We start from the raw sequence: 57671 nt of genomic DNA on the forward strand, positions 1-57671 counted from the left end.
CGTTCACCTATCCCGGAACCCCGCCCTCCCCACCCCTGGAGAACCGCCGCCATGAAGGTCGAGATCTACTCCGACATCGCCTGCCCCTGGTGCTACATCGGCAAGCGCCGCTTCGAGCAGGCGCTGGACGGCTTCGCGGGCAAGGAGGACGTCGAGGTGGTCTACCGGCCGTACCAGCTGGTGCCGGACGCCCCGGCCACCGCGAGCCCGCACCGCGCGTGGCTGGCCGAGCGCTACGGCCCGCAGTCCGTCGCGATGGACGCCCGGGTGGCCGAGCTGGGCCGCGCCGAGGGCATCAGCTACGACTTCGACGCCGCGCTGCACGCCAACACCTTCCTCGGCCACCGGCTGCTCCACCTCGCCGGGACCGAGTACGGCGCGGCGGCGCAGGGCCGGCTGAAGGAGGCGCTGCTCAAGGCCCACTTCAGCGACGGGGTGGACGTCGGCGACCGCGCCGCGCTGACCCGGCTGGCGGTGTCCGCGGGCCTGGACGGCGACCGGGTGGCGGCCTACCTCGCGGGCGACGAGGGCGCCGCCGAGGTGAGCGCCCAGCTCGCCGAGGCCCGCGAGCTGGGCATCACCGCCGTGCCGACCTTCGTCTTCGAGGGCAAGTGGGCCGTCCAGGGCGGCCAGGACGCCGAGACCTTCCGCAAGGTGCTGGAGCAGGTCGCCGAGGAGATCGGCGAGCGCCGGCCCGCGCCGGTGCCGGTCGTCGCGGCAGGCGAGGCCTGCGCGGACGGCTCCTGCGCCGTCTGACCGGCCCCTCCCGGGACCGCCGGCACCCTCCCGGGGCCCGCCTCAGGCACACCTGAAGCGGGCCTCGGCCCAGTCGGACACGTTCAGCGCCGACCAGACGCCGTGCGCCGGGGTGACCACCAGCCGGATCGACGTCTGCCCGGCCAGCGGCACGTGCACCGGCACCGCGTCGTCCCCGGTGGCCAGCGGCGGCGAGCGCCACAGGGTACGGCCGTCGCCGCCCTGCACCGAGAAGACCACGCCGCCGATCGAGGCGGCGATGTCGTCCACCCCGGCCACCGCGTCGAAGGCCGTGCAGCCGCGGTTGAGGTCGATCACCGTGGTCGCGGGCGCGTGCACGGTGATGCCGTGGGCCCGGGGGGTGCCGCCGATCGAGACGCTGTCGCGCTGCCAGAACCAGTCGCTGCCGCGCTGCCGGATGCTCGGGGCCGACGCCGGCACCCGGTTGTTGCCGGGCTTCAGCACGGGCAGGTGGTCGGCCCAGAAGTCGGTCGGAGCCGGCGGTGTGACGGTCGGGGTCGGCAGCGGCGGGGGAGTCGGGGTGGGCAGGACCGGCACCTCGGGGGTGGGTACCGGGGGCGGCGTCGGGGTCGGCACCACGGGTACCGGCGGCAGCGGCGGAGGGGTCGGCCGGGTCGGCCGCGGCGAGGGCGGGGCCGGTGCGGGGGAGGACGCGGCCGGGCTGCTCGGCGCGGGCGGCGGCACGGCCTTCGGCGCCGGGCGCGGTGCGACGGAGGGCGTCGGCGTCGGTGACGGGGTGGCGGAGGGGCTCGGCGCGGGTTCCACCACCGGGACCGGATCGGGGGTGCGCGGCGCCGCGCTCGGTACCGGTGCCATCGGCGGCGGCGCCGGTAGGGCCGGGGAGGAGGCCGGCGGCGCGGCCAGCGGGGGCTTCGGCTCGGGCGAGCCGGTCAGCGCGTAGGCGGCGACGGCGGCCGCCGCCACGGCGACCGCGGCCGCGATGCCCGCCTTGGCCGCCATGCCCAGGCCCTCGCCCGCCGCCGCGGCGCCACCGCTTCCGCCGGCCGCGCCACCCGCGGACCCGGCCGCGGCGCCTGCCGTCGCCCCGGAGGCCCCGCCGGCCGCGCCGCCCGCGGCGGCCGCCGCCGTTCCCGCGGCCGCGCCGCCGACCGCCGCCGCACCGCCCACGGCGGCAGCGGCGGCGCTGAAGCCGCCCACCCCCACCCAGACCAGGACGCCGCCGGGCAGCAGCGCCCGCAGGCTGTGGTTGATCTCGGACAGCTCCAGGCAGGCGGCCGTGCACCGGTCGCACTCCCGCAGGTGCCGGCCGACCTCCGCGGACGCCCGCTTGCGCAGCGAGCCGCGCGCGTAGGCGCCGAGCCGGTTGGCGTACGCCTCGCAGGCCCTGGCCTGGCTGCCCGAGACATGGGCCTGGAGGAAGGCCGCGGCCAGCCGGTCGCGGGCCCGGTGCGCCTGGACGGCGGTGGCGTTGGCGGTCTTGCCGAGCATCACCGCGACGGTCTTGGGGGACTCCCGTTCGACCTCGGTGTGCCAGAGCACCATCCGGTCGTCCTCGGGCAGTTCGGCGTAGGCCTGCATCACCATGCGCTGGTCGGCCAGCGCCATCGCCCAGGCGTCGGCCCCCGGGTCGGCCAGGTCCAGGTCGACGGTGGCGGCCGAGGTCTGCGCGAACGTGCTGAAGTCGTCGACGAGTTGCTCGCGCCGCTCACTGCGGGTCCAGGCCGCGGCGACGTTGCGGACGGCGGTCAGCAGATAGGCGCGGACGGCGAACTCCGGCCCCTTGCCCGCCCGCAGCGCCTGCAGCGTGCGGGCGAAAACCTCGCCTGCCAGGTCCTCGGCGGTGAAGCTGTCCCGGCAGCAGGTCCGCGCGTAGCGGCGCACCGAGTCGGCGTGCCGGCGGTAGATCTCCTCGTACGCGGCGTCGTCGCCGGCCCGCACCCGGGCGGTCAACTCGGCGTCGGAGGCCGGGCGCTCGCCGTCCACCGGGTCGGCGGGGGCCGGTACGGTCGGCCGGGCGCGGGAGCCGTCGTCGACGAAGGCCTCCGGGGCCACGCCGCCGCGGCCGGCCGGCGCCTGGCCGGGGACGCGGCTCTGCGGGTACGCGTCGGAGGCGGAGAGGGTCTCGCGGCTGGGCATCCCGGCCTGGTCAGGCACCTGCCCCGACGCGCTCGGCACCGCGCCGGGCGCCTGCCCCGGCCCGTGCCCCGCCCTGCCGGGGCCCCCGTCCGCGCCACCCGTCCCGCCGTTCGGTCCCCCCGGGCCGGAGCGGCCGAAGTCGAGGCCGTAGCCGTAGTCGTTCTGTTCCTCGGCGCTCACAACGGACCCCAGATTCCACGACAGCCCCCGTAGTGCGGCAGAGCGCACGGGAGTGCGTGAGCGCACGGTTCCCCGCTGTACGGCTCCGAGGGCGCGCGAACGGCGCGCATCGGGACATTGGCTCCAACCACGGGCAAAGGATGGCATAGCGCAGAGTTGGGCGGTAGCCGGACCGCCGCGACCCACTCTTCCGAGGGGCCGTCGAGGATGTGTTCGCCCCATCCGGTGCACCGGCGCGGCGGCGGGCGCACCCGGCGCGCGGCCGAGCCGCTCACGCCGGGTTGATCCTCAACTTCCTTGCCCTCCGGGGCCCGCGGCCACCAGAGTGGTGGGATCAGCGCGCCCGGAGCCCGTCCAGCAGGATCCGCAGCAGCCGGTCGGCCGGTCCTTCGACGGGTTGACCGTCCGTCTGCTGACCGCCTGCCGCCGGGAACGCGCCGCCGAACGCGGCCGACACGGGCGCCGTGTACGGGTCCGCCCCCGGCACGCCGCGCGAGGCGTGCACCGGGACCGAGGCGGTCAGCACCAGCACCACGTCCGCGACCGTCACCCCCGGCCGCAGCTCCCCGGCCGCGCCCGCGCGCGCCACCAGGGCGGCGAGCAGTTGCAGCAACTGCCGCGGGTCCGCGTCGGCCGCGGGCTCTCCGCCGCCCTCCGGCAGCCCGCCGTGCCGCGGCTCGAACCGGTTGCCGAGCAGGGCGCCCGCGCCGGCCGGATCCCCCGAGCGCTGCTCGGGCACCCTGCCCAGCTCCTCCGCGTACCGGAAGGCCTCCGGCGGCAGCAGCCGCCCGGCCCCCGTACTCACCGCCCGCGCCAGGTAGCCGGCCAGCGACTCCCAGGCACCGCCGCCGCCGTACAGCGACTCCCGCGCCTGGGCGGTCAGCCACGCCACCTCCTCGGCGGCGATCCGCTGGACCAGCACCTCCTTGCTCGGGAAGCGCCGGTACACCGTGCCCACCCCGACCCCGGCCCGGCGCGCGACCTCCTCCATCGGCGCGCCGTAGCCGAACTCGCCGAACACCTCGCGGGCCGCACGCAGCACGCTCTCCAGGTTCCGCCGGGCGTCCACCCGCAGCCGGGCACCGGACACCGGTCCGCCACCGCCCTGCGGCGGTTCGGCCGGGTAGTGGACCGCCGCGTACGCCACCGCGGCCTGCGGTGGCAGGTCCGCGGGGCTGCGTTGCTCCGGCACCACGCCCTGGCCGACGCGCGGTACCGCCGCCCGGCCCAACAGTCGCTCCTGCTCCATCATCCCAACTCTCCCCCGCAGGTGCCCGATCCCGGACCCTGCCGTCGCCCGCCCCTGCACCCCCCGGTGCAGCTCCGCCTGTCAGAAATGACCCGATGACCCATCGCTCGTAGTCGGTTGTGACGCAAGCCGCGTCCGGGTGACGCCAGACCGCACGCGCACGACGACCGCGCACGCAAGGCCATGCGGACTCCGCCACGACCGGTGCCACCGGGCCGGGACCGCACATCCGGCCCGGCGCGTCGGCACCCCACGGGGCCTCGTCCGGGAACTACCCTTCCCCGGAACACCGTCCCGCAGTCGGGTTTACGCGCCAACACTGGAACTGGCCGTAATGGCCGCTCCACGGTGCGTCGCCGCCAGTTGTCATGGCGATGGCCGCCCCGATGCACAATCCGACCATAGTTCACGGCCGTTCGAAGCCGAAAGTGCGTCAGAAACTCACCCAGGCAGCACATCTGGCACCACGGGGCAACTCCCGCCCCAACCGACCCGGCACGGACTGTGGACAAGAGGCCCTCCGACGGTCCTTCATTGAGGGCGTGGTGGGGGCACCCCCGGCCGAGGGCCGGGGACAGGTCGCATCGGCAGGAGGTTCGCCATCAGAATTCTGATCGTCGGCGGCGGCTGCGCCGGGATGTCCACCGCGCTGCACCTCCAGCGCGGCCTGCGCGAACGGCTGCGCCGGGGCGAGGCGGAGATCACCGTGGTCGAACCGCAGTCCTACTTGACGTACCACCCCTTGCTCGCCGAGGTCGCGGCCGGCTCGATCGACCCCCGCCACGTGGTCGTCCCGCTGCGGCGGGCCCTGCCGGACTGCCGGGTGCTCACCGCCCGGATCACCCGGATCGAGCACGGCACCCGCCGCGCCTGGGCCGACGCCGCCGCCCGCGGGGAACCGCCCGCCCCGGTCGAGCTCGACTACGACGTCCTGGTGGTGGCCCCCGGCTCGGTCTCCCGGACGGCGCCGGTGCCCGGGCTGGCCGAGCACGGGCTGGGGTTCTCCACCGTCGGCGAGGCGGTGAGCCTGCGCAACCACGTACTGGAACAGCTCGACCTGGCCTCCGCGACCCGGGACCCGGCCCTGCGCCAGGCCGCGCTCACCTTCGTCTTCGTCGGCGCGGGCTACGCCGGCGTCGGCGCGCTCGCCGAACTGGAGGACATGGCGCGCACCGCGGTCCGCGGCTATCACAACATCAGCCCCGGGGACCTGCGCTGGGTCCTGGTCGAGGCCACCGACCGGATCCTCGCCGAGGAGTCGCCTGAGCTGGCCGCGCACACCCTGGCCGAACTGCGCGAGCGCAGCGTCGACGTCCGCCTGGGCACCAGGCTGGAGTCGGCTGCCGACCGGGTGATGGCGCTCTCCGACGGCAGCCGGTTCGCCGCCCGGACCCTGGTCTGGACCGCCGGGGTGCGCCCGTCCCCGCTGCTGCGCGACACCGACCTGCCGCTGGACACCGCCGGCCGGATCCGCTGTCTGGCCACCCTCCAGGCGGTCGGCCCGGACGGGCGGGCGCTGCCCGGGGTCTGGGCCGCCGGGGACTGCGCCGCCGTTCCCGACCCGCACGCGGACGGGGCGCCCTGCGCGCCCAACGCCCAGCACGCCTTCGCCCAGGCCGAGCTGCTCGCCGCCAACGTGCTCGTCGCCCTGGAGGGCGGCCCGCGCGCCGAGGGCATCGTCGAGTACCGGCCGGACCGCGCGGCCTGCTCGACCTCGCTGGGCCTGGGCCGCGCGGTCGCCCACACCAGCGGGGGCGGCCGGCTCACCGGCCGTCGCGCCTGGTGGCTGCACCGGGCCCGGCACCTGCGCCGGCTGCCGAGCGCGGACCGGCGGGTGCGGGTGCTGATGGACTGGGTGCTCGGCGGGCTGTTCTCCCGGGAGGTGGTCTCGCTCGGGACGGTGGAGCACCCGCGTTCGGAGTTCGAGGCCGGCTTCGGCAAGGGCGGCGCCGACGACCGGCCGACCTGAGGGCGGCGCCGGCGGCCGGCTGTGACCGACAAGACGGCCGCGCCCAGCGCGCGCGACTTCCGGAATCGGGCCTCCGCCTGACAGGATCGGCCCGACCGAGTCATTACCCGGTGTGGCAGTCCGCACACAAAAAGTGATGATATGCCTGGTAAACGAGGAAGCGGCCGTCGTTTGAACCTCATGCGCTGGAGCGCCCGGCTCACCGGAGCCCCGTGGCGGACCGCCCCGCCCGCTGGGCGCGGCACCGACCAGGGCACGCCGTCCGGCGACGGCGTGGTCGTCCCCAGCCCCCGCGACCCCACCAGCCTCGTCAGCCCCACCGAGGTGCTCGATCCGCAGCGGCCCCAGGACCTGCGCGAGGTGCTGAACCGCATTCCCGCCCCGGTCGCCGTCACCTACGGCCCGCTGCACCAGCTCGGCTACGCCAACCGCGCCTACCGCGAACTCTTCGGCGACCGGCCCATCGGCCTGCCCGCCTGCGAGGCACTGCCCGAGCTCGGCACCATGGGCGTCCTGCCGCTGATGGACCAGGTCATCCGCGGCGGCAGCCCGCGCAGCGTCAAGGCCCGTTGCATCCTCGGGCTCACCGGCAACCGCTACTACAACGTCTCCTGCGTCCCGCTCAGCCGGCACGAGAGCCGGACCGAGAGCAGGGTGGACGGCCGGCGCGAGAACAGGGCCGAGGGCCGGACCGAGGTGGTGGAGGGCGAGGAGCCGAGGGACGCGCTGCCCGCCGGCGTCCTCATCTTCGCCGCCGAGGTCACCGACCAGGTGCTCGCCGCCACCCGGCTGCGCGAGGCCGAACGCCGCCAGCGCGAGGCCGCCGTCACCCTCCAGCGGAGCCTGCTCCCCCAGAAGCTCGACCAGCCGGCCGACCTCCGGGTCGCCGCCACCTACCAGCCCGGTGGCGCGGAGGCCGCGGTCGGCGGTGACTGGTACGACGTCATCGCCATCGACGGCGGCCGCACCGCGCTGGTCATCGGCGACGTGATGGGGCGCGGCCTGCGCGCCGCCGCCGTGATGGGCCAGCTCCGCACCGCCGTCCGCGCCTACGCCCGGCTCGACCTGCCGCCGCACGAGGTGATGCGCCTGCTCGACGGCCTCGCGATGGAGATCGACGCCAACCAGATCGCCACCTGCACCTACGCGGTCTGGGACCCAGCGCGCCACGCCCTCACCTACGCCTCCGCAGGACACCTGCCGATGCTGCTCCGCTGCCCCGACGGCACCATCCTGCGCAGCGAGGAGCAGAACGGCCCGCCCCTGGGCACCGGCGGCGGCGTCCACCTCTCCCACACCCTGCGGCTGCTCCCCGGCACCACCGGCGTCCTCTATACGGACGGTCTGGTGGAGCGCCGGGACGAGGACATCGACCAGGGCCTCGACCTGCTCGCCCGGACGCTCGCCGGGGCCGCCGGCGCTCCCGAGGTGATCTGTGCCCGGCTGCTCCGGGCCATGGGCGTCAGTTCGGACCACGACGACGACGTCGCCATCCTGGCCTTCCAGCTGCCGGCCGAGGAGAGCCTGCCCGCCCTCCCGGAGCTGGGAGCGGCGCTTGACTCGACCCCCTGACAGGTCTAGTGTTCTTCGAGCTGCCTGGCTGGGAGCACCGGACACGTATCAACGCGGACGGTCCCGAGGCGGCCAATCCCTGGAAACACCATTTCGGCTCGGTCTGGGCTGCACGCTGTCGTATTGACGGTGCCGCTCATGCCTTATTCGTCATGCCTGTTTATATGGATTGCGGCCGGATTCGCCTTTCGGGGCGGGGATCGGCTAGAGTTTGAAACGTCGGACAGGGCGTCAAGCCCGGGAAGACACCAGCGAGTTGGATGAACGAAGCGCCGGAAACGGAGCGGAAAACATCTGGTAAGCTGGGAACACGAAAGAACGAAGCGCCCGGAGGGCCCGCTGGAAGGCGGTCCGAAGGAAGTGTCCGTTCCTTGAGAACTCAACAGCGTGCCAAAAGTCAACGCCAGATATGTTGACATCCCCGGCCTTGGTCCTTGTGATCGGGGTTGGAGATTCCTTTATGAAGTAAACACTAGCGAGGACGCAGTGCGCGGGGCCGCCCTATTCCGGTGGTTGCCGTGCCGCTCGACGCGAGTGCGGCCCGATTACGGGCAGACATTCACGGAGAGTTTGATCCTGGCTCAGGACGAACGCTGGCGGCGTGCTTAACACATGCAAGTCGAACGGTGAAGCCCTTCGGGGTGGATCAGTGGCGAACGGGTGAGTAACACGTGGGCAATCTGCCCTGCACTCTGGGACAAGCCCTGGAAACGGGGTCTAATACCGGATATGACCTTCCTCCGCATGGGGGTGGGTGTAAAGCTCCGGCGGTGCAGGATGAGCCCGCGGCCTATCAGCTTGTTGGTGGGGTAATGGCCTACCAAGGCGACGACGGGTAGCCGGCCTGAGAGGGCGACCGGCCACACTGGGACTGAGACACGGCCCAGACTCCTACGGGAGGCAGCAGTGGGGAATATTGCACAATGGGCGAAAGCCTGATGCAGCGACGCCGCGTGAGGGATGACGGCCTTCGGGTTGTAAACCTCTTTCAGCAGGGAAGAAGCGCAAGTGACGGTACCTGCAGAAGAAGCACCGGCTAACTACGTGCCAGCAGCCGCGGTAATACGTAGGGTGCGAGCGTTGTCCGGAATTATTGGGCGTAAAGAGCTCGTAGGCGGCCTGTCGCGTCGGATGTGAAAGCCCGGGGCTTAACCCCGGGTCTGCATTCGATACGGGCAGGCTAGAGTGTGGTAGGGGAGATCGGAATTCCTGGTGTAGCGGTGAAATGCGCAGATATCAGGAGGAACACCGGTGGCGAAGGCGGATCTCTGGGCCATTACTGACGCTGAGGAGCGAAAGCGTGGGGAGCGAACAGGATTAGATACCCTGGTAGTCCACGCCGTAAACGTTGGGAACTAGGTGTTGGCGACATTCCACGTCGTCGGTGCCGCAGCTAACGCATTAAGTTCCCCGCCTGGGGAGTACGGCCGCAAGGCTAAAACTCAAAGGAATTGACGGGGGCCCGCACAAGCAGCGGAGCATGTGGCTTAATTCGACGCAACGCGAAGAACCTTACCAAGGCTTGACATATACCGGAAACGGCTAGAGATAGTCGCCCCCTTGTGGTCGGTATACAGGTGGTGCATGGTTGTCGTCAGCTCGTGTCGTGAGATGTTGGGTTAAGTCCCGCAACGAGCGCAACCCTTGTTCTGTGTTGCCAGCATGCCTTTCGGGGTGATGGGGACTCACAGGAGACTGCCGGGGTCAACTCGGAGGAAGGTGGGGACGACGTCAAATCATCATGCCCCTTATGTCTTGGGCTGCACACGTGCTACAATGGTCGGTACAAAGGGCTGCGATGCCGCGAGGCGGAGCGAATCCCAAAAAGCCGGCCTCAGTTCGGATTGGGGTCTGCAACTCGACCCCATGAAGTTGGAGTTGCTAGTAATCGCAGATCAGCATGCTGCGGTGAATACGTTCCCGGGCCTTGTACACACCGCCCGTCACGTCACGAAAGTCGGTAACACCCGAAGCCGGTGGCCTAACCCGTAAGGGGAGGAGCCGTCGAAGGTGGGACCAGCGATTGGGACGAAGTCGTAACAAGGTAGCCGTACCGGAAGGTGCGGCTGGATCACCTCCTTTCTAAGGAGCACATGGCCGCTTGCAGGCGAATGTTCTGCACGGTCGCTCATGGGTGGAACGTTGACTATTCGGCACACTGGGTTGGCATCCGTTAGTACTGCTTCGGCGTGGAAGACGGATTGTTGATCGGGTGTGTCGGGCACGTTGTTGGGTCCTGAGGGAACGGCCGTATGGTCGTTGCTTCAGAGATGCCGGTCTCATGCGAGGCGGTCTTCGGATCGTTGAGTGTGGGTGACTGGTCGTTGTTTGAGAACTGCACAGTGGACGCGAGCATCTGTGGCCAAGTTTTTAAGGGCGCACGGTGGATGCCTTGGCACCAGGAACCGATGAAGGACGTGGGAGGCCACGATAGTCCCCGGGGAGCCGTCAACCAGGCTTTGATCCGGGGGTTTCCGAATGGGGAAACCCGGCAGTCGTCATGGGCTGTCACCCATACCTGAACACATAGGGTATGTGGAGGGAACGCGGGGAAGTGAAACATCTCAGTACCCGCAGGAAGAGAAAACAACCGTGATTCCGGGAGTAGTGGCGAGCGAAACCGGATGAGGCTAAACCGCGATGGTGTGAGACCCGGCAGGGGTTGCCATCGCGGGGTCGTGGGATTCTTCTTGATCGGTCTGCCGGCCGGTCGACGAGTCAGAAACCGTATGGGTAGTCGAAGGACATGCGAAAGGTCCGGCGTAGAGGGTAAGACCCCCGTAGACGAAATCTGTACGGCTCGTTTGGAGAACACCCAAGTAGCACGGGGCCCGAGAAATCCCGTGTGAATCTGGCGGGACCACCCGCTAAGCCTAAATATTCCCTGGTGACCGATAGCGGATAGTACCGTGAGGGAATGGTGAAAAGTACCGCGGGAGCGGAGTGAAATAGTACCTGAAACCGTGTGCCTACAAGCCGTGGGAGCGTCGTTATGGTCTTCGGACCATGGCCGTGACTGCGTGCCTTTTGAAGAATGAGCCTGCGAGTTTGCGGTGTGTAGCGAGGTTAACCCGTGTGGGGTAGCCGTAGCGAAAGCGAGTCCGAATAGGGCGATACAGTTGCATGCCCAAGACCCGAAGCGGAGTGATCTAGCCATGGGCAGGTTGAAGCGGAGGTAAGACTTCGTGGAGGACCGAACCCACCAGGGTTGAAAACCTGGGGGATGACCTGTGGTTAGGGGTGAAAGGCCAATCAAACTCCGTGATAGCTGGTTCTCCCCGAAATGCATTTAGGTGCAGCGTCACGTGTTTCTTGCCGGAGGTAGAGCACTGGATAGGCGATGGGCCTCACCGGGTTACTGACCTTAGCCAAACTCCGAATGCCGGTAAGTGAGAGCGTGGCAGTGAGACTGTGGGGGATAAGCTCCATGGTCGAGAGGGAAACAGCCCAGAACACCGACTAAGGTCCCTAAGCGTGTGCTAAGTGGGAAAGGATGTGGAGTCGCAGAGACAACCAGGAGGTTGGCTTAGAAGCAGCCACCCTTGAAAGAGTGCGTAATAGCTCACTGGTCAAGTGATTCCGCGCCGACAATGTAGCGGGGCTCAAGCACATCACCGAAGTCGTGTCATTGCAGCATATAGGGCCAACGCCTGCTGTGATGGGTAGGGGAGCGTCGTGTGCCGGGTGAAGCGGCGGTGGAAACCAGTCGTGGACGGTACACGAGTGAGAATGCAGGCATGAGTAGCGATACAAGAGTGAGAAACTCTTGCGCCGATTGACCAAGGGTTCCTGGGTCAAGCTGATCTGCCCAGGGTAAGTCGGGACCTAAGGCGAGGCCGACAGGCGTAGTCGATGGACAACGGGTTGATATTCCCGTACCCGCTTTGAAGCGCCAACGTCGAACCAGGTGATGCTAAAGCCGTGAAGCCGGCCCGGAGTCTTCGGACAAAGGGACGTGGTGGAGCCGCTGGCCCAAGTCTGTAGTAGGTGAGCGATGGGGTGACGCAGGAAGGTAGTCCAGCCCGGGCGGTGGTTGTCCCGGGGTAAGGGTGTAGGCCGAGTGATAGGCAAATCCGTCACTCATTAAGGCTGAGACCTGATGCCGAGCCGATTGTGGTGAAGTGGATGATCCTATGCTGTCGAGAAAAGCCTCTAGCGAGTTTCATGGCGGCCCGTACCCCAAACCGACTCAGGTGGTCAGGTAGAGAATACCGAGGCGTTCGGGTGAACTATGGTTAAGGAACTCGGCAAAATGCCCCCGTAACTTCGGGAGAAGGGGGGCCATTCCTGGTGATGAGTCTTGCACTCTGAGCTGGGGGTGGCCGCAGAGACCAGCGAGAAGCGACTGTTTACTAAAAACACAGGTCCGTGCGAAGCCGTAAGGCGATGTATACGGACTGACGCCTGCCCGGTGCTGGAACGTTAAGGGGACCGGTTAGCTTGGATTCGTCCGGGCGAAGCTGAGAACTTAAGCGCCAGTAAACGGCGGTGGTAACTATAACCATCCTAAGGTAGCGAAATTCCTTGTCGGGTAAGTTCCGACCTGCACGAATGGCGTAACGACTTCTCGACTGTCTCAACCATAGGCCCGGTGAAATTGCATTACGAGTAAAGATGCTCGTTTCGCGCAGCAGGACGGAAAGACCCCGGGACCTTTACTATAGCTTGATATTGGTGTTCGGTTCGGCTTGTGTAGGATAGGTGGGAGACTTTGAAGCAGCAACGCCAGTTGTTGTGGAGTCGTCGTTGAAATACCACTCTGGTCGTGCTGGATGTCTAACCTGGGTCCGTGATCCGGATCAGGGACAGTGTCTGGTGGGTAGTTTAACTGGGGCGGTTGCCTCCTAAAGAGTAACGGAGGCGCCCAAAGGTTCCCTCAGCCTGGTTGGCAATCAGGTGTTGAGTGTAAGTGCACAAGGGAGCTTGACTGTGAGACTGACGGGTCGAGCAGGGACGAAAGTCGGGACTAGTGATCCGGCGGTGGCTTGTGGAAGCGCCGTCGCTCAACGGATAAAAGGTACCCCGGGGATAACAGGCTGATCTTCCCCAAGAGTCCATATCGACGGGATGGTTTGGCACCTCGATGTCGGCTCGTCGCATCCTGGGGCTGGAGTAGGTCCCAAGGGTTGGGCTGTTCGCCCATTAAAGCGGTACGCGAGCTGGGTTTAGAACGTCGTGAGACAGTTCGGTCCCTATCCGCTGTGCGCGTAGGAGTGTTGAGAAGGGCTGTCCCTAGTACGAGAGGACCGGGACGGACGAACCTCTGGTGTGCCAGTTGTCCTGCCAAGGGCATGGCTGGTTGGCTACGTTCGGGAGGGATAACCGCTGAAAGCATCTAAGCGGGAAGCCTGCTTCGAGATGAGCACTCCCACCTCCTTGAGAGGGTAAGGCTCCCAGTAGACGACTGGGTTGATAGGCCGGATATGGAAGCCTCGTAAGGGGTGGAGTTGACCGGTACTAATAGGCCGAGGGCTTGTCCTCAGTTGCTCGCGTCCACTGTGTTGTTCTGAAACAACGACCCCCATGACATGGCCTGTCGTGGGTGCGGTTGATAGTTTCATAGTGTTTCGGTGGTCATAGCGTGAGGGAAACGCCCGGTTACATTCCGAACCCGGAAGCTAAGCCTCACAGCGCCGATGGTACTGCAGGGGGGACCCTGTGGGAGAGTAGGACGCCGCCGAACAATCATTCCAAAGAACCCCCCGGTCCGTAAGGATCGGGGGGTTCTTTGCGTTTCCCTTGACGTATCGTCAGAGCATGGACGATCAGGACGCGCAGCAGGAACGGGTCTACGAGGGAACGCCGGCGACCGGCGAGGGGGCGGTCGTCGCGCGCGAGGTGCTCCGGCCGGAGGCGCGCGACGGTGCGCTGCGCGTGCTGACGGAGGCCCAGGCGGTGGACGGCCGTGCCGCGGTCTCCGAGCAGGGGCGTCTGCGGCTCCGCTCCTCGGACACGGCCCGCCCGGGAGTCGTCCACTTCGTCCAGCGGGCAGCAGATCCGGCACAGCCGGTGGACGACGTCGTCGGCTACGCACAGCTGGAACTCCCCCAGGGCGACCCGGCCGGCGCCAACCCGTCGGCCGAGCTCGTGGTGGCGCCGGCCGCCAGGGGCCGCGGCTTCGGCCGCCCGCTGCTGGACGCGGTACTGACCGAGGCACATCGGGCCGGCCGCGACCACGTCGACGTCTGGGTGCACGGCGGGCACCCGGCGGCCCGCCACCTGGCCGGGAAGTACGGCGCCGAGCTGGTCCGCGAGCTGCGGCAGATGCGCCGCACCGGTCCGCAGACCGAGGCGGTCGCCCTCCCGGACGGCATCGAGCTGCGGACCTTCCGCCCCGGCGAGGACGACGCCGAGTGGCTGCGGCTGAACGCGGTGGCCTTCGCGCACCACCCGGAGCAGGGCTCCTGGACCGAGCAGGACCTCGCGGACCGGCTGGCCGAGCCGTGGTTCGATCCGGCGGGCTTCTTCCTCGCGACCCGCGGCGGCCGGGCGGTCGGCTTCCACTGGACCAAGGTGCACCCGGCGGCCGCCACCGAGCCGGCCCTCGGTGAGGTGTACGTGGTCGGCGTGGACCCGGCGGAACAGGGCAGCGGCCTCGGCCGTGCGCTGACCGCGGCCGGCCTGCGTCACCTGACCGGCGGCGGACCGGGCGAGCGAGGGCTGGAGACGGTCCTGCTCTACGTGGATGCGGACAACCCGGCCGCCGTGCGCGTCTACGAACGACTGGGTTTCACCGTCCACGAGGTCGACCTGATGTACCGCGTCCAGTACCGCGGGCCCGCAGCAGCCGAATGAGACCGGCCGAATGAGACCGGCCGAGCGACCCCGCGCGCCGGTGTCGTACCGCGACCGGGCCGCCACCCGATCGCAGTAGGGTTGATCGCGCGCGGGTACCCGTCGGCAGACACGGAACCACGGTCCGGTGCGGCGCCGGGACGGCATAGCGGACAGTCGGGGCCGAAGCAACGGGTGGGCCGCCAAGCCCCGGCTCCGACCGATTCAGCTTTCCTCCTGGCCATGCGGTGTTTACCGTGGATTCAATTGCTGCCGCGAAGATCACAGGATGAAGTCCGTAGTGTCTCGCTCGTGCAGCGTCGGCGACGCCTGCCGGCCGGTCCCGTGTTGACCGCGCCGGGTGGGTGGGCGTTGGCGCTGGGCGAGGACGACGGCCCGCAGAGCCTTTCCCGTCCGGACGCCGTCCTGCTGGAGGAGCTGGAGCCCATGAGCATCCCCCGCCCTGTCTCTGCCCCGCTGTCCCCTCCGGCCCGGATGTCCAGTGCGCTGGGGATACCGCCGGAGCTTCCGGCCGCGGACGACGAGTTGTTCGACGAACTGCCCCAGGGCCGTTTCCTGGACCGCGAGCGCAGCTGGCTCGCGTTCAACGAGCGGGTGCTGGAACTGGCGGAGGATCCGCAGATCCCGCTGCTGGAGCGGACCAAGTTCCTCGCGATCTTCGCGAGCAACCTGGACGAGTTCTTCATGGTCCGGGTGGCCGGCCTGAAGCGCCGGATCGCCACCGGGGTGGCCCAGCGCAGTGCCTCCGGCCTCCAGCCGCGCGAGGTGCTGGACCTCATCTGGACCCGTTCGCGCGAGCTGATGGCGCGGCACGCCGCCGCCTGCCAGCAGGAGGTCCTGCCGGACCTCGCGAGCGAGGGCATCGAGCTGGTCCGCTGGCCCGAGCTGGCCGAGAAGGAGCAGGCCCGCCTGCACACCCTGTTCCGACAGAAGATCTTCCCGGTGCTCACCCCGCTGGCGGTGGACCCGGCCCACCCGTTCCCCTACATATCGGGACTCTCCCTCAACCTCGCCGTGGTGGTGCGCAACCCGGTCTCCGGGCACAAGCACTTCGCCCGGGTGAAGGTGCCGCAGTCCCTGGCCCGCTTCCTGGAGGCCTCCCCCCAGCGCTACGTGCCGCTGGAGGACGTCATGGGCGCCCATCTGGAGGAGCTCTTCCCGGGGATGGAGGTGCTCGCGCACCACGCCTTCCGGGTCACCAGGAACGAGGACCTGGAGGTCGAGGAGGACGACACCGAGAACATCCTCAAAGCCCTGGAGAAGGAGCTCATGCGGCGGCGCTTCGGCCCGCCGGTGCGGCTGGAGGTCGAGGAGTCGATCGACCCCTACATCCTGGACCTGCTGGTGCGGGAGCTGAACATCACCGAGGCGGAGGTCTTCCCGCTGCCCGGTCCGCTCGACCTCACCGGTCTGTTCGGCATCGCCGACCTGGACCGCCCCGAGCTGAAGTACCCGAAGTTCGTCGCGGGTACGGCGCGCGGTCTGACCGACGTCGAGTCGGCCTCGCAGCCGGACATCTTCGCCGCGATGCGCGAGCGGGAGGTCCTGCTGCACCACCCGTACGACAGCTTCTCGACCTCGGTGCAGGCCTTCCTGGAGCAGGCCGCGGGCGACCCGGACGTGCTGGCGATCAAGCAGACGCTGTACCGGACCTCCGGTGACTCGCCGATCGTGGACGCGCTGATCGACGCCGCCGAGTCGGGCAAGCAGGTGCTGGTGCTGGTCGAGATCAAGGCGCGCTTCGACGAGCAGGCCAACATCAAGTGGGCCCGCAAGCTGGAGGAGTCCGGCTGCCACGTGGTCTACGGCCTGGTCGGGCTGAAGACGCACTGCAAGCTGTCCCTGGTGGTCCGCCAGGAGGGCGACACCCTGCGCCGCTACTCGCACGTCGGCACCGGCAACTACCACCCGAAGACGGCCCGGCTGTACGAGGACATCGGGCTGCTGACCTCGGACCCGCAGGTCGGCGCGGACCTCTCGGACCTCTTCAACCGGCTCTCCGGCTACTCGCGCCGCGAGTCCTACCGGCGGCTGCTGACCGCGCCGCGCGGCCTGCGGGACGGGCTGATCTCCCGGATCCACAACGAGATCGCCCATCACCGGGCCGGCCGTCCGGCGTTCGTGAAGATCAAGGTCAACTCGATCGTCGACGAGGCCGTGATCGACGCGCTCTACCGGGCCTCCCAGGCCGGAGTACCGGTGGACGTCTGGGTGCGCGGGATCTGCGCGATCCGCCCGGGTGTGCCGGGGCTGAGCGAGAACATCCGGGTGCGCAGCGTCCTCGGGCGGTTCCTGGAGCACTCGCGGATCTTCGTCTTCGGCAACAACGGGGACCCGGAGGTGTGGATCGGCAGCGCCGACATGATGCACCGCAACCTGGACCGCCGGATCGAGGCGCTGATGCGGATCACCGACCCGGCGCACCGGGCCGAGCTGTCCGGGCTGATCGACCTGGGAGTGTCGGACGAGACCGAGTCCTGGCACCTCGGGCCGGACGGCGCCTGGACCCGTCACGCCCAGGACGCCGAGGGCAAGCCGCTGCGACACGTCCAGGACCTGCTCATCGACTCGCGCCAGCGCCGCCGCGCCGCCACCGCCCGCTGACCGCGAGCCGCCGCCACGACCCATGGAGCGACCCACCGGGGCGAGCCGCCGACACGGGCCGCCCAGCGTCGGGATCCGCTGCGGCGGTCGGCCACCAGCCCCGGGGGACGGCTCCGGGGGAACGGGGATCTACCTAGTCATGACCGATGCGCCGATGACGGCCCAGACGGCCTCCACCGCGACCGCCGGGGACATCCTCTCCAGCCATCTCACGGCCCAGGCCGGGGCGTTCCTGCGGGCGCTGCCGATGGCCGTGGGCGAGGTCGGCGCCAGACCGGGGGCGGCCGTCGTCCCGTCCACCGGCACGGCCGGACTGCTGCGGGCGGTACGGCGGATCGGCGGGCTGCTGCACACCTTCGGCGGGTCCTTCGACCAGGCCTGGGCGCAGGAGTCGCGCACCGAGCTGCGCTGGCTGCTGAACCTGCTGGCGCTGGAGCCGGGGTACGTCCGCCGGTCGGCCCGGCTGCTGGGCGCGCTGGACGCGCTGACCGGCAGCGAGGCGGACGGTCCCGGCATGCTGGCCGGCCACGCCGGGGCGCCGAAGGCGCGGGCGCTGCTCGACCGCCAGCTGACGCTGGCCCGGACCAGGGCGCACTCGACCGTGCTGCAGGAGCTCCGTTCGGCGCGGCTGCACGCGCTGGCGGACCGGATGACGCTGCTGGTCGCCGAGGCGCCGCTGCTGGAGACGGCGGACGGCCGGGCCGGCGCGGTGCTGCTGCCGCAGGCGGCGACGGCGTTCGGCGCGCTGACGGCGAGCGCCCAGCAGCTGCCGCTGCGGCGGGCGGCCACCCCGTACGGCGGGGACGGTCTGCGCCGGCTCGGCGCGGTGCCGGCGGCCCGGGGCGCGATGGACGCCGACGCGGCGCTGGCGGCGGACGACGCGCCGTGGCACCGGGTGCGGATCCTGGTGAATCGGGCCCGCTACGCGCTGGAGGTGTGCGGCCTTCCGGCAGCCGAGCTGGACGCGCTGGACGAGGTGCTGCGCCGGCACCAGGAGGCGGCCGACGCGGCGGTCACCGCGGCCACGGCGGCGCGGACGCCGAGGATCACACCCGCGACCGCCTACGTGCTCGGCGTGGTGCATGCTGATCAACGACTGGAGGTGGAGGCGGCACGGTACGCCTTCGGCCGCCGGTGGCCCGAACTCCCGCCGGGCCTGGACGGCTGGCTGGAGATCCCCCCTGCCGAGGGCAGGGGGTACACCCCCGCACCCCGGACGGCATGACGTGCACCACCGCCTGAGCACCGAGCGGGCCCACGGCTCGACCATCAGCAGCCCGCGGCCCGGGCGGGGGCCGGTGGTGCTGGCCGCCGGAGCGGTGCTCTGGCTGCCGGGGCGCCCGAAGAAGAGCGGTCGGCTCGGGCGGCCGCGGATCGCGCTGATCCACCGGCCCAAGTACGACGACTGGAGCCTGCCGAAGGGCAAGCTCGACCCGGGGGAGGGCGTGGTCGAGGCGGCGCTGCGCGAGGTGCGCGAGGAGACCGGGTTCTCCTGCGTGCTGGGGGACGAGCTGCCGACGCAGCACTACCTGGCGCAGGGGCGGCCGAAGGAGGTCCGGTACTGGGCGGCGGTGCCGGCGGCCGGGGAGTTCCGGCCGAACCGGGAGGTGGACCGGCTGGAGTGGCTGCCGGCGGGGAAGGCCAGGGCCAGGCTGACGCACGAGCGCGACCGGGTGCTGGTGGACGCGCTGCTCGGGATGCTCGGCGCGCGGCCGGTCCGGTCCTCGTAGCCGGGCCCGCCCTCCTGGCCGGACCGGTGACGGAACGTCGGCAGTGATCTTCCCGCGCCCTGCTCGTGACGCAACCGTTACTACCTGACGTAGTTTCCTGTCATCCGTCCGAGGTTCACTCCCCGTTCACTTCCGACCGGCTGACGTGTCACTTACCCGGCTTAACTTCGGGGTTACCGGAGGGCCGCACGGGCCCCGGACCACAGCAAAACCCGCGCCCCGCCGTCCTCGTACGGTCCGCGTGCCGGGCAATGCCACAGAAAGGGACACCCCTGTGAAGCTCCAGCGGAACGGCCGCTCCAAGGCCCTCGCCATCGGTGCCATGGCGCTCGTCAGCTCGCTGTCGCTCGCCGCCTGCGGTTCGGACGAGAACAACACCAACGCGTCCGGCGGCAGCGGCTCCGCCTCGGCTCCCGCGATCGCCTGTGGCAGCAAGCCCGCCGCCCTGATCTCCGCGGGTTCCACCGCGCAGGGCAACGCGATCGACGTCTGGAAGAACAACTTCGGCGCCGCGTGCTCCGGCTCCAGCATCAACTACGGCGGCGGCGGCTCGGGCGCGGGTGTCCAGCAGTTCAACCAGGGCAAGATCCAGTTCGCCGGTTCCGACTCGCCGCTGAAGCCGGCCGAGGTCGAGGACAGCAAGAAGGTCTGCACCGGCGGCCAGGGCATCAACCTGCCGCTCGTCGCGGGTCTGATCTCGATCGTCTACAACGTGGACGGCGTCGACAACCTGGTCCTGGACGGCGCGACCACCGCCAAGATCTTCGACTCGCAGATCACCAAGTGGAACGACCCGGCGATCGCCGCGCTGAACCCGGGCGCCAAGCTGCCGGACGCCGACATCCAGGCCGTCCACCGCACGGACGACTCGGGCACCAACGAGAACCTGACCAAGTACTTCGCCAAGGTCTCCAACGGCGCCTGGAGCTACCCGGCCGCCAAGGCCTGGGCCGGCAAGGGCGGCCAGGGCGCGAACGGCTCCGCCGGTGTCGCGGCCCAGGTGAAGCAGGTCAAGAACTCGATCAGCTACGCCGAGCTGTCCTACGCGCAGAGCAACAACCTGAAGAGCGCCGCGATCGCCACCGGCGCCTCCAAGCCGGTCGAGGCCACCGCCGCCAACGCCGCCACCACCTTCGCCAAGGCGAAGATCGCCGGCACCGGCAGCGACCTGGCGCTGACCCTCGACTACGGCACCAAGGAGGAGGGTTCCTACCCGATCGTCCTGGTCACCTACGAGATCGTCTGCGACAAGGGCAACAAGGCCGACACCCTCGACGCGCTGAAGGCGTTCCTGACCTACGCCGCCAGCGACGCCGGTCAGAAGGCGGTCGGCGACACCGGCTACGTCGCGCTCCCGAAGGAGCTGACGGACAAGGTCAACGCGGTCATCCCGACCCTGGCCTGATCCAGCCGAACCTCCGGTGGAGCGGCCCCGTGGACGAGGGGGCCGGGGCCGCTCCGCCGGACAGCACGACTTCGCCATGAGCACGTCCGGGGCACCGCCGCCAGGGTGCCGCCCCCTCGGGGCAGCACCACCAGACCGGAGTAGACCACATGACTTCATCCTCCCCTGCCGCCCCGCGAGGCAGGGAACGCCGCAAGCGTGACAGCCGGCTCGGCGACAAGATCTTCATGAACGCCGCCCGTGGGTCGGGCATCCTGCTGCTGGTCATCATGGCCGCCATCGCAGGCTTCCTGACCTGGCGCGCGGGCATCGCGCTGAGCAAGAACGAGGGCAACTTCCTCACCACCTTCGAGTGGACGCCGGACGCCGCGAAGCCCGTCTTCGGCATCGCCGTCCTGGCGTTCGGCACCATCATCAGCGCGGCGCTCGCGATGGCGATCGCCGTCCCGGTGGCCATCGGGATCGCGCTGTTCATCTCGCACTACGCGCCGCGCCGGATCGCCCAGCCGTTCGCCTACCTGGTGGACCTGCTGGCCGCCGTGCCCAGCATCATCTACGGCCTCTGGGGCGCGCTCTTCCTGGTGCCGCACCTCTACGGGCTGACCAGCTGGCTGGACGAGTACCTCGGCTGGACGTACGTCTTCGACCAGTCCCGGGTCGGCACCGTGCCGCGCACGCTGTTCACCGTGGGCATCCTGCTGGCCATCATGATCCTGCCGATCATCACCGCGGTGACCCGGGAGGTCTTCCGGCAGGTGCCGCGGATGCACGAGGAGGCGGCGCTCGCGCTCGGCGCGACCCGCTGGGAGATGATCCGCACCGCGGTGCTGCCGTTCGGCCGCCCCGGCATCATCTCGGCCTCGATGCTCGGCCTCGGCCGTGCGCTCGGCGAGACCATCGCGGTCGCGGTGGTGCTCTCCTCCAACAACGTCCTCTCGCTCCACCTGCTCGACCCGGGCGGTGGCACCTTCGCGCAGAACATCGCGCTGAAGTTCGCCGAGGCCCAGCCCTTCGGCCGGGACGCGCTGATGGCCTCCGGCCTCGTCCTGTTCGTGATCACCCTCGTGGTGAACGGTGCCGCGCGGCTGATCGTCGCCCGCCGCAAGGAGTACTCGGGGGCCAACGCATGAGCGCCGCGACCACGTCCGTTCCGGCGGACACCCGCCCGGTCGGCCGCCCGCTGACCTCCAACCGCCTGCCCAGGTGGACCCCGGCCGCCGTCGCCGCCGGCTCGATCGCGCTCGGCTGCGGGATCGGCGCGGTCGGCGGGCTGGAGAGCCACCTGCAGTGGGGCCTCATCTCGGCGCTGCTGTTCCTGGGGATCAGCTACGGGCTCGCCGCCCGGGTCGAGGGCCGCCGCCAGGCCAAGGACCGCTTCGCCACCTCGGTGGTCTGGGTCGCCTTCATCCTGGCCGTGGTGCCGCTGGCCGCGCTCACCATCTACACCGTCCAGCAGGGCGCGGAGGTGGTGAACGGCAACTTCCTGACGCACTCGATGAAGGGCGTCCGCTACTCGGGCCCCGGCGGCGGCATCTACCACGCGCTGATCGGCACCATCGAGCAGGTCCTGCTGGCCACCGCGATGGCCGCCCCGATCGGTCTGCTGACCGCCGTCTACCTGGTCGAGTACGGCCGGGGCCGGCTCGCCAAGGCGGTCACCTTCTTCGTCGACGTCATGACGGGTGTCCCGTCGATCGTCGCCGGTCTGTTCATCCTGTCCCTGTGGAACATCGCCCTCGGCTTCTCCTACTCGGGCTTCTCGGGCTCCCTCGCGCTGGCGATCCTGATGATGCCGGTCGTGGTCCGTTCCACCGAGGAGATGCTGAAGCTCGTCCCGAACGAGCTGCGCGAGGCGTCGTACGCCCTCGGCGTGCCGAAGTGGAAGACCATCCTGCGGATCGTCCTCCCCACCGCGATCGGCGGCATCACCACCGGTCTGATGCTCGCGGTCGCCCGCATCACGGGCGAGACCGCCCCGGTGATGATGCTGGTCTTCGGCGCGGACTTCATCAACAGTGACCCGTTCAACGGGCCGCAGCAGTCGCTGCCGATGTACATCTGGCAGCAGTACGCGGTGGTGAACAACGACTACGGCTACGCCCGTGCCTGGGGCGCGGCGCTGGTGCTGATCGCCTTCGTGATGGGGCTCAACCTCATCGCCCGGGGCATCGCACGCTGGCGTTCGCCCAAGGGCGGACGCTGAGCGCCCGACTGACGTACGACCCAGAATTCATTAGCGGCCCCCGGCCGCGGGCGAGAGAAGTAACGATCATGGCCAAGCGCATCGACGTCAGCGGACTGTCCGCCTTCTACGGCACCACCAAGGCCATCGAGGACATCTCGATGAGCATCGAGCCCCGCTCGGTGACGGCCTTCATCGGCCCCTCGGGCTGCGGCAAGTCCACCTTCCTGCGGACCCTCAACCGGATGCACGAGGTGATCCCCGGCGCCCGTGTCGAGGGCAAGGTGCTCCTGGACGACGAGAACCTCTACGGCTCGCACGTCGACCCGGTCGCCGTCCGCCGGGCGGTCGGCATGGTGTTCCAGCGGCCGAACCCGTTCCCGACGATGTCGATCTACGACAACGTGATCGCCGGGCTGAAGCTCGCGGGCGTCCGCAAGAAGTCCGTCCTGGACGGCGTGGTGGAGAAGTCCCTCAAGGGCGCCAACCTGTGGAACGAGGTCAAGGACCGGCTGAACAAGCCGGGTGCCGGCCTCTCCGGCGGTCAGCAGCAGCGCCTCTGCATCGCCCGCGCCATCGCGGTCGAGCCGCAGGTCCTGCTGATGGACGAGCCCTGCTCGGCGCTCGACCCGATCTCCACCCTCGCCATCGAGGACCTGATCGGCGAGCTGAAGTCCCAGTTCACGATCGTGATCGTGACGCACAACATGCAGCAGGCGGCCCGCGTCAGCGACCGCACCGCCTTCTTCAACCTCGCCGGGGTCGGCCAGCCGGGCAAGCTGATCGAGCTGGACGACACCCAGCGGATCTTCTCCAACCCGTCCGTGCAGGCGACCGAGGACTACATCTCCGGCCGCTTCGGCTAGACCGCCCGGAGCCAGAGCTGCTTCGTGGTGCTGCATGGCGGTGCCGCCGCGAAGTATGAGGAAGGGCCCGCCCCCGAGACGTGGGGGCGGGCCCTTGCCATGTCCGCCGTCGCGTCCTGCCCGGCCCGGGGCGTCAGCCCCAGAACAGGTGGACGAACCAGTACATCAGCGCCGCGACGATCGCCGCGGCCGGCATCGTGATGAACCAGCCGAGCACGATGTTCTTCGCGACGCCCCAGCGGACCGCGCGGATCCGCTTGGTGGCGCCCACGCCCATGATCGCCGAGGTGATCACGTGGGTGGTGGAGATCGGCGCCTTGAAGACGAACGAGGTGATGTACATGACCGTCGAGGCGGTGGCCTCGGCGGCGAAGCCCTGCGGCGGGTCCAGCTCGATGATCTTGCGGCCGAGGGTCCGCATGATCCGCCAGCCGCCCGCGTAGGTGCCCAGCGAGAGCATCGTGGCGCAGGAGATCTTCACCCAGACCGGGATGTCACTGCTGTCGTGGTGGCCCGAGATGGTGAGCGCCATGACCACGATGCCCATGGTCTTCTGGGCGTCCTGCAGACCGTGCGCGAGGGCCATGGCGGCGGCCGAGGCGGTCTGCGCGACCCGGAAGTTGCGCTTGGCGCGGTGCGGGTTGGCCCGCCGGAAGATCCACAGGATCGCCAGCATGACGAGGTAGCCGCCGACCAGGCCGACGATCGGCGAGACGATCATCGGGATGACGATCTTGTCGAGGACGCCGCCCCAGATCACCTCGGTGCCGCCGGCCAGGGCCGCCCCGACCATGCCGCCGAACAGCGCGTGGGAGGAGGAGGACGGCAGGCCGAAGTACCAGGTGACCAGGTTCCAGGCGATCGCGCCGACGAGGGCGGCGAACAGGATCGCCATGCCCTGGTTGCCGGTCGGGGTGGCGATGATGCCCTTGGAGACGGTGTGCGCCACGCCGCTGCCGAGGAAGGCGCCGGCCAGGTTCATCACCGCGGCCATCGCGAGCGCGGCCCGCGGGGTGAGGGCCCGGGTGGAGACCGAGGTGGCGATGGCGTTCGCGGAGTCGTGGAAGCCGTTGGTGTAGGTGAAGAAGAACGCAACGCCGAGGACGGCGATGAGTGCAGCCAGGTCCACGGGGGTCAGGACTCCTTGACGGCGATGGTCTCCACCGTGTTGGCGACGTGCTCGAACGCGTCCGCCGCCTCCTCAAGGACGTCCACGACCTGCTTGAGCTTGAGCACCTCGATGGCGTCGTACTGGCCGGAGAACAGGTGGGCGAGCAGCTTGCGGTGGATCTGGTCGGCCTGGTTCTCCAGCCGGTTGACCTCGATCCAGTACTCGGTGAGGTTGGACATGGTGCGCAGGTTCGGCATCGCCTCGGCGGTGAGCTCGGCGGCGCGCGCCAGCACCTCGATCTGCTGTTCGATGCCCTTGGGCAGGGTCTGGATGTCGTAGAGGACGACCAGGTCGACGGCCTCCTCCATGAAGTCCATGATGTCGTCCAGCGACGAGGCGAGGCTGTAGATGTCCTCGCGGTCGAAGGGCGTGATGAACGACGAGTTCAGCTGGTGGAAGACCGCATGGGTGGTGTCGTCCCCGGCGTGCTCGGCGGCGCGCATGCGCTCGACGATCTCCGCGCGGGCCGACACGTCTGATCCCAGCAGCTCCAGCAGGAGCTTCGATCCCACGACGAGGTTCTCCGCGGCCGCGGCGAACATGTCGTAGAAACTCGTCTCCTTCGGGGTCAGGCTAAAACGCACGGAAATCTCCGATGTGCGGGGTAGGGACTGAACGATGCTAGGTGCAACCAAGCGCAATTGCGCAAACGGGGTGGTGCGAGGGGAGGCGGATCCTCCGCTTCCGTTTGGTCGCCGTAGTGGTGCACCCGGCCCGCACACCCATGTGCGGACGTGAGCCCCCAGTCTGACGGAACCTCGCGCGGTTTGCCCCTGCCGTGCGCGCGGAACAGCGGGGTGTGGCCCGGACGGGGGAACCACCCTCCGGCCCGGCCCCGGGGCCCGGCCGGACCCCGCCCGGAGCCCGTCCGGAGCCCGTCCGGGGCCGCTCTGGGGCCCCTCTGGGCCGTGGACCGCGCCGGAGGAACACCACGACCGGCCCCGGTGTTGGACACTGGAGGCCGACGCAGCCACCCAGGCATCCAGACGAAGGCGGGCCGATGACCACGACGGAAGCGCGCACCGACCCGGACCAGGCGCCGGGGGGCGAGCCGCACGGCACCGCCGCCGGGCCGGCCGCTCCGGAGGCGCCCGCACAGCACGGTGGGCACGGCGGACACGGTCCGCACGGGTACAGCGCCCAGAAGGACGCCCACCTCAAGCGCCTGCGCCGGATCGAGGGCCAGATCCGCGGCCTCCAGCGGATGGTCGACGAGGACGTCTACTGCATCGACGTGCTGACCCAGGTGTCGGCCGGTACCAAGGCCCTGCAGTCCTTCGCGCTGTCCCTGCTGGAGGAGCACCTGCGGCACTGCGTCGCCGCGGCCGCCGAGGAGGGCGGCGCCGAGCTGGACGCCAAGGTGGCGGAGGCCACCGCTGCGATCGGCCGGCTGCTGCGCAGCTAGCCCCTCGGCCGGGGGCGGGGGTCTAGGAGCTGCCCTGGCGGCCGGTTCCGGGGCCCGCCGCGGGCCCGGCTCCGGAGCGTCGGCCGGCGCGTCCGGGCGCCCGCTCCTGGGGCGTCCGGTGCCCCGCCTCCGACGGCCGGTCGGCGGCCGCGGCGCCGTCGGGCCGGTCCAGCAGCAGCACCTCGTCGATCCGCTCCGGCGGGAGCCGGTCGCCGTCGCTGGCCGTGGCGGCGATCATCAGCTCGCCGGCCAGGTCGATCTCGTCGAGGGCCGCGTCCTCGTGGCCGCCGCTGCGGCCGCCCGTGGACGACACCACCTGCACCACCCCTTCAGCGCCTCGCCAGCCCGGGCGGCAGCCACCCGATGTCCAGCCTAGGCACTTCGCAGCCCGTCCACATGGCACGGACGGGCCATCTCGGCGCCGCCGAAACGGGTGGGCCGCGCTGCCCGGGGTGGCCCACCCGATCCGGCGGCGTCCCCGCCGCCGGCTACTTCGGGCTTTCCGTGGGCTTCATCGCGTAGATGTCGGCGGCGGGCGGCTCGGCCGCCTCCACCGGTTTGCCGAAGTCCGACAGTGTGGTGGTCGACGTCACCTTCACCTGGTCCTTCGCCTCCTTGGACCCGGCCACGCCGGCGAAGGTGAAGATCTCGACCACCTTGTGCAGCCGCCCCTGCTCGTCCAGCCAGGCGTCGTACGGGACGTCCTTGACCGTGAAGGTCTGGGAGCCCATCCGCAGGCCGTCCCCGCCCCGGCCGCCGGTCGCGTCCGCGGCCTTGGCGAGGTCCAGGGTGCCCCGGTAATGCTTCAGCGGGACCCCGTCGACGGTCTCGGTGCCGACCAGGTCCGCCTTCTGCGCCCCGCGCAGCGCACCCGCGGCGGAGGCCGGTTCGGTGGCGCCGCTGCTGACCAGGTTGCCGTCCGGCAGCTGGCGCACGTCGAGCTTGACCCACTTGCCCTCGGGCACCTTGGCGCCGCTGTTCTGCAGGTAGACGCTGCCCGGCAGGACCACCTCGACGATCTTCCCGGTGGTCGCCGCGCCGGGTGGCACCGCGACCTCCAGCCGCCCGATCCGCTTCACGTAGTCGTAGCCGCCGGTGCCGGTGAAGACGGCTTTCTTCTCGGCCGACTCGGTGACCAGTTCGGTCGCGGTGTGCGCGGAGCCCGTCCGGCCGGTGATGTCGGCGGCGCTGCGGACGGCCGTCACCGGGTCGGCGGAGAGCCGGTCGGCGCCCGCCTTCTGGTCGGCCGAGCCGCCGGAGTCGGCGGTGGCGCCCGAGCAGCCGGCCAGCCCGGCGAGCGCGGCGGCGAGCACGGCGGCGCCGGCCGCCGAGCGCAGGTGGGGCAGTGGGCGACCGTGCCGCCGGCCGCTGCGCTGCTGGTCGGTCATCTTCATCCTCGCGACAACCCCCTCGGGCCCCGACTGCCCCGCCGGCCACCACCACCGGGTGGGCAGAGCTCTTTCCGGGCAAACGAGTTGGGCATCGAAGGGTTACGCGGCACCGGCGCACGGCGGGCGTCGCGCGCTGGGTCCCGGGCGCGTTACGGTGAAGCACGTGCACAGTGAGCTGCCGGCCGAGCCCGGCACCGCCCGGATGCCCGAGCACCGCGTCGAGATCGGCGAGCGCGGTTCCTTCTGCTTCGCGACCTGCGCGTGCGGCTGGTTCTCACCGGCCCGCCGTTCCCGGGACCTGACCAGACGCGAGGCCGCCGACCACCTGGCCGGGAACGGCACCGGCCGGACGACGGTCTAGCGCCGGCCGGACGACGGTCTGGCGCCGGCCGGACGACGGTCTGGCGCCGGCCGGACGCGGCCTCGACGGTCCCGCCGCTAGGCCGCGAGGTCGGACTCCGGCGGCTGCTCGCCGGACGTCACGGTGCCGCCCGTCCGCCCCCGTCGGCCGCCGCGCGGGCGGTTGCCGGACTGCGGTGCCCGGATCAGCGGGGCGGCGGCGGTGCGGCTCAGCGCGTGGCAGAGCGGGACCAGCACGGCCATCGCGATCGGCGCCAGCAGCAGGACCACCGCGGTGGCGAGCGCGAAGCCGCCGATCACGTCGGTGGGGTAGTGGACGCCCATGTACATCCGGCAGAAGCCCTGCAGCAGCGCGAGGCCGCCGGCGATCCAGCCCAGCCGCCGGTTCACCAGGAACAGGGCCACCGCGATGCCCATCGACATCGTCGAGTGGTCGCTCACGAAGGAGTGGGTGCCCTCCTTGCCCTCCACCAGCACGTCGAGCCCGGCATGGTCGACGAACGGCCGCGGGCGGTTGACGATGGCGGCGATCGGCAGGTTCGCCAGCTCGGCCAGTGCGACCGCGAGCGGCGCCCAGAGCAGGCCGGCGACGGCCACCGGGGCGTCCGGGCGGCGTCGCGCCTGGAGCCAGCCGACCAGCCCCAGCAGGGCCAGGCCGATCAGGATGCCGTACTCGCCGATCCAGGAGACCGAGTGGTCCAACCACTGCGGGGAGCGCTTGGCCAGGCCGTTGACGGCGTAGAGCAGTCCGAGGTCGGGGTTGGTCGTGTCGGCAAGCGGCGTCGACACGCCGCACCTCCTTCTGGTTCCGCAGCACCTGTTCGATCCGGCCGTGGCCCGCCGTCCCCGCCCTGTTCAGGGAGCTGACGTGGAGCCAACGAACACAACGTCATAACCGGTGCACAGCGTTCCACGGAAACGCGCGGTTATGGAAACTTGACTCAGCGTCCACAGCGCACTCACACCCGGCGGCCCGGAGGGTTCAGCTCTTTGCAGCGTTTTGACCTGCACCTGTCGGGGAGGGGCCGGCCGCGACCGCCCGGCGGGTCGCCGCGGAGCCGGGCGCGCCGAGGGCGGACGGCGGCGCGGGGGCGGCCTGGTTGGCCGGGGCGGCGGGGGCCGACGGGGCCGTAGAGTCCGGGGTGCCCGGGCGGCTGGGGCCGGTGATGCTGCCGTCGGTGTTGCGGACCGGCAGCGCCTCGGCGCCGTCCGAGGTGACCCGGGTGGCGCCGATGTACTCCTTGCTGTCGATCTTGTCGTAGCGGATCACCGCGCCGGTGTGCGGGGCGTTGATCATGTAACCGCCGCCGACGTAGATGCCGACGTGGTGGATGGTGCGCGGGTCGCCCAGGTCGGTCGCCCAGAACACCAGGTCCCCCGGGCGGAGCTGGTCGCGCGAGGGGTGCTGCCCGGCGTACCACTGGTCGTTGGCGACCCGGGGGAGCGTGATGCCCACGCTGGCGTACGCCGCCTGGGTCAGCCCGGAGCAGTCGAACCGCCCGTTCTGCGAGGGCAGGCCCTCGCCGCCCCACAGGTACGGGGTGCCGAGCTTGGTCTGGGCGAAGTAGATCGCCCCGGCCGACTGCTGGGAGACGGCCACCGGCGCGGTCGGCGCGGTGAAGCTGCGGGCCATGGCCTGGATGTTCTTCACATAGCCCTGGGTCTCCTTGTACGGCGGGATCCCGCCGTACTTCGTGACCGCGTACGGGCCGGCGTTGTAGGCGGCCAGCAGGTTGGCCTGGCGGTCGCCCGGGACCTTGGCGACGTCGTCGGCGAGTGCGCAGTCGAACGTGGCGGCCGAGGCGATCGCGTCCAGCGGGTCCCAGACATCCTTCTTGCCGTCATTGTTGCCGTCCGTGCCGTATGTTCCCCAAGTGGCCGGCATGAACTGCGCCATTCCCTGCGCGCCGACCGGCGATCGGGCACCCGGGTCAAAGCCGCTTTCCTGGTACAGCTGCGCCGCGAGCATCGGCGGGGAGATCTCCGGGCAGAGCGAGCCCCACTGCTGGATCGGCCCCTGGTAGGCCGCCGGAACGGTGCCCGGGGAGAGCGTGGCGCGATTGGCCGACTGCTGCGGCGCACCACTGGCCGCATACGTCGCAACCGTGACCAGCCCGATGAAGCCGACCGCTACAACTCCCGCAGCGGCGGCGGCCGTACCGGCCTTCCGGAGTACCATCAGCACCATCCCGACGAATCGTCAGTCGAAGTGTCCCGGAAGGCGTTGCTCACCGCAATCATCAGAGATACAAAGAGTGAGCGCTATCCTTCGTACGGTGGACATCCTCGCGTACGTGTCCGGTGCCGCACGACCAATCCGCGAGAAGCAGCCAAGTCGACATCAGATCTGGCCAAGAATAGGTACCGACCCTTCGCGCGGACGGGGTCTGGGCCCTTGAATTTGCCTGATCGGGCGGTGAGATGGAAATGAACCTGAGCAGCGTGGACAGACTCGCGATCGGCCACCTGGCCGAAGACCCTCCTAAGAAGCCGAATATCGACACCATCATCGGCGGGATCGCCCCGGACTGGGGCCCGTTCGCGAGTCTCGGGTCGGAGGCCCGGGTGATGGTCGAGGTCGTCATGGCCGTGGCGATCCTGGCCTGCCTCGGCCTGGCCGTCTGGGGCGCGGCCAAGCAGCGGATCGGTGCGACCGCGATGCGGGACAGCTTCGGTGCCGAACAGGGCAAGGGACTGATCATCGCCGGGCTGACCGGCGTGTTCATCATTGGATCACTTGGCACTCTGTTCACCATTGTGTACGGCATGGCCATCTGACGATCGGACAGTTCGGGCGCGCGTGGGCGGCACGGCTGTCCGCCCGCCCGGCCGCCGGTTCCGTCGGAGCCCTCGTCGGGAGTCCACCCCACCACCCCTCCCTCCGCGCCCGCCCACGGGCGGAGGGGCCCCCGGAGCCTCCCCGGCTCCCAGCACCAGGAGGGCCGCCGTGCCGTTGTCCGACGACCAGCCGCACACCCGTACGCGGCTGCCGGTCGGCGAACAGCCCTCGTCCCAGCCGACCGCCCGTCAGCCCCGACCGCTGCGGACCCTGCTGGCCGTCCTGGTGGTCGTGACCCTGCTCGTGGTGGCGATCTCCATCGCCAACCGCGGCAAGGCCGACCCCGGCTCCGGGCCCGCCCGCTCGGCCGACGGCGTCGCCCCCACGGCCGCCTCCGGCGCCGGGCCGGCGCCCAGCGGGGACCAGCCCGTCGGCACCACGACCAACGGGATCGCCGGCGGCTTCCCGCACACCGACCAGGGCGCGCAGTCGGCCGCCACCAACTACGCGGTCGCCATCGGCTCGGCCGACATGTTCCGCACCGACAGCCGCCACACCATCGTGGCCACCATCGCCGACCCGTCGGCCGTCGCGGCCCTCCAGACCCGCCTGGACCAGGGGTTCACACCCGAGACCGCGGCCAGGTTCGGTGTCGACGCGCAGGGGCGCGCACCCAAGGGGTTGACCTTCGTCAGCCGGACTGTTCCGGTCGGGACCAAGAGCAGTGGGTACAGCTCGGAGAGCGTCAAGGTCGAGGTCTGGTGCACGGGTCTGTTCGGCCTGGCGGGTGAGCGCTCGGTCCGTCCGGTCTCGGAGGAATGGTTCACGCTGACTCTCAGCCTGCGGTGGACCGGTACGGACTGGAAACTCACCGACTACAGCCGGGTGGCGGGCCCCGCACCCGTCCCGCCGGACCAGCAGGCCGCGACTGCCGAGGAGATCACTGGTGCCGTCGAGCAGTTCGGAGGCTTCCGCTATGCCCGCTGACGCTGGTCCGGGTTCCGTACGCCGTGGGTTGGGCAGGCTGGCCGCAGGTGCGGTGGCAAGCGTTCTCCCGGTCGTGCTGACGGCCGGGCGGGCCTTCGCCGAGCCGAGCCCCTCGCCGACCTCCGGCCCGACCAATACGAGCTGCCCGGGAGTGCCGCTTCCCGGCAACGACGTCTACTGCGCGCCGGGCGGCAGCGGTACGCTTCCCGGCTCAGGGACCGTCGGGAGTGTCACCGATCCGCTCGGGGCGCTCGCGAAGGGGTGTGCGCAGGCGGCGTCCTGGGTGGTGCGGAAGCTGTCGGGGGCCATCGACGGGACGACGCAGGTGGACTTCACCAACGCGTCGTTCCTGCAGCAGTACGCGGTGGTGTTCGCCGCCTCGACGATCATCACGCTGGTGCTCTGGCTGCTGGCGGTGACGAAGCGGGCGGTGCGCGGCGCGCCCCTGACGACGGCGATCTCGGAGGCGATCGGCTTCCTGTGGCTGACCGTGGTGGCCTCCGCGTTCACGCCGCTGATCCTGTACACCGTGGTGAGCGCGACGGACGGGCTGACCACGGCGATCGCGGTGGGGACGAAGTCCGACACCGGGACGTACCTGGGCGGGTTCGCGGACACCCTGGAGAAGGGTGACATGGGCGGCGGCCCGCTGATCCTGATCATCGTGTCGCTGGTGGCCGTGCTGGCGGCGGCGGTGCTCTGGGTCGAGCTGCTGATCCGCGCGGCGATGCTGTACGTGGGCGCGCTGCTGGGGACGGCGGTGTACGCGGGGCTGGTCGACAAGCAGCTGTGGAAGCACGTGCGCCGTTGGGCCGGGGTGATGCTGGCGGTGGACCTGGCGAAGCCGATCATCGTGATCATCCTCGGGCTGGCCGGCGCGGTGGCCACCGGCGCCGGGGCCAACGACGACTTCGCCCGGGTGCTGTCCGGCCTGGCGATCCTCTTCCTCTCGATCTTCGCGAGCGCCTCCGTCTACCGTTTCGTGCCGGGCTTCGGCGACGAGATCATGAGCATGCGCCATGCCCGGGCCAGCGCGGTGTCGGCCGGGTCGGCGATGATCAACGGCACGGCGAACCTGGTGAAGCAGGGCATCAGCACGCACGGCGACCGCGGCGCGCAGGGGGGCGGCGGCAGCCCGGGGGTGGGCGGCGGCTCGGTCGCGCCGGGCATCGCCGCCCACGCCACGCGGTCCCCCGCGCCGCCGCCGCAGGCCTCGCCGGCCTCGGCCTCGACCCGCGACAGCAATCCAGCGAAGGGAGGGTGACGGGTAAGTGAGCAGCGAACCACTCGGCCAGTACGGCGCCCAGTACGCCCAGCCGTACGTGCACCAGCGCCGCACCTACCTGATCGGCAAGGCCCGCCCGAACGCGCCGATCGGCCGCAACCGGGAGTCCGGCGAGATCGTCCTGATCATCTTCGGGGCGTTCCTCGGCATGCTCTGGGGTCTGCTGATGCCGATCCTGCCGCTGCGCATCGCGGGTCTGGTCGGTCTGCCCCTGCTGGCGATCGCGGCGGTGTACGTGCCGTACCGGCGCCGGACGTTCTACAAGTGGGTGGAGATCAACCGCACCTACCGCCGGACGGTCCGCAGCGGCCGGGCGGTGTGGAAGTCGGACGTGATGGACGCCGGGACCCGGATGGACGGGCGGGAGGTCGAGGTCGGCCCGCCGCCCGGGGTGGGGCGGCTGCGCTGGCTGGCCGCGCCGTTCGGGCCGGACGAGGTCGGGGTGCTGATGCACCTGGAGCGGCGGACGGTGACGGCCGCGATCGAGATCGAGGGCCCGGGCGTCGGCCTGCGCGACTCGGAGGACCAGGAGGCCCTGGTCGACCGGTTCGGCACGCTGCTGAAGCACGTCGCCAACGGCGACGGCTTCGTGACGCGGCTGCAGATCCTGGCCCGTACGCTGCCGGCGGACCCGGACGCGCACGCCAAGGACGTGGAGCGGCGCGGTGACCACGACGCGCCGGGCTGGCTGAAGGACTCGTACGACCAGCTGCAGTCGATGGTGTCGACCTCCTCCGAGCAGCACCGGGCGTACCTGGTGGCCTGCATGCACTACACCCGTGACCTGGCCGCCGAGGCGCACGCGATGGGCCGGACGGCGACCGGGCGGCGGGCCCGGGACGACGAGGGCCTGGCCGCGGTGATGGCCCGTGAGCTGACGGACATCTGCGCGCGGCTGGCGGAGGCCGACATCCGGGTGCGCCAGCCGCTCGGGCAGGCGCGGCTCTCCTCGCTGCTGCACTCGATGTACGACCCGGACCACCCGATCGACCACATCCAGGCGATGTCCCGGCGCAATGCCTGGCCGGCGGAGCTGGACGCGACGAACCCGCAGTACCTGGAGGCGAAGACCCGCGAGTCGGCGACCCGCGCGCCCTGGTGCCACGCCACCGCGTGGATCAAGGAGTGGCCGCTGACCCCGGTGGGCGTCAACTTCCTGGCGCCGCTGCTGGTGCACACCCCGGACGTGATCCGGACGGTCGCGGTGACGATGGACCTGGAGCCCACCGACGTCGCGATCGAGCGGATGCTCACCGAGAAGACCAACGACGAGGCGGAGGCCAGCCGCGCCGCGAAGATGAACCGGACGGTCGACCCGCGCGACCTGGCCCACACCGGCCGGGTCGACCAGCGCGGTGACGACCTGGCCTCCGGCGCGGCCGGGGTCAACCTGGTCGGCTACATCACCGTCTCCTCGCGCAACCCGGAGGCGCTGGCCCGCGACAAGCGGACCATCCGTGCCTCGGCCGGCAAGAGCTACCTCAAGCTGGAGTGGTGCGACCGCGAGCACCACCGGGCGTTCGTCAACACCCTGCCGTTCGCCACCGGCATCCGCCGCTGATCCACCTGGAGGCCCCGCATGGCGATCGGCAACCTCACCGACGCGTTCACCAGCCTGATGTTCGGCAAGGTGGAGACCACCCGGCTGCCGGTGCGCACCTCCACCGGCCAGGCGCAGGCGGTCTACCTGCCCACCGCCGCGCCGGGGCTGGGTGACTCCGGCGTGATCATCGGCCGCGAGGTGTACAGCGGCAAGGGCTACGTCTACGACCCCTTCCAGCTGTACGGGCAGCAGCTGCCGGCTCCGCACTGGCTGGTGCTCGGGGAGTCGGGCAACGGCAAGTCCGCGCTGGAGAAGACGTACGTGCTGCGCCAGCTGCGGTTCCGCGACCGGCAGGTGGTGGTGCTGGACGCGCAGGGCGAGGACGGCGTCGGCGAGTGGAACCTGATCGCCAACGCGCTGGGCATAAAGTCGATCCGGCTCGACCCGATGGCGGCCCGGGACGGCGGGGTGAAGCTCAACCCGCTGGACCCGGCGATCACCCAGACCGGCCAGCTGTCGCTGCTGCGCACCATCGTCGAGGTGGCGATGGGGCGCGGGTTGGAGGAGCGGGCGGGGTTCGCGCTGAAGGCGGCGCACGCCCATGTGATCGCCTCGGTGACCGACCGGCAGCCGGTGCTGGACGACATCATCGACACCCTGCGCAGTCCCGAGCTGGCCTCGGTGGAGTCGCTCGGGGTCGGGGTGGACGAGGTGCAGTCCTGGGGTCTGGACGTGGCCCTGGTGCTGGACCGGCTGGTCGACGGTGACCTGCGCGGCATGTTCGACGGGCCGACCACCGACGGCATCGACCTGGACGCGCCGCTGATCGTGTTCGACCTGTCGCACATCGACCGGAACTCGATCGCGATGCCGATCCTGATGGCGATCGTCGGCGTCTGGCTGGAGCACACCTGGATCAGGCCGGACCGGCGCAAGCGGATCTTCCTGGTGGAAGAGGCCTGGCACATCATCAACAGCCCCTTCGTCGCCCAGCTGTTCCAGCGGCTGCTGAAGTTCGGGCGCCGGCTCGGTCTCTCCTTCGTGGCGGTGGTGCACCACCTGTCCGACGTGGTGGACGGCGCGGCCGCCAAGGAGGCCTCGGCGATCCTCAAGATGGCCTCCACCCGGACGATCTACATGCAGAAGGCCGAGGAGGCGAGAGCCACCGGCCGGGTGCTGGGTCTGCCGCGCTGGGCGGTTGAGATCATCCCCACACTCTCGCCCGGCATCGCGGTCTGGGACGTCAACGGCAACGTCCAGGTGGTGAAGCACATCATCACCGAGGCCGAGCGGCCATTGGTCTACACCGACCGCGCGATGACGGAGGACACGGTCGCTGAGCGGACCCGTGCAGAGCGCCAGTTGGCATCCGAACCAGGTCTCTGAACCCCGCTCCGGCGTGCGCCGGGGCCCCCGCCGCGTCAACCCGGTCCGGCTCCGGGCCGCTGCGGCGCGCCCGCCCGGCGGCCCGCCGTGCGGCGACGGTTCGTCAGCAGGTAACCCTGTCGTTACGTCCAGGGTCCTGACAGCTACGCGCGTTGACTCTAGGCTGCACTGGCGCAACGCCTCCCGTCGCCCGTCCACGCATGTCGACCGCCGGGCGCTCTCTCAAGGTGCAGGGGACCTTCATGCTCACCGTCAGATCCCGACGTGCCGTTCTGGCCGCCGTCGCCGCGGCCGGCCTCGTCGGCACCGTGGCCATGCCGACCGCCGCCCAGGCCGCGGACGCCAAGCGTCACAAGACCGTCAACCTCCAGCTGCTGGCGATCAACGACTTCCACGGCAACCTGGAGCCCCCGGCCGGTTCGTCCGGAACCATCCGGGAGATCGACCCGGCGACCGGTCAGCCGGTCAGCACCCCGGCCGGCGGCATCGAGTACCTCGCCACCGCGCTGCGCCAGGCCCGGATCCCGGCGGACGACTCGATCACCGTCGCCGCCGGTGACATCGTCGGAGCCTCCCCGCTGACCTCGGCGCTCTTCCACGACGAGCCGACCATCGAGGCGATGGACAAGCTCGGCCTGGACGTCACGGCGGTCGGCAACCACGAGTTCGACGAGGGCTCCAAGGAGCTCATCCGCCTCCAGGACGGCGGCTGCCACCCGGTGGACGGCTGCTACGAGGAGGGGCGCAAGTTCAAGGGCGCCAACTTCAACTACCTGGCCGCCAACGTCACCAACGAGAAGACCGGCAAGCCGATCCTGGCCCCGTACTGGGTGACCAGGTCGCAGGGCGTCAAGGTCGGCTTCATCGGCGCGACCCTGGAGGGCACGCCGAACATCGTCACCGCCGAGGGCGTCAAGGGCCTGAAGTTCGGCGACGAGGTCGACACGATCAACAAGTACGCGGCCGAGCTGAAGAAGCAGGGCGTGAACTCGATCGTCGCCCTGATCCACGAGGGCGGGCTGCCGGCCAGCAGCACCTACAACTACGACTGCGGCGCCGCCGGCGAGGGCATCTCCGGCCCGATCGTCGACATCGCCAAGAACCTGGACCCGGCGATCGGCGCCATCGTCACCGGTCACACCCACAACGCCTACGCCTGCACCATCCCCGACCCGCAGGGCGTGCCGCGCTCGGTGACCAGCGCCGCCTCCTTCGGCCGGCTCTACACCGAGATCGACCTGAAGCTCGACAAGACCACGGGCACCATCGTGCGCCCCTCGGTCAAGGCCGAGAACCACATCGTGCGCCGCACGGTCGAGAAGGCCCCGGACATGACGGCGCTGATCGACCACTACTCCAAGCTGGCCGCGCCGATCGCCAACCGTCCGCTGGGCTACATCGCCTCGGACATCAACGGCCGCGGCAACAGCGACCTGGAGAAGCCGCTCGGTGACGTGATCGCCGACGCCCAGCTGGCCGGCCTGGCGCCCGCCGACAAGGGCGGGGCGCAGCTCGCCTTCATGAACCCCGGCGGCATCCGCTCGGACCTGGTCTACAAGGCGAGTGGGGCCGAGGGCGACGGCGTGGTGACCTACGGCGAGGCGTTCACCGTCCAGCCGTTCACCAACATGATGCAGGTCAAGACGCTGACCGGCGCCCAGCTGGTCCAGCTGCTCCAGCAGCAGGTGAGCGGTGCCAACGCGGCCTCGCCGAAGGTCCTGCAGTCCTCCAAGGGCCTGACCTACACCCTGGACATGCGCAAGGCCGGTGCCGACCGGGTGCTCGTGGACTCGATCCGGCTGAACGGTGCGGCGATCGACCCGGCCGCCAAGTACCGCGTCGCGGCCAACGAGTTCCTGGCCGGCGGCGGCGACGGCTTCCCGGCCTTCGCGGCCGGCACCGACAAGCTGGTCGGCGCCTCCGACCTGGACGTCTTCGCCGCCTACCTCGGTGCCAACAGCTCGGCGGCCGCGCCGCTGAAGGCGCCGGCGCAGGACCGCATCAAGGTCATCGGCCCGGGCGTCGACAACGACTGACCGGAGCCGACGGAGGAACGGGCGGGGCGCTGTCGGGGCGCCCCGCCCGTTCCGTCCGTCCGGGTCCGGCCGCTAGTCGGCCGAGGGGCCGCCCGGCAGCCGGACGGTGGCCAGGGCGCCCGGGCCCCCGTCGTGCGCCGGGCCGAGCGACACCTCGCCGCCCGCCTCCCGCACGCTCTGCGCGACGATCGACAGCCCCAGGCCGGACCCGGGGAGCTGGCGCGAGGACGGCGAGCGCCAGAAGCGGTCGAAGACGTACGGCAGCTCGTCCGACGGGATCCCGGGGCCGTGGTCCCGGACGGTCAGCACGCCCTGGTGGAGCCGGACGTCGATCGCGGCGCCGGGCGGACTGTACTTGACCGCGTTGTCCAGCAGGTTGATCACGGCGCGCTCCAGCGCGGCGGCGTCGCCCTGGACGAACCACGGCTCGACGTCGGTCTCGAAGACCAGCCCCGGACCGCGCAGCTTCGCCCGGGCGACGGCCCGGTCGGCGAGCTCGTGCAGGGCGACCACCGCCAGGATCCGGCCCGGTTTGGGCGTGTCGGGCCGGGAGAGCTGGAGCAGGTCGCCGATCAGGACGGTGAGCTCCTGCATCTGCGCCTTCATGTTGCCGAGCAGCTTGGTCCTGGTCGCGGCGGGCAGCGGGCGGCCGGTGTCGTCGCTGCGGATCATCAGGTCGACGTTGGTGCGCAGTGAGGTGAGCGGGGTGCGGAGCTCGTGCCCGGCGTCGGCGATCAGCCGCGTCTGGCGGTCGCGGGAGTTGGCGAGCGCGGTGCTCATCGAGTTGAACGAGGCGGAGAGCCGGGCGATCTCGTCGCTGCCGTGCACGGGGATCGTGCTGCCGACCTCCTCGGTGCGGGCGATGTGCTCGACCACGTCGGTGAGCCGGTCGACGGGCTTGAGCGCCGAGCGGGCCACGAACCGGCCGGCGACCCCGGCGAGGATGATGCCGCCGAGGGCCACGCCCCCGAGGATCAGGGCGAGGTTCTGCAGGGACTCCTCGACCGGTTCGGTGGGTGCGGCGATCATGACCAGGACGGGTGGTCCGTCGGGCCTGTCGGTGCCGACCCAGAACACCCGGACCAGGGCGGGAGCGCCGTTGGTGTAGTGGCCGCTCCGGAAGATCGACTGGTTCGGCGGCAGTTGGAGGACCTTGGCATCGTCCGGCTGGAGGGCGATCGCCCTCGTGGCACCGAGCGGCAGGCAGACCCCGGCCGGGTCGGTCATGACGAGCTGGGTGTCCCGGAACGCGAAGTTGGGCGGGTCCTGCTGCGAGCTGCCGTTGCGCGGGAAGGGCAGGGCGGCCTGCTTGAGAGCCTCTTCCGGAGTGGTGGGGCAGTACGCCGGGAGCCGGACCTTCGGTAGTTGGACGCTGCGCAGGTCGTTGCGCACCTGCCCGTACAGCTGCTTCTCCACGATGAACCAGCAGGCCAGTGCCGACAGGGCGATCGCCACCGCCACCGCCGCCGCCGTCAGGAAGGTGAGCCGGCGGCGCAGGGACTGGGCGCGGTACCAGTGGGCGAGCCGCTGCCGGCGGTGGACGCGGGGCGGTAGCAGGGGCGGGGGCGGGGTGGCGGTGTCGCTCACGCCGTGGTGCCGGCGGCCGGGCGGAGGGCGTAGCCGACGCCGCGTACGGTCTGGATGATCCGGGGCATGCCGCCCTGCTCGGTCTTGCGGCGCAGGTACATCACGTAGACGTCCAGGGAGTTGGAGGAGGGCTCGAAGTCGAAGCCCCAGACCGCCTTGAGGATCTGCTCGCGGGTGAGCACCTGGCGGGGGTGCGAGAGGAACATCTCCAGCAGCATGAACTCGGTGCGGGTCAGCTCGACCGGCCTGCCGGCCCGGGTGACCTCGCGGGTGGCGGTGTTCATCCGGAGGTCGGCGAAGGCCAGGACCTCGCTGTCGTCCTCGACGGCCGCGGCGCGGGCGGCGGCCTCGGTGGCGAGGGCGTTGCGGCGGAGCAGGGCGCGGACCCGGGCGAGCAGTTCGTCGAGTTCGAAGGGCTTGGCGAGGTAGTCGTCGGCGCCGACGTCCAGGCCGGTGACCCGGTCGCCGACGGCGTCGCGGGCGGTGAGCATCAGGACCGGGACGGTGTCGCCGCGCGAGCGCATCCGGCGGACGGCGGTGAGGCCGTCCATCCGGGGCATCATGATGTCCAGCAGGACGAGGTCGGGCTTCTCCCGCTCGACGGTCTCCAGCGCCTCGTAGCCGTCGGTGGCGGTGGCGACCTCGTAGCCCTCGAAGGCGAGGCTGCTCTCCAGGGCGTCCCGGAGGGCGGGTTCGTCGTCGACCACGAGGAGCCGGGCGGAGGCCGGTCCGGGCTCGGCGGGGGTGCGGTCGTCGGCGGCCGGGGTCATGGGCGGTTGCCCTTTCTCGTCGTCTCTCGTCGGCGGAGAGCCTGTCGGGAGCCTGCTGGGTTGCTGCTGCTGGGTTGCTGCTGCTGGGGTGCTGAGGTGACCTGCTCGGAGTAATTGTCCGTCTAGATGTTCTGCCCGGCCTGCAGCTCGGGCAGCACCTGCTTGATGTCGTTGATCGGGATGGCGAACCCGAGGCCGACGCTGCCGGCGGTGCCGCCGCCGGCCGTGGAGCTGGAGCCGCCGGCCGAGTACATCGCCGAGTTGATGCCGATGACCTGGCCGTTCGCGTTGATCAGCGGGCCGCCGGAGTTGCCGGGGTTGAGCGCGGCGTCGGTCTGGAAGGCCTTGTAGGTCGCGGTCTCACCGCTGTTCTGCTGCGGGGTGCTGCCGCGCAGACCGGGCAGGTTCGGGAAGCCGAAGCCGCCGTTGCCGCTGGTGGTGCCCTCGTCGACCTGGACGGTGACCTCGCGGTTCTCGGCGCTGATGATGCCGGAGGTGACGGTGCCGGTGAGGCCCTCCGGGTTGCCGATGGCGACGACCGCGTCACCGACCCCGACGGTGGAGGAGTCGCCGAGGGTGGCGGGGCTGAGGTCCTTGGCGCCGCTCGCGGTGATCACGGCGGCGTCCAGCGACTTGTCGGTGCCGGTGACGGTGGCCTTGGCGGTGGAGCCGTCCTTGAAGGTGACGGTGACCTGACCGCCGTCGGAGGCGCCGGAGACGACGTGGTAGTTGGTGAGGATCCGGCCGTCCTTGTCGAGCACCACGCCGGTGCCGGTGGCGGTGCCGTTCGCGGTCTTCACGGTGATCTGGACGACGCTCGGCGAGACGGCCGAGGCGATCGCGGCGACGTCGGCGCTGCCGTCCGAGCGGGCGGAGACCGGGCTGGCGATGGTGCCGGTCCGGGTGGCCGAGCCGTGTTCCTGGGCGGCGACCACACCGCCGGTCACCCCGCCGAGGACGGCGGCGACCGCCGCGACGGCGGTGACCAGCGCGACCCGGCCGCGCAGGAGGCCGCGCCTGCCCCGGCCGCCGTGCCCGCCGTGCCCGCCGTGGGACGTCGGTCCGTCGGCGGCCGGGGGCGCCGGCGGCATCGGCGGGGCCGCGGGCGGGGGCGGGGGCGGGGTGCCGACCGAGGGGTGGCCGGCGGCCGGGTACCCGGTGGTCGTGCTGTCGAGGACGATGCCCTGGACGACCTGTCCCTCGGCGGGGTGCGGGTGTCCGGGCGGGGCCCGGTACGGGTCGTACTGCTCGCTGCCGTGCTGCTGATCGCTCATGCCGACCAACGTCCGCCCGCCGGATGAGGATCCGATGAGAACGGGGTCAGAAGCCCCCGAGAAGCCCGTTGACTTCTCATAAAGCCTGGTCAGGCCGGGACCGCCGCTAGGACGGCCGAGTCTCCTGCGGCGCGCTCGGCCGGCAGCCGCAGGAACGGCGGATGACCAGGCGCGACGGGAACTTCCGGACCCGCTCGGTGTCCGAGCCGGGCACCATCAGCGAGTCGTCGAGGACGAGGTCCACCGCGGCCCGGGCCATCGCGTCGCGGTCGGAGGCGACGGTGGTCAGCGGCGGGTCGGCGAAGGCGGCCTCGGGCACGTCGTCGAAGCCGGCCACCGCGAGGTCCTCCGGGACCCGCAGGCCGAGCTCGCGGGCGGCCCGCAGCACGCCGATCGCCTGGTCGTCGGTGGAACAGAAGACGGCGGGCGGCCGCTCGGCCGAGCCCAGCAGGCCGAGCGCGACCTCGTAGGCGCCGTAGCGGTGGAAGGGCGCGTCGATCAGGTTCGGTTCGGTGGGCAGGCCGTGGGCGTCCATGGCGCGCTGCCAGCCCTCGACGTGGTCGATGACCGGGTCGCCGGGGGCGGGGGACTCGACCGGGCCGCCGAAGCAGGCCACGTACGGGTGCCCGTGCTCCTCCAGCAGGTGGCGGACGACGGCCTCGGCGCCGGCCACGTCGTCGGTGACCACCGCGACGTCGTCGATCGCCTCGGGCCGGCGGTGCAGGAGCACCACCTTGGCGCCCTCCATCGCGGCGAACTCCTCGGCCGCCCGCTGCGAGGGGCCCTGGCTGACCAGGATCAGGCCGGAGACCCGCATGCCGAGGAAGGCGCGGACGTAGTGCACCTCGCGGTCGTCCACGTAGTCGGAGTTGCCGATCAGGACGAGCTTGCCGCGCTCGGAGGCGGCGCGTTCCACGGCGTGCGCCATCTCGGCGAAGAACGGCTGGCGGGCGTCGGGGACGACCATGCCGATCAGGTTGGTGCGGCGGGAGGCCATCGCCTGGGCGACGCTGTTCGGCCGGTAGCCGAGCTGCTCGATCGCCGCGAGCACCTTCTCCTTGGTCGCGGGCGCGACCGGGCGCGGCCCGTTGTTGATGACGTAGCTGACGACCGCGGTCGAGGTACCAGCCAGTCGGGCTACATCGTCGCGCGTCACTTTGGCCACGGGAGGAGTCTACGCGTGTGGCGTCCGCCCGGGCAGTGGTACCTCGCCTGCCCGGCTGATGCCGGCAGGACAGCGCGGGGCGAATCCGGACAGGCCGGGCGGCGGTCGGCCGCCCGGCCGACGGTCAGGCCTCCAGCGAGGCCGAGGAGCGCTGTGCGAGGTCCGGCCGTTCGCCCTTGTCCGGCTTCTCCGGGACGACGAAGCGGTAGCCGACGTTGCGCACGGTGCCGATCAGCTGCTCGTTCTCGACGCCGAGCTTGGCCCGCAGGCGCCGGACGTGGACGTCGACCGTCCGGGTGCCGCCGAAGTAGTCGTAGCCCCAGACCTCCTGGAGCAGCTGCGCCCGGGTGAAGACCCGGCCGGGGTGCTGCGCGAGGTACTTGAGCAGCTCGAACTCCTTGAAGGTGAGGTCGAGCACCCGGCCCTTGAGCTTGGCGGAGTAGGTGGCCTCGTCGACCGAGAGGTCGCCGTTGCGGATCTCCATCGGGCTGTCGTCGGTGGTCACCTGGAGGCGGCCGAGGGCGAGCCGCAGCCGGGCCTCCACCTCGGCGGGGCCGGCGGTGTCCAGCAGGACGTCGTCGATGCCCCACTCCGCGGTGACGGCGGCCAGGCCGCCCTCGGTGACCACCAGGATCAGCGGTGAGCCGATGCCGGTGGAGCGGAGCAGCTGGCAGAGGCTGCGGATCTGCGGCAGGTCCCGCCGGCCGTCGACCAGGATGACGTCCGCGCTGGGGGTGTCCACCAGGGCGGAGCCCTCGGCGGGCGCCACCCGGACGTTGTGGAGCAGCAGGCCGAGGGCCGGCAGTACCTCCGCGGAGGGTTGCAGCGCGTTGGTGAGGAGGAGCAGAGAACTCATACCCGGTAGTCCCCTTTCCGGGTCGTCGCGGTCGCGTGACGGCTGCCGCCACAGCCGGTTGGCGCACGTGCGGGGAGGTGTCGCGCGCGGGCCCCGGGTGGGGCGGCGGCGGGCGACGCGAGGGAGGTGGGGGAGGAGGCCAGGCGTCCACCGGAGGATTCACCGGCGTGCACGGCAGAACGAGGCGTGCGTCGGAGGTCCCGCAACCCCTGGTGCACCGTTTCTGCCCTGCCCATCCCGTGAACCTTCCGGTCTGTCCCGTACCGGGCGGCGGCCCGGAGCCGGGATCCGACACCCCGTCCTGGTCCCGGTACGTCGTTGTGCCGGGAATGGCGGGGCGGTTCCTGCTCCGCGCCGGGGGTGGGCCGACGAATCGCAAGAACGTCCGTACTGGCGTCCTGAAAGCACGAAAGGATCCGGGGGCGACTCTGCCCGGATCCCTCAGGGGTCGAGGATAGCCGACCTGCTCTCTCGCCGGGAGGGCTCGAAAGCGGCCGTTCGGCCTTTTCGGGCACGCCGGGGGTGAGCCTGACCACAGCGTCGCGCGGGCGCCGGCACCCGCGCGGCCAGGGCGATTGCCGGTCGGGTCGGCGGACACGCCATCATGGGACGCGTATCGGCGGCACCGTACGCGTACCTCTTTCGAGTGGTGTTCGGCCGCCGGTGGGGACCCGCCCGGGGCACCGGGCCCGGGCGAGGACGACGAGAAGGGGTTGCCATGGGCGCGACCACCGAACCAGCGGGCGCCGCTCGGGTGAGCGGGACGATCCGCTACTGGGCGGCGGCGAAGTCGGAGGCCGGGCTGGCCGAGGAGCCGTACGAGGCGGCGACCCTGGCGGAGGCACTCGCGGCGGCCAGGACGCGGCACGCCGACCGGCCGAAGCTCGTCCGGTTGCTCGGACACTGCTCCTACCTGGTCGACGGCTCTCCCGTCGGCGGCCGTGACCACGCGACGGTGTCCCTCACCGAGGGCGGCACGGTCGAGGTGCTCCCGCCGTTCGCGGGAGGGTGAGCGGCGTGACGGACCCGAACAACGTGAACGGCGGCCCGCAGGGCACCGGCCCGGGCGGCTGGCAGCAGCCGCAGCAGCCGCCGCATCCGCAGGCGCAGTCCCAGCACCCGTACGCCCCCGAGCAGGGGTACGCGCCGGAGCCGCAGGAGCAGGTGGCCCGGCCGTACGCCCCCGCTCCCGCCCCCGCCGCGGGCCGGGCACCGGGGCAGCCGGAGCACCCGGGAAGACGGTCGCCGGCCGGTGCTCCCGGGCAGCCGCCGCCGTACGGCGGCGGGCCCGCCCAGCAGCCGCCCCAGCAGCCGTACGGGCAGCAGCAGCCCCCGCAGCCCCCGCCGTACGGACAGCCCCGGGCGCCGCAGCAGCCGTACGGGCAGCCGCGTCAGCAGGCCCGGCCGGGCGGTCGGCAGCAGGCCGGACCGCCGTACGGGCAACAGCCGCAGCCGTACGGGCAGCCGCCGCTCGGGCAGCCGCCGTACGGGCAGCAGCCGTACGCCCAGCCGCCCGTCGACGACGCGGCGACGGCCCTGCTCCCGCCCGTCCCGCCGATGGACGACGCGGCGACGACGCTGCTCCCACCGGTGGTGGTGTCGGGCGCGATGCCGCCCGCGCCGGCCCCGGCCGCGAACCCGGCCCCCGCCCCGGCCCCGGCGCACGTCCTCGACTCGCCGACCATGACGCTCAAGCGCCCGACGGCCCCCGCCGACGGCCCCGGTGCCCCCACCGGCCGCCGCCGCGCCGGTGCCCCGCACGGCGCTGTGCCGGGTCGACCAGGCACCGCCGCGCCCGGACCGGTCGCGCCCGGTTCCGCCGCGCCCGTCCGGACCGGTTCGCCGATCATCGACCCGGGCCTGCAGCCCGCCCTGATCACCTCCGGTGCGGCCGCGCTGCTGGCCGGGGGCGCGGCGATCGGGCAGCCGGCGCTGGCGCTGGTCGTCGCGCTGCTCCAGGTGCTGACCGCGGCCGGCTGGTTCCGGCTGAACGGCATGTGGCCGGCCCGTCAGGGCATCGCCCTCGCCGTGCTGGCCGGTCTCACCGCCGACGTGGCGGTTCTGCTGGCCGACTCGGACGGCGGGGCGGCAGCCGTCGTCGGCACCCTGGGCGGGTTCTTCCTGCTGGTCCTGGTGCTCCAGACGTTCCGCCCCTCGGACCCGAAGGAGCGGTTCTACGCGCTCACCGTGCTCGGTTCGGCCAGCGTGGTGACGGTGCTCTGCACCGCGCTGCTGCTGGCGGACTGGGTGCCGGCGGCGGTCGGCGCTGTCGCGCTGGCCACCGTGCTGGCCGCGGCGCCGCTGCCCGGTCCGAAGCAGCTGGGCCCGGTGCTCGGACTGCTGGCGGCCGTGGTGTTCGGCCTGGTCGTCGGCGCCCCGTTGGCGCTGGGCGTGCTGGCGGGTCTGGGCGCCCTGGTCGGCCGCCGGGTGGCCGGGTACGACTTCCCGTCCCGATTCGTGCACATGACGGCGGGCGTGGCCCTGCCGCTGGCGGTGGCCTCGCCGCTGATCTGGATCGCCACCCGGCTGCTGGCGGGCTGAGGTCCGGCGGCACGCCCCGCGACGCCCGGTTCCGGAACCATGGTCCGGAGCCGGGCGTCGTACGGTCGTGCGAGCGCGGCCGGCGCGGCGGCCGGCCGTCCGGGCGGGGCGCTCGCGGGCCCGGTGGCGCCAGCCGGACCGACGAGTAGGACCGGACCGACCGGTAAGACGAGATCGACGAAGAGAACGACGCGTACGACGACAGCGGCGGGCGACGACGGGGGAGAGCGATGCGCGGTTGGCTGAAGGCGACGATCGGTTTGGTGGTCCTTTCCGGCCTGCTGGTGGGCGCGGACCGGATCGCCGTGGGCCTGGCCGAGGACGAGGTCGCCGAGCAACTGGTGAAGAGCGGCCGGATGAGCCATCGGCCGGACGTGTCGATCGGCGACGTCCCGTTCCTCACCGATCTGCTGTCGAAGAAGGTGGACGACCTCCGGATCTCGGCCGACGGGCTGACCGTCGGTGACGGCACCCACCAGGTGGCGCTGCACTCCTTCGAGGCCCGGCTGTCCGGCGTCGCGGTGAGCGACAGCCTGCGCAGCGCCACGGTGGCCAAGGGCAGCGGCAGCGGCCTGATCTCCTACGCCGACCTCGCCCAGCTGCTGCCGCCCGCCGCCGAGATGGTGCCCGCCGCCGGGAAGCTGCCGGTGGCCCCCAACGCCCGGTTGAGCCTGTCGTACGGCGGGCCGGGCAGGATCAAGGCGGCGCTGGGCCCGCTCGCGGTCGGCGAGGGTTCGGTGCACAGCCAGGGCAACACCGTCACGACGGACGGGTTCCAGCTCAGCGGGGTGGCCGCGATGGTGGCGGGCCTGACCAACCAGAAGGTCGATCCGGTCAGTTTCACCCTCGACCAGCTCCCGGCCGGGCTGAAGCTGTCCGGGGTGACCCCGAAGGAGGAGGGCCTCCAGCTGTCCTTCCAGGGCGACGGCGTGACCCTGATCGGCTGACGCCGGCCGCAGCGCCGGCCCGCACCGCCTGCCGCGCCACCGGCCCGCACCGCCATGCCCCGTACCCCGTACCCCGTACCCCTTGCCCCTGTTCCGCTCCGCGAGACGCGCTGTCCAGCGCCGACCGTGGAGCGGTGTGCTTCCCGCCCCCGACCGTCCCCCCTGGAGGCCCCGAACGGCGGTTGGCCGGTTCCCGCCCACCATGCGAAGGTCAAATCTCGTTATCTGAGCCATCTGGTCTCAGTATTCGATACGATGGTGACAGCGGGTACCCCGTGTCCCTAGCATCGTCGGCATGAAGCGACAGGCGGACCTCACGAAGCGGCGGGCGGTAGACCTGTGCCGCGTGGCCGCCTGTCTGTGTCGAATGCGCTAACTCGGCGTCTTTGCAGGGCATTTCCCGCCCGCCGCCGATTTCCCCGGTGATCTGGCCCGGTGCCCCGTACCGGCCGTTCCCGCTGCACACCGCAGACCACCGCTCGGAACAGTGCGCCTCCCTGGTTCGTCCCATTATTCGGACATGAATTCGGAACGGCCGCCGACGAGCACCCGCAGCAGCACCTTCCGCAAACCGCCCTCGGATGGAGAACACCACCATGAGCCGCAGCGACGTCCTGGTCGACGCCGACTGGGTCCAGGCCCGCCTGGACGACCCGAAGGTTGTCATCGTCGAGGTCGACGAAGACACCTCCGCCTACGACAAGAACCACATCCGCAACGCCGTCCGGATCGACTGGAAGAGCGACCTCCAGGACCCGGTCCGCCGCGACTTCATCGACCAGGCCGGCTTCGAGGCGCTGCTGAGCGCCAAGGGCATCGCCAACGACGACATCGTGGTGCTCTACGGCGGCAACAACAACTGGTTCGCCTCGTACGCCTACTGGTACTTCAAGCTGTACGGCCACGGCGATGTCCGCCTGCTGGACGGCGGCCGCAAGAAGTGGGAGCTGGACTCCCGCGACCTGGTCGCCGACGTGCCGGCCCGCCCCGCGACCGAGTACAAGGCGCAGGCCGTCGACTCCTCGATCCGTGCCTTCCGCGACGACGTGATCGCCGCCATCGGCACCCTCAACCTGGTCGACGTCCGCTCGCCCGACGAGTTCTCCGGCAAGCTGCTCGCCCCGGCCCACCTCCCGCAGGAGCAGTCGCAGCGCCCCGGCCACGTGCCGAGCGCCCGCAACATCCCGTGGGCCAAGAACGCCAACGACGACGGCACCTTCAAGAGCGACGACGAGCTGAAGGCCCTGTACGAGGCCGAGGGCATCGACCTGGCCAAGGACACCATCGCCTACTGCCGCATCGGCGAGCGCTCCGCGCTCACCTGGTTCGTGCTGCACGAGCTGCTCGGCCAGGAGAACGTGAAGAACTACGACGGCTCCTGGACCGAGTACGGCAGCCTCGTCGGCGTGCCGATCGAGCTCGGCAACTGAACCGCCGGCTCCACCCGTAAGGCTGAAGGGAAGACAAGACATGTGCGGTGCGAAGGCCGGTGGGCCGGACCTGGCAGGAGTTGACGTGGCGAACGAGACGATCATCCAGGGTTCCGTGACCCGAGACGGCGAGCCGGTGAACGGCTACGTCCGGCTGCTCGACGAGGGCGGCGAGTTCACGGCCGAGGTGCCCACCTCGGCGACGGGCCAGTTCCGGTTCTTCGCCCGCCCGGGCAAGTGGACGCTGCGCGCGCTCGTCCCGGGGCAGACCGTGGACCGCCAGGTGGTCGCCTCCCAGGGCAACCTGACCGAGGTCGCCATCGCCGTCTGAGCGCTCTGACCCCGCTCGGAGCGCCCCGCGTGCGCTTCGCACGCCGAGCGCTCCGGGTGACCGAGTGCGCCGGATCCGGCCCGAAACGGCCGGATCCGATCCCGAGGGCCCCTGCTTCCGCAGGGGCCCTCGGTCGTACGGTGGAAGCGTGCAGGGGAGCCGGCGGCATCGCTACTACTTCGCCATGATGGGCGTCTGCCTGGGGCTGTTCGTCCTGGCCTGGGGCGTGGTCCGGTTCTGGTCCGTCCCGGCCGCGATCGGCATGTGCGTGGTCGCGATGGTGATCCCGCCCGCCGCCGCGGTGTTCGCGAACAAGCGGGACCCCGAGGACGACTGGTGGAACGACCCGCGCTGGGAGGACCCGAAGTGGGACGACCCCGGTCACGACCGGGACCACCCGGACCACGAGGGGCGGCGGGGGCCGGATCAGTAGACGAGGGCCTGCACGCCGTCCGCCATGATCTCGCTTACGAAGACCTGCGCGCCCGCGATCCGGACGCCCTCGACGGTGTCCTTCTGCTCGATCCCGCGCCGGGCCGCGCACTGCGTGCAGAGGGTGACGGTGCCGGCCGCCAGGATCGACTCCAGCAGGTCCGGCAGCGGCGCCGCGTGCGGCAGCTCGAACTCCGCCGCCCGCCCCGGCAGGGCGAACCAGGACGACTCGCCGGTCAGCCAGAGCGAGACCTCGATCCCGCTGGCGACGGCCACCGCCGCCACCGTGAAGGCCTGCGAGCAGCGCTCCGGCGCGTCCGCACCGGCGGTGACCTTGATGACGAGCTTCTTCGAGTCGGACTTCGTATCGGAGGACATGCCGCCACCCTAGATCCCGGCGAAATGCCGACGTGGTGGGGCTCACCGAGACCCGTCGTCACCCGGCGGATAGAGTGAGCGCCAGCAAAATCCACCACACTGTCGCCGCCCTGGGAGCCCCCCGTGTCCGGTCTGGAAATCTTCTTCGACGGTCTGCTGGCCCTCATGGCCGTGCTGATCACCTGGTTCGCCATCTTCTCGGTGATGAAGCTGTACCAGGGCCAGCGCTGAGTCCGGCTGCCGTACGGTTGAAGCTGCCCCACATCGTCGACGACAGCGACCAGGAACATGATCGAGATCCCCTCTGACCTCCACAAGGACGTCGTCCCGCTCGCCTTCCTCCTCGGCACCTGGGAGGGCGCGGGCGTCTACGCGCCGCTGCCCGGCGAGGAGGCCGCCGGTGCGGAGAAGTGCAACTTCGGCCAGGAGATCGTCTTCCGGCACGACGGCCGGCCGTTCCTGGAGTTCCGCTCCCGCACCTGGGTGCTGGACAGCGAGGGCGAGAAGGTCCGCCCGCTGGAGAACGAGCACGCGTTCTGGCGCGTGACCAGCAACCAGCACGGCACCAGCGGTGCCCGCGGGATCGAGATCTCCTCCGTCCGGGACGACGGCGCGGTCGAGATCTGGTACGGCGAGCTGGCCGACGGCAAGCCGCAGATCGACGTCTCCACCGACGCGGTGGCCCGGATCGAGGGCTCGCCGGAGTACTCGGGCGGCAAGCGTCTCTTCGGCTTCGTCAACGAGGAGCTGCTCTGGGTCGGCGAGAAGGCCGCCCCGAACGTGCCGCTGCGCCCGTACATGTCGGCGCAGCTGAAGAAGGTGCTCAGCCCGGCCCAGCTGATCAAGGACATCAACGACCTGCCGGACGACGGCATCGCCTTCTTCCGCTGAGCACGGCTCACCGCTGAGCACGGCTCACCGCCGGGCACAGCCCACAGCCCACCGCGCACGAGGTAGGGACCGGCCGACGGCCGGTCCCTACACTTGCATCAGGACCCCGACCTTGGCAGGGACAGCACCGTGGCGGACACCGGCACCACAGACTGGCAGCTCTCCGGCGACTGGAAGGCCGATCTGCGTCAGCGCGGCTACCGCCTCACGCCCCAGCGCCAGCTCGTCCTGGAGGCGGTCGACGTGCTCGACCACGCGACCCCGGACGACATCCTCGGGCACGTCCGCCGGACGGCCAGCGGCATCAACATCTCCACCGTCTACCGGACCCTGGAGCTGCTGGAGGAGCTCGGCCTGGTGTCGCACGCGCACCTCGGCCACGGCGCTCCGACGTACCACCTGGCGGGCCGTCACCACCACCTGCACCTGGTCTGCCGGGACTGCGAGAAGGTCACCGAGACCGGTACCGAGATCGCCCGCCCGCTGATCGAGAGCCTGCGCGAGCAGCACGGCTTCGACACCGACCTCAAGCATTTCGCCATCTTCGGCCGCTGCGCCGACTGCACCGCCAAGCTCGCCGAGGACCGGCCGTAAGCTGGCCGGTATGAAGAGCCCGCTGCTTGCGCTGCCCGGTGCCGTCCCCGCCGAGGGAACCGACGAGGGCGTGGCCGCCCACTACGGCGACATCTTCCGCGAGCAACGCAACCTCGCGCGGGGCAGCGGCTTCGTGGACCTCTCCCACCGCGGTGTGATCACCGTGACCGGCGACGACCGGCTGGCCTGGCTGCACCTGCTGCTCACCCAGCACGTCAGCGAGCTGCCCGTGCAGCAGGCCACCGAGGCGCTGGTGCTCTCCCCGAACGGACACGTCGAGCACGCCCTGTACCTGGTCGACGACGGCACCACCACCTGGGCGCACGTCGAGCCGGGCACGGCGCAGGCGCTGCTCGGCTACCTGGAGAGCATGAAGTTCTTCTACCGGGTCGAGGTCGCCGACGCGACCGCCGACTACGCGGTGGTCCACCTGCCGGCCGGCTCCACCGCCGCGGCGGACGGCGCGGCGGCGGTCCGCGAGCTGGCCTACGGGCGGGACCTCTTCCTGCCGCGTGCCGAGCTGGCGGCGCTGACCGGGGGCTACGGCCCGGCGGCCGGGATCTGGGCGTACGAGGCGCTGCGGATCGAGGGCCACCGGCCGCGGCTCGGCTTCGAGACCGACCACCGGACCATCCCGCACGAGGTGGACTGGCTGACGACCGCCGTCCACCTGCAGAAGGGCTGCTACCGCGGCCAGGAGACGGTCGCCCGGGTGCACAACCTGGGCCGGCCGCCGCGCCGGCTGGTCTTCCTGCACCTGGACGGCACCGAGGAGACGCTGCCCCCGCACGGTACCGAGGTGCGGCTCGCCTCGGACCCGGACGGCCGGGCACTGGGCTTCGTGACGTCCTCGGCGCGCCACCACGAGCTGGGGCCGATCGCGCTGGCGATCGTCAAGCGGAACGTCCCGGTGGACGCGGTGCTGCTGGCCGGGACGGTGCCGGGGACGCAGGACGTGATCGTCCCGCAGTAGCCGGGCCGGTCGGGCCCCGGTCCGGTCAGACCTCGACCAGGACGGTGAACGGGCCGTCGTTCACCAGTGCGACCCGCATGTCCGCGCCGAAGCGGCCGGTCTCGACCTTGGCGCCCAGGGCGCGCAGCTGGGCGACCACCTCGTCCACCAGCGGCTCGGCGACCGGGCCGGGGGCGGCGGCGTTCCAGGTGGGGCGGCGGCCCTTGCGGGCGTCCCCGTAGAGGGTGAACTGGCTGATCACCAGGAGCGGCGCGCCCAGGTCCGAGCAGGACTGCTCGACCCCGTCGGCCCGGGCCTCGTCCGGCTCCAGCAGTCGTAGCGTCCAGAGCTTGCGGGCCAGTTGGGCCGCCTTGGCGGGGGTGTCCTCGTGGGTGACGCCGACCAGGACGCAGAGCCCCGGTCCCTCGATCGCGCCGACGGTCTCGCCGGCCACCGTCACCCTGGCCTCGGTCACTCGCTGCACCACTGCTCGCATGCGGCCATTGTGCCGGAGCGGGCGGCGCGTTCCGGCGGCCCCCTGAGGGGCGTGCGCAAGGCCAGTACGCGCCGGGTGGTGCGCGCCTGCGCGCCAGGGGATGCCGCTCTCGCTGCGAAAAGCCCCGGTCATATCAGCCACCCCCGTTCGCCAGGGGGCCGTTCGGGTGCACGGGCGGTGCACCGGCGGTGGGCGGGGTGGCACGCTGGGGCGGTACGAGGGTCCGGGGCGCCAGAGGTCCGCCGCGCCGGGTCCGTTCGGCCGGGTGGTCGAGTCGGTAGGTCAGGCGTTCTGGTGGTGTCGCCCCGTGGGGTGGCATCGGCGGGGGCGGGAACCTTTCGGGGGCGATCGCGCGTGCCATCGGACGGGTGTGCGCGGCGGGTACGCGCGACGGCCCGCCCGGGGGACGGGTCGGACCGGCGGCAGGCGACGGGGTGCCGCGAGCGGGCGGGATCGGACGACGGCAGGTGGTTGGTTGATGGACGCGAGCAGCACGGCACGGGGCCGGTCCGGGCAGACGCCCGAGGTGCCGGAGCCGGTGGGGGGCTCCTCCGGCCCGGCAGCGGGTACGGAGGGTGAGCCCGATCTGGGGCGGTTGGGCCTGGAGCAGCTGCGCACCCTGCGCCGGGAGACCCTGGAGCAGGAGGCGGACCTCTCCTATCTGCGGCGCCTGCTGCACGGTCGGATGGACATCCTGCGGGCCGAACTCGACCGCCGGCCGGGCGCGCTCCTGGTGGCGGCCGGGGGTGAGAGCCCGGCGGGCGGCGCGCTGCTGGACCGGCTGCCGGCCATCCTCACCGATGCCCCGTCGACGGTCCGCCGCTCCGCCCGGCACGTCACCCTGGGGCCGCCCCGCGGCCAGCAGTCCCAGCTGGAGGCGGACGCCCTGATGGGCGATGTCCAGCTGGCCGACCTGGCCGCGCACCCGCCCGAGGAGCTGCTGGCCGCGCTGGACCGGCTGCGCGCGCACGAGCGCGAGGTGTCCGGCCGGCGGCAACTGCTGCTGCGGACGGCGGACGGCTGCAGTGCCGAGATCACCCGCAGGTACCGTGATGGGGAAGCGCGGGTCGACGACCTGCTCGCGGGCGGCCCGCTCTGACCGGGTGAGGTGTCCGGGGCGGGTGCGTGCGGTCCGGCTCGCCCCCGGCCCACCCTCACCCCGGAAGGCTTCCGCCATGTCCCACTCCGTCGCCCTGCCCGTGCTCGCCGAGGTCATACGCTCCGGCTTCACCGAGGGCCGGCACCACGGATCGCTGGTCCTGCTCGCCGCCGACGGCTCGGTGGACTTCGCGCTGGGCGACCCCGACGCCCCGGTCTTCCCGCGTTCGTGCGCCAAGCCGTTCCAGGCGGTGGCCACCCTGCGGGCGGGCCTGGCGATCGAGGGCGAGCTGCTGGCGCTGGCCGCCTCCAGCCACTCCGCGGAATCGTTTCACCTGGACGGCGTACGGCGGATCCTGGGTGCCGCGGGGCTGGACGAGTCCGCCCTGCGGACCCCGGCCGACCTGCCGCTCGACGAGACCGAGGCCGAGCTGCACCTGCGGTCCGGCGGCGGGCGCGCACCGATCCTGATGGACTGCTCCGGCAAGCACGCCGGCTGGCTGGCCGCCTGCGTCGCCAACGACTGGCCGACCGAGAGCTACCTCGACCCGGCGCACCCCCTCCAGGTGCTGGCCCGCGAGGCCATGGCGGAGGCCACCGGCGAGCCGGCGGCGCACGCCGGGGTGGACGGCTGCGGCGCCCCGCTGCTGGCCGTCAGCCTGACCGGCCTGGCCCGCGGCTACCGGGCGCTGCTGGGGGCTGAGCCGGGGACGCCGCAGCGCCGGGTGGCCGACGCCATGCGCGCCCACCCCGAGTACGTGGCCGGCACCCGCCGGGCCGACACCTGGCTGATGCGGGCGGTGCCGGGCGCGCTGTCCAAGATGGGGGCCGAGGCCGTGCAGGCGGTGGCGTTGCCGGACGGCCGGGCTCTCGCCTTCAAGATCGATGACGGTGCCGAGCGGGCCCGCGGGCCGGTCCTGGCGGCCGCGCTGCGCCGGCTCGGGGTGACCACGGCGGACGGCACGGTGGAGCGGATCGCGGCCGCGCCGCTGCTCGGCGGCGGGGTGCCGGTGGGCGAGATCCGGGCGGCCTTCTAGGCCCGTGCCCGGGTTCCCCGGCACGGGGGCGGCGCCGCGCTCCCGAGGACGGGCCCCGGGCCCGCCCGGCGGGCGCCGGAGTGCGGAGCGGCCGGTGGCGGTGCACGGTGGACGGGGGCCGTCGCACAGGTGAGGGAGTCCGTCATGAGCGAGCACGTCTACCGGGTGACCGAGATCGTCGGGTCTTCGACCGAGAGCATCGACGCCGCCATCCGCAACGGGGTGGAGCGGGCCTCCCGGACGCTGCGCAACCTCGACTGGTTCGAGGTGACGCAGGTCCGGGGGCACCTGGCGGAGGGTCGGATCCAGCACTACCAGGTCGGTCTGAAGGTCGGTTTCCGGCTCGACGACGACGCCTGACCGGGGCCCGGCGCGCGCCGGGCCCCGGTGCGCAGCGGTCGGCCGTGTCCAGCGGTCGCCGGAGTTCGGCGCCCGCCCGTGCCCGGCGCCCGTCCCCTGCTCAGCGGTCGCGCTCGGGCAGGACCAGCGGGACGCCCGTGCGCGGGTGCGCCAGCACCTCCACCGGGTGCCCGTAGACCTCGCTGAGCAGCGGCGCGCGCAGCACCTCGGCCACCGGGCCGTCGGCGATCGTCGCACCGGCGGTCAGCAGCACCACCCGGTCCGCGTAGGCCGCCGCCAGCGACAGGTCGTGCAGCACGACGACCACACCGTCCCCGGCGGCGGCCCGCGCCCGGGCGACCCGCAGCACCAGCTCCTGGTGACGCAGGTCGAGGGCGGCGGTGGGCTCGTCGAGCAGCAGCAGCGCGGTCCGCTGGGCCAGCACCCGGGCCAGCGCCACCCGGGCCCGCTCGCCGCCGGAGAGCGCGGTGAACGGCCGCCCGGCGAAGGCGGTGGACTCGGTCGCGGCCATCGCCCCGGCGACCACCACGTCGTCCTCGGCGGCGGCCGCCGTGCCGGCCCAGGGGGCCCGGCCCATCCGGACCACCTCGTCGGCGGGGAACGGGAAGGACAGGGCGGCCGACTGCGGCAGCAGCGCGCGGTGCCGGGCGAGTTCGGCCGGCCGGTAGCCGGCCAGCGGGCGGTCGAGCAGCCGGACGGTACCGGCGGTCGGCGCGAGGTCGCCGGCCAGTACGGAGAGCAGGGTGGACTTGCCGGCGCCGTTCGGCCCGAGCAGGGCGACCACCTCGCCGGCCGTCACCCGGACGTCCGCGCCGGCCAGCAGCTCGCGCCCGCCGACCGCCAGCCGGACGCCCTCGGCGGCGAGCAGCTCGGTGCCCGGGGCGGGGCGTCCGGGTACCTCGGGCCGGGTCCGCAGCCTCATGCCCAGCCTCCCTGCTTGGTCCTGGTGCGGCGCAGCAGCCAGAAGAAGAACGGGCTGCCGATCAGTGCGGTGAGCACGCCGAGCGGCAGTTCGGCGGGCTCGGCCAGGGTGCGGGCGGCGAGGTCGCCGACGACCAGGACGAGCGCACCGCCGAGGGCGGAGGCGGGCAGTAGGAACCGGTGGCCCGGTCCGGCCAGCATCCGCAGCAGGTGCGGGACGACCAGGCCGACGAAGCTGATGATGCCGCTGACCGCGACGGCGGCGGCGGTGAGCAGGGCGACCAGGGTGATCAGCACCAGGCGCATCCGCTCGACGTCCACGCCGAGGTGGCGGGCCGGCCGTTCGCCGAGCGCCAGCAGGTCCAACTGCCTTGCGTAGCGCGGGGCGAGGGCCAGGCCGACGAGTGCGAACGGCAGTACCGCCAGCGCCTTGCCCCAGGTGGCCTGGGAGAGCGAGCCGAGCTGCCAGAACGTCACCTGGCTGATCGCGGCGGAGTCGGCGGTGAAGAGGAAGAGGCCGATCAGCGCTCCGCAGAAGGCGTTCACCGCGACACCGGTGAGGATCAGCGTGACCACCTCGGTGCGGCCGCCGGAGCGGGACATCGCGTACACCGCGAAGACCGTCAGCAGGCCGGTGGCGAAGGCGAAGGCGGTGACGGTCCAGTTGCCGAAGGCGTCGAGGCCGAGCACGATGCAGCCGACCGCGCCCACCGCGCCGCCGGAGGAGACGCCGATCACGGCGGGCTCGGCCAGCGGGTTGCCGAACACGCCCTGCATCAACGCGCCCGCGCAGCCGAGCGAGCCGCCGACCAGCAGGGCGAGCACCACCCGGGGGAGGCGGACGTTCCAGAGCACCGACTCCGGGACGCGGTCGAGCGGGTGGCCGCCGAGGCCGAGCCGGTGGCCGAAGGAGGCGAGGATGTCGTCGAGCGGGATGCGGTAGGCGCCGATGCCGGCCGCGAGCAGGGCGCAGAGCACCAGGGCGGCGGCCAGACCGGCGGTGATCACGGCGGTGCGCCGGGGTCCGGGCAGTGCGAGGGCCTTCTTCCGTACGGCGGTGCTCACTTGGCGGCCGCCGGGTAGAGCTGGTCGGCGATCTCGCGGAGCACCTGCGGGGTGCGCGGGCCGTAGCTGAGCAGCTGGCCGTCCTCGATCGAGACGATCCGGCGGTCCAGCCCGGCCGGGGTCTGGGCGACGCCGGGCAGCTTCAGCAGGCCGTCGACGCCGCCGACCGACTCCAGGCCTTTGCTCATCACCAGGATCGCGTCGGGGGCGGCCTTGACCAGGGCCTCGCTGGTGAGCGGGGTGAAGTCGCCGGTGAGCCCGGCGCCCTGGCCGGCGTCCGCACCGCCGACGGCCTCGATCAGCGAGCCGGCGCCGGAGTCCGGGCCGCCGAGGAGGAAGACGGAGGCGCTGCCGCGCAGGTAGAGGAAGGCGACCTTGGGGTGCCGGCCGGGGGTGGGCAGCGCGGCCTTCGCCTCGGTGATCCGCTGCTCGGTGCGCTCCTTGAGCTGCCGTCCGGCGTCCGGGACGCCGAGGCCGGCGGCGACGGTGTCGATCCGGGGGCCGACGTCGGCGAGCTTCTTGGCATCGTCGAGGACGATCAGCGGGACGCCCGCCGCGCGGATCTGCGCGATCGCCTCGGCCGGGCCGGTGGAGCGGTCGGCGAGGACGACGGTCGGGTGCAGCGAGAGCACGCCCTCGGCGGAGACGTCGTGCGCCTGGGTGATCACCGGGAGCGCGGCGGCCTGCTGGAAGGTGGTGGAGACGTCCCGGGCGACCACCCTGGGGCCGAGGCCGAGGCTGAACACGATCTCGGCGAGGCTCCCGTCGAGTGGGATG

At 71.5% G+C, this 57671-nt stretch carries 49 protein-coding genes, 3 rRNA genes and 1 pseudogene (1 of these 53 cut by a window edge); 35 read left to right on the forward strand and 18 right to left on the reverse strand.

The annotated features are described in order from the left end of the window. Positions 1-51: 51 nt before the first annotated feature. The gene (locus OG618_RS21000; protein ID WP_329489075.1) at positions 52-756 is read left to right on the forward strand and encodes a DsbA family oxidoreductase; all 705 of its coding nucleotides are present in this window, start codon (positions 52-54) and stop codon (positions 754-756) included. A gap of 42 nt (positions 757-798) precedes the next feature. Here the strand turns inward: OG618_RS21000 and OG618_RS21005 are convergent, their stop codons facing one another. Further along, positions 799-3054, reverse strand: a complete 2256-nt coding sequence (locus tag OG618_RS21005; RefSeq protein ID WP_329489076.1) for a sigma-70 family RNA polymerase sigma factor — start codon at positions 3052-3054, stop codon at positions 799-801. 334 nt (positions 3055-3388) lie between these two features. Then, positions 3389-4306, reverse strand: coding sequence for a TetR/AcrR family transcriptional regulator (locus tag OG618_RS21010; protein WP_329489077.1), 918 nt, complete (start codon positions 4304-4306; stop codon positions 3389-3391). A gap of 598 nt (positions 4307-4904) precedes the next feature. Here OG618_RS21010 and OG618_RS21015 point away from each other — a divergent pair. The 13 genes and pseudogenes from OG618_RS21015 (at position 4905) to pstB (ending at position 23426) form a co-directional block, all read left to right on the forward strand. Then, a complete protein-coding gene (locus OG618_RS21015) occupies positions 4905-6272 on the forward strand; it encodes an NAD(P)/FAD-dependent oxidoreductase (RefSeq protein WP_329492195.1) in 1368 nt (455 codons plus the stop codon). A 171-nt stretch (positions 6273-6443) separates the two neighbouring features. Beyond that, positions 6444-7832, forward strand: a pseudogene (locus tag OG618_RS21020) (PP2C family protein-serine/threonine phosphatase); the annotation flags it as partial. Positions 7833-8402: 570 nt separating this feature from the next. Beyond that, positions 8403-9926 (forward strand): 16S ribosomal RNA (locus OG618_RS21025). Positions 9927-10204: 278 nt separating this feature from the next. Next, positions 10205-13325: ribosomal RNA gene (locus OG618_RS21030) — 23S ribosomal RNA — on the forward strand. 85 nt (positions 13326-13410) lie between these two features. After that, positions 13411-13527: ribosomal RNA gene (rrf, locus tag OG618_RS21035) — 5S ribosomal RNA — on the forward strand. The 16S, 23S and 5S rRNA genes sit together here, the layout of an rRNA operon. A gap of 74 nt (positions 13528-13601) precedes the next feature. Next, the gene (gene mshD, locus OG618_RS21040) at positions 13602-14639 is read left to right on the forward strand and encodes a mycothiol synthase (protein WP_329489079.1); all 1038 of its coding nucleotides are present in this window, start codon (positions 13602-13604) and stop codon (positions 14637-14639) included. A gap of 426 nt (positions 14640-15065) precedes the next feature. After that, positions 15066-17243 (forward strand): RNA degradosome polyphosphate kinase, encoded by a 2178-nt coding sequence (locus tag OG618_RS21045; RefSeq protein ID WP_329492196.1) that lies wholly within the window; start codon positions 15066-15068, stop codon positions 17241-17243. Positions 17244-17382: 139 nt separating this feature from the next. Further along, a complete protein-coding gene (locus tag OG618_RS21050; RefSeq protein ID WP_329489080.1) occupies positions 17383-18468 on the forward strand; it encodes a CHAD domain-containing protein in 1086 nt (361 codons plus the stop codon). 43 nt (positions 18469-18511) lie between these two features. Then, the gene (locus OG618_RS21055; protein ID WP_380385525.1) at positions 18512-18973 is read left to right on the forward strand and encodes an NUDIX hydrolase; all 462 of its coding nucleotides are present in this window, start codon (positions 18512-18514) and stop codon (positions 18971-18973) included. Between the two features lie 274 nt (positions 18974-19247). Then, the gene (gene pstS, locus OG618_RS21060) at positions 19248-20378 is read left to right on the forward strand and encodes a phosphate ABC transporter substrate-binding protein PstS (RefSeq protein ID WP_329489081.1); all 1131 of its coding nucleotides are present in this window, start codon (positions 19248-19250) and stop codon (positions 20376-20378) included. Between the two features lie 149 nt (positions 20379-20527). Then, positions 20528-21508 (forward strand): phosphate ABC transporter permease subunit PstC, encoded by a 981-nt coding sequence (gene pstC / locus OG618_RS21065; protein WP_329489082.1) that lies wholly within the window; start codon positions 20528-20530, stop codon positions 21506-21508. Next, positions 21505-22581, forward strand: coding sequence for a phosphate ABC transporter permease PstA (gene pstA, locus OG618_RS21070; RefSeq protein WP_329489083.1), 1077 nt, complete (start codon positions 21505-21507; stop codon positions 22579-22581). The genes pstC and pstA overlap by 4 nt, the downstream gene beginning before the upstream one ends. Positions 22582-22649: 68 nt before the next feature. Continuing rightward, entirely contained in the window at positions 22650-23426 is a 777-nt protein-coding gene (pstB, locus tag OG618_RS21075) for a phosphate ABC transporter ATP-binding protein PstB (RefSeq protein ID WP_329489084.1), read from the forward strand. 133 nt (positions 23427-23559) lie between these two features. Here the strand turns inward: pstB and OG618_RS21080 are convergent, their stop codons facing one another. Continuing rightward, a complete protein-coding gene (locus tag OG618_RS21080) occupies positions 23560-24555 on the reverse strand; it encodes an inorganic phosphate transporter (protein WP_329489085.1) in 996 nt (331 codons plus the stop codon). Between the two features lie 5 nt (positions 24556-24560). After that, positions 24561-25181, reverse strand: a complete 621-nt coding sequence (locus OG618_RS21085; protein ID WP_329489086.1) for a DUF47 domain-containing protein — start codon at positions 25179-25181, stop codon at positions 24561-24563. 416 nt (positions 25182-25597) lie between these two features. Here OG618_RS21085 and OG618_RS21090 point away from each other — a divergent pair, with 416 nt between their 5' ends. Then, complete coding sequence (locus tag OG618_RS21090) at positions 25598-26002, forward strand: metal-sensitive transcriptional regulator (protein ID WP_329489087.1); 405 nt, start codon at positions 25598-25600, stop codon at positions 26000-26002. A 22-nt stretch (positions 26003-26024) separates the two neighbouring features. Here OG618_RS21090 and OG618_RS21095 read toward each other — a convergent pair whose 3' ends face one another. Together OG618_RS21095 and OG618_RS21100 are read right to left on the reverse strand one after the other, a co-directional pair. Next, positions 26025-26318 (reverse strand): hypothetical protein, encoded by a 294-nt coding sequence (locus tag OG618_RS21095; protein WP_442906837.1) that lies wholly within the window; start codon positions 26316-26318, stop codon positions 26025-26027. 172 nt (positions 26319-26490) lie between these two features. After that, on the reverse strand, positions 26491-27390 hold the full coding sequence (locus OG618_RS21100; protein ID WP_329489088.1) for a hypothetical protein: 900 nt from the start codon (positions 27388-27390) through the stop codon (positions 26491-26493). Between the two features lie 166 nt (positions 27391-27556). On the opposite strand from OG618_RS21100, the gene OG618_RS21105 reads away from it, so the two are divergent. Continuing rightward, positions 27557-27754 (forward strand): hypothetical protein, encoded by a 198-nt coding sequence (locus OG618_RS21105; RefSeq protein WP_329492412.1) that lies wholly within the window; start codon positions 27557-27559, stop codon positions 27752-27754. A gap of 77 nt (positions 27755-27831) precedes the next feature. Here OG618_RS21105 and OG618_RS21110 read toward each other — a convergent pair whose 3' ends face one another. Both OG618_RS21110 and OG618_RS21115 read right to left on the reverse strand, forming a co-directional pair. Then, complete coding sequence (locus tag OG618_RS21110; RefSeq protein WP_329489089.1) at positions 27832-28542, reverse strand: phosphatase PAP2 family protein; 711 nt, start codon at positions 28540-28542, stop codon at positions 27832-27834. 193 nt (positions 28543-28735) lie between these two features. After that, entirely contained in the window at positions 28736-29932 is a 1197-nt protein-coding gene (locus OG618_RS21115) for a C40 family peptidase (protein ID WP_329492200.1), read from the reverse strand. Positions 29933-30180: 248 nt separating this feature from the next. Here OG618_RS21115 and OG618_RS21120 point away from each other — a divergent pair, with 248 nt between their 5' ends. From OG618_RS21120 to OG618_RS21145, 6 genes are all read left to right on the forward strand, one after another. Then, positions 30181-30531 (forward strand): hypothetical protein, encoded by a 351-nt coding sequence (locus tag OG618_RS21120; RefSeq protein ID WP_329489090.1) that lies wholly within the window; start codon positions 30181-30183, stop codon positions 30529-30531. Positions 30532-30700: 169 nt separating this feature from the next. After that, a complete protein-coding gene (locus tag OG618_RS21125; protein WP_329489091.1) occupies positions 30701-31519 on the forward strand; it encodes a hypothetical protein in 819 nt (272 codons plus the stop codon). Next, positions 31509-32783: a hypothetical protein gene (locus tag OG618_RS21130; protein ID WP_380385460.1), complete on the forward strand. Its 1275-nt coding sequence runs from the start codon at positions 31509-31511 to the stop codon at positions 32781-32783. The genes OG618_RS21125 and OG618_RS21130 overlap by 11 nt, the downstream gene beginning before the upstream one ends. 7 nt (positions 32784-32790) lie before the next feature. Beyond that, positions 32791-34365 carry an SCO6880 family protein gene (locus OG618_RS21135; RefSeq protein WP_329489093.1) on the forward strand — a complete coding sequence of 525 codons (1575 nt, stop codon included), beginning with the start codon at positions 32791-32793 and terminating at the stop codon, positions 34363-34365. Between the two features lie 18 nt (positions 34366-34383). Next, a complete protein-coding gene (locus tag OG618_RS21140; RefSeq protein WP_329489094.1) occupies positions 34384-35733 on the forward strand; it encodes an ATP-binding protein in 1350 nt (449 codons plus the stop codon). 242 nt (positions 35734-35975) lie between these two features. After that, the gene (locus OG618_RS21145; RefSeq protein WP_380385463.1) at positions 35976-37769 is read left to right on the forward strand and encodes a bifunctional metallophosphatase/5'-nucleotidase; all 1794 of its coding nucleotides are present in this window, start codon (positions 35976-35978) and stop codon (positions 37767-37769) included. 72 nt (positions 37770-37841) lie between these two features. Here OG618_RS21145 and OG618_RS21150 read toward each other — a convergent pair whose 3' ends face one another. The 5 genes from OG618_RS21150 to OG618_RS21170 form a co-directional block, all read right to left on the reverse strand. Next, positions 37842-39356 (reverse strand): sensor histidine kinase, encoded by a 1515-nt coding sequence (locus tag OG618_RS21150; RefSeq protein ID WP_329489095.1) that lies wholly within the window; start codon positions 39354-39356, stop codon positions 37842-37844. Then, positions 39353-40126: a response regulator transcription factor gene (locus tag OG618_RS21155; protein ID WP_329489096.1), complete on the reverse strand. Its 774-nt coding sequence runs from the start codon at positions 40124-40126 to the stop codon at positions 39353-39355. The genes OG618_RS21150 and OG618_RS21155 overlap by 4 nt, the downstream gene beginning before the upstream one ends. A gap of 122 nt (positions 40127-40248) precedes the next feature. Further along, a complete protein-coding gene (locus OG618_RS21160) occupies positions 40249-41400 on the reverse strand; it encodes a S1C family serine protease (protein ID WP_329489097.1) in 1152 nt (383 codons plus the stop codon). A 106-nt stretch (positions 41401-41506) separates the two neighbouring features. Next, complete coding sequence (locus tag OG618_RS21165) at positions 41507-42565, reverse strand: LacI family DNA-binding transcriptional regulator (RefSeq protein ID WP_329489098.1); 1059 nt, start codon at positions 42563-42565, stop codon at positions 41507-41509. 124 nt (positions 42566-42689) lie between these two features. Further along, positions 42690-43421 carry a response regulator transcription factor gene (locus tag OG618_RS21170; RefSeq protein ID WP_329489099.1) on the reverse strand — a complete coding sequence of 244 codons (732 nt, stop codon included), beginning with the start codon at positions 43419-43421 and terminating at the stop codon, positions 42690-42692. A gap of 718 nt (positions 43422-44139) precedes the next feature. Here OG618_RS21170 and OG618_RS21175 point away from each other — a divergent pair. From OG618_RS21175 to OG618_RS21200, 7 genes are all read left to right on the forward strand, one after another. Next, complete coding sequence (locus OG618_RS21175) at positions 44140-44433, forward strand: MoaD/ThiS family protein (RefSeq protein ID WP_329489100.1); 294 nt, start codon at positions 44140-44142, stop codon at positions 44431-44433. Between the two features lie 5 nt (positions 44434-44438). Further along, entirely contained in the window at positions 44439-45962 is a 1524-nt protein-coding gene (locus tag OG618_RS21180; protein WP_329489101.1) for a hypothetical protein, read from the forward strand. 263 nt (positions 45963-46225) lie between these two features. Next, positions 46226-46909, forward strand: a complete 684-nt coding sequence (locus OG618_RS21185) for an LmeA family phospholipid-binding protein (RefSeq protein WP_329489102.1) — start codon at positions 46226-46228, stop codon at positions 46907-46909. 295 nt (positions 46910-47204) lie between these two features. Beyond that, complete coding sequence (locus tag OG618_RS38045; protein WP_369405619.1) at positions 47205-47285, forward strand: Ms5788A family Cys-rich leader peptide; 81 nt, start codon at positions 47205-47207, stop codon at positions 47283-47285. Positions 47286-47505: 220 nt separating this feature from the next. Beyond that, on the forward strand, positions 47506-48339 hold the full coding sequence (locus tag OG618_RS21190) for a sulfurtransferase (protein WP_329489103.1): 834 nt from the start codon (positions 47506-47508) through the stop codon (positions 48337-48339). A gap of 40 nt (positions 48340-48379) precedes the next feature. Then, entirely contained in the window at positions 48380-48670 is a 291-nt protein-coding gene (locus OG618_RS21195) for a DUF1416 domain-containing protein (RefSeq protein WP_093861460.1), read from the forward strand. A gap of 184 nt (positions 48671-48854) precedes the next feature. Continuing rightward, complete coding sequence (locus OG618_RS21200; protein WP_380385530.1) at positions 48855-49103, forward strand: hypothetical protein; 249 nt, start codon at positions 48855-48857, stop codon at positions 49101-49103. Here the strand turns inward: OG618_RS21200 and OG618_RS21205 are convergent. Beyond that, on the reverse strand, positions 49097-49480 hold the full coding sequence (locus tag OG618_RS21205) for a DsrE family protein (RefSeq protein ID WP_329489105.1): 384 nt from the start codon (positions 49478-49480) through the stop codon (positions 49097-49099). The genes OG618_RS21200 and OG618_RS21205 overlap by 7 nt on opposite strands. Before the next feature lie 288 nt (positions 49481-49768). On the opposite strand from OG618_RS21205, the gene OG618_RS21210 reads away from it, so the two are divergent. The 3 genes from OG618_RS21210 to ygfZ all read left to right on the forward strand — a co-directional run bounded on the left by OG618_RS21210 (position 49769) and on the right by ygfZ (position 51938). Beyond that, positions 49769-50371, forward strand: a complete 603-nt coding sequence (locus tag OG618_RS21210) for an FABP family protein (RefSeq protein ID WP_329489106.1) — start codon at positions 49769-49771, stop codon at positions 50369-50371. Positions 50372-50500: 129 nt separating this feature from the next. Then, positions 50501-50965 (forward strand): Fur family transcriptional regulator, encoded by a 465-nt coding sequence (locus OG618_RS21215; protein WP_329489107.1) that lies wholly within the window; start codon positions 50501-50503, stop codon positions 50963-50965. A gap of 10 nt (positions 50966-50975) precedes the next feature. Next, the gene (gene ygfZ / locus OG618_RS21220) at positions 50976-51938 is read left to right on the forward strand and encodes a CAF17-like 4Fe-4S cluster assembly/insertion protein YgfZ (RefSeq protein WP_329489108.1); all 963 of its coding nucleotides are present in this window, start codon (positions 50976-50978) and stop codon (positions 51936-51938) included. A 25-nt stretch (positions 51939-51963) separates the two neighbouring features. On the opposite strand, the gene dtd is transcribed toward ygfZ, so the two are convergent. Beyond that, the gene (dtd, locus tag OG618_RS21225) at positions 51964-52413 is read right to left on the reverse strand and encodes a D-aminoacyl-tRNA deacylase (RefSeq protein ID WP_329489109.1); all 450 of its coding nucleotides are present in this window, start codon (positions 52411-52413) and stop codon (positions 51964-51966) included. Positions 52414-52891: 478 nt separating this feature from the next. Here dtd and OG618_RS21230 point away from each other — a divergent pair, with 478 nt between their 5' ends. The 3 genes from OG618_RS21230 to OG618_RS21240 all read left to right on the forward strand — a co-directional run bounded on the left by OG618_RS21230 (position 52892) and on the right by OG618_RS21240 (position 54908). Continuing rightward, positions 52892-53512 (forward strand): RsiG family protein, encoded by a 621-nt coding sequence (locus tag OG618_RS21230; RefSeq protein WP_329489110.1) that lies wholly within the window; start codon positions 52892-52894, stop codon positions 53510-53512. 76 nt (positions 53513-53588) lie between these two features. Then, on the forward strand, positions 53589-54548 hold the full coding sequence (locus tag OG618_RS21235; protein WP_329489111.1) for an asparaginase: 960 nt from the start codon (positions 53589-53591) through the stop codon (positions 54546-54548). A gap of 144 nt (positions 54549-54692) precedes the next feature. Beyond that, positions 54693-54908, forward strand: a complete 216-nt coding sequence (locus tag OG618_RS21240) for a dodecin (RefSeq protein ID WP_329489112.1) — start codon at positions 54693-54695, stop codon at positions 54906-54908. Between the two features lie 100 nt (positions 54909-55008). On the opposite strand, the gene OG618_RS21245 is transcribed toward OG618_RS21240, so the two are convergent. The 3 genes in view from OG618_RS21245 to OG618_RS21255 are tightly spaced (each overlapping or abutting the next) and all read right to left on the reverse strand, a layout consistent with a single transcriptional unit that may run on beyond the window. Beyond that, positions 55009-55830: a heme ABC transporter ATP-binding protein gene (locus OG618_RS21245; protein WP_329489113.1), complete on the reverse strand. Its 822-nt coding sequence runs from the start codon at positions 55828-55830 to the stop codon at positions 55009-55011. After that, a complete protein-coding gene (locus OG618_RS21250) occupies positions 55827-56894 on the reverse strand; it encodes a FecCD family ABC transporter permease (RefSeq protein ID WP_329489114.1) in 1068 nt (355 codons plus the stop codon). Before OG618_RS21250 ends, OG618_RS21245 begins: the two co-directional genes overlap by 4 nt. Then, a protein-coding gene (locus tag OG618_RS21255; protein WP_329489115.1) for a heme/hemin ABC transporter substrate-binding protein crosses the window boundary here: on the reverse strand, positions 56891-57671 show its 3' portion. The gene runs 251 nt beyond the window's last position; 781 of the gene's 1032 nt are visible here — the last part of the coding sequence; its start codon lies beyond the right edge, outside the window — the gene reads right to left on this strand; it ends in the stop codon at positions 56891-56893. The genes OG618_RS21250 and OG618_RS21255 overlap by 4 nt, the downstream gene beginning before the upstream one ends.

This window comes from Kitasatospora sp. NBC_01246 (assembly GCF_036226505.1).
In the GTDB taxonomy this organism is placed as follows: Bacteria; Actinomycetota; Actinomycetes; order Streptomycetales; family Streptomycetaceae; genus Kitasatospora.

Coding starts and splice junctions, on each gene's coding strand:
- OG618_RS21245 (WP_329489113.1), bottom strand. CDS start 55,830: ATGAGGCTGCGGACCCGGCCCGAGGTACCCGGACGCCCCGCCCCGGGC.
- OG618_RS21200 (WP_380385530.1), top strand. CDS start 48,855: ATGATGGGCGTCTGCCTGGGGCTGTTCGTCCTGGCCTGGGGCGTGGTC.
- pstC (WP_329489082.1), top strand. CDS start 20,528: ATGACTTCATCCTCCCCTGCCGCCCCGCGAGGCAGGGAACGCCGCAAG.
- OG618_RS21160 (WP_329489097.1), bottom strand. CDS start 41,400: ATGAGCGATCAGCAGCACGGCAGCGAGCAGTACGACCCGTACCGGGCC.
- dtd (WP_329489109.1), bottom strand. CDS start 52,413: ATGCGAGCAGTGGTGCAGCGAGTGACCGAGGCCAGGGTGACGGTGGCC.
- mshD (WP_329489079.1), top strand. CDS start 13,602: ATGGACGATCAGGACGCGCAGCAGGAACGGGTCTACGAGGGAACGCCG.
- OG618_RS21100 (WP_329489088.1), bottom strand. CDS start 27,390: ATGACCGACCAGCAGCGCAGCGGCCGGCGGCACGGTCGCCCACTGCCC.
- OG618_RS21000 (WP_329489075.1), top strand. CDS start 52: ATGAAGGTCGAGATCTACTCCGACATCGCCTGCCCCTGGTGCTACATC.
- OG618_RS21045 (WP_329492196.1), top strand. CDS start 15,066: ATGAGCATCCCCCGCCCTGTCTCTGCCCCGCTGTCCCCTCCGGCCCGG.
- OG618_RS21145 (WP_380385463.1), top strand. CDS start 35,976: ATGCTCACCGTCAGATCCCGACGTGCCGTTCTGGCCGCCGTCGCCGCG.
- OG618_RS21190 (WP_329489103.1), top strand. CDS start 47,506: ATGAGCCGCAGCGACGTCCTGGTCGACGCCGACTGGGTCCAGGCCCGC.
- OG618_RS38045 (WP_369405619.1), top strand. CDS start 47,205: ATGAAGCGACAGGCGGACCTCACGAAGCGGCGGGCGGTAGACCTGTGC.
- OG618_RS21140 (WP_329489094.1), top strand. CDS start 34,384: ATGGCGATCGGCAACCTCACCGACGCGTTCACCAGCCTGATGTTCGGC.
- OG618_RS21205 (WP_329489105.1), bottom strand. CDS start 49,480: ATGTCCTCCGATACGAAGTCCGACTCGAAGAAGCTCGTCATCAAGGTC.
- ygfZ (WP_329489108.1), top strand. CDS start 50,976: ATGAAGAGCCCGCTGCTTGCGCTGCCCGGTGCCGTCCCCGCCGAGGGA.
- OG618_RS21090 (WP_329489087.1), top strand. CDS start 25,598: ATGACCACGACGGAAGCGCGCACCGACCCGGACCAGGCGCCGGGGGGC.
- OG618_RS21240 (WP_329489112.1), top strand. CDS start 54,693: ATGAGCGAGCACGTCTACCGGGTGACCGAGATCGTCGGGTCTTCGACC.
- pstB (WP_329489084.1), top strand. CDS start 22,650: ATGGCCAAGCGCATCGACGTCAGCGGACTGTCCGCCTTCTACGGCACC.
- OG618_RS21155 (WP_329489096.1), bottom strand. CDS start 40,126: ATGACCCCGGCCGCCGACGACCGCACCCCCGCCGAGCCCGGACCGGCC.
- OG618_RS21170 (WP_329489099.1), bottom strand. CDS start 43,421: ATGAGTTCTCTGCTCCTCCTCACCAACGCGCTGCAACCCTCCGCGGAG.
- OG618_RS21235 (WP_329489111.1), top strand. CDS start 53,589: ATGTCCCACTCCGTCGCCCTGCCCGTGCTCGCCGAGGTCATACGCTCC.
- pstA (WP_329489083.1), top strand. CDS start 21,505: ATGAGCGCCGCGACCACGTCCGTTCCGGCGGACACCCGCCCGGTCGGC.
- OG618_RS21175 (WP_329489100.1), top strand. CDS start 44,140: ATGGGCGCGACCACCGAACCAGCGGGCGCCGCTCGGGTGAGCGGGACG.
- OG618_RS21010 (WP_329489077.1), bottom strand. CDS start 4,306: ATGATGGAGCAGGAGCGACTGTTGGGCCGGGCGGCGGTACCGCGCGTC.
- OG618_RS21120 (WP_329489090.1), top strand. CDS start 30,181: ATGAACCTGAGCAGCGTGGACAGACTCGCGATCGGCCACCTGGCCGAA.
- OG618_RS21050 (WP_329489080.1), top strand. CDS start 17,383: ATGACCGATGCGCCGATGACGGCCCAGACGGCCTCCACCGCGACCGCC.
- OG618_RS21130 (WP_380385460.1), top strand. CDS start 31,509: ATGCCCGCTGACGCTGGTCCGGGTTCCGTACGCCGTGGGTTGGGCAGG.
- OG618_RS21230 (WP_329489110.1), top strand. CDS start 52,892: ATGGACGCGAGCAGCACGGCACGGGGCCGGTCCGGGCAGACGCCCGAG.
- OG618_RS21195 (WP_093861460.1), top strand. CDS start 48,380: ATGTGCGGTGCGAAGGCCGGTGGGCCGGACCTGGCAGGAGTTGACGTG.
- OG618_RS21115 (WP_329492200.1), bottom strand. CDS start 29,932: ATGGTACTCCGGAAGGCCGGTACGGCCGCCGCCGCTGCGGGAGTTGTA.
- OG618_RS21210 (WP_329489106.1), top strand. CDS start 49,769: ATGATCGAGATCCCCTCTGACCTCCACAAGGACGTCGTCCCGCTCGCC.